Source organism: Lacicoccus kunmingensis DSM 17847, from assembly GCF_059568765.1.
In genome coordinates this window covers 1-44,300 of record NZ_JCANUC010000019.1, presented here as the reverse complement: position 1 = coordinate 44,300, position 44,300 = coordinate 1, and the positions used below count along the sequence as shown (strand labels likewise).

47 protein-coding genes and 2 riboswitches are annotated in these 44,300 nt (G+C 39.7%); of the genes, 17 read left to right on the top strand and 30 right to left on the bottom strand.

From position 1 onward, the window contains the following. Positions 1–384: 384 nt before the first annotated feature. The 3 genes from BO48_RS14135 to BO48_RS14125 form a co-directional block, all read right to left on the bottom strand. Positions 385–1,176: a KinB-signaling pathway activation protein gene (locus BO48_RS14135; RefSeq protein WP_496368369.1), complete on the bottom strand. Its 792-nt coding sequence runs from the start codon at positions 1,174–1,176 to the stop codon at positions 385–387. 14 nt (positions 1,177–1,190) lie between these two features. Further along, the gene (gene salA / locus BO48_RS14130) at positions 1,191–2,255 is read right to left on the bottom strand and encodes an iron-sulfur carrier protein/transcriptional regulator SalA (protein ID WP_496368367.1); all 1,065 of its coding nucleotides are present in this window, start codon (positions 2,253–2,255) and stop codon (positions 1,191–1,193) included. A gap of 120 nt (positions 2,256–2,375) precedes the next feature. Then, positions 2,376–2,825, bottom strand: coding sequence for a hypothetical protein (locus BO48_RS14125; RefSeq protein ID WP_496368365.1), 450 nt, complete (start codon positions 2,823–2,825; stop codon positions 2,376–2,378). A gap of 257 nt (positions 2,826–3,082) precedes the next feature. Here BO48_RS14125 and BO48_RS14120 point away from each other — a divergent pair, with 257 nt between their 5' ends. Further along, entirely contained in the window at positions 3,083–4,462 is a 1,380-nt protein-coding gene (locus BO48_RS14120; protein WP_496368363.1) for an alanine/glycine:cation symporter family protein, read from the top strand. A gap of 29 nt (positions 4,463–4,491) precedes the next feature. Here the strand turns inward: BO48_RS14120 and BO48_RS14115 are convergent, their stop codons facing one another. The 12 genes from BO48_RS14115 to kynU all read right to left on the bottom strand — a co-directional run bounded on the left by BO48_RS14115 (position 4,492) and on the right by kynU (position 16,836). Next, the gene (locus BO48_RS14115) at positions 4,492–5,571 is read right to left on the bottom strand and encodes an NAD/NADP octopine/nopaline dehydrogenase family protein (RefSeq protein WP_496368361.1); all 1,080 of its coding nucleotides are present in this window, start codon (positions 5,569–5,571) and stop codon (positions 4,492–4,494) included. Further along, positions 5,572–7,122: an amidohydrolase gene (locus BO48_RS14110; RefSeq protein ID WP_496368359.1), complete on the bottom strand. Its 1,551-nt coding sequence runs from the start codon at positions 7,120–7,122 to the stop codon at positions 5,572–5,574. It abuts the gene before it with no gap. A gap of 62 nt (positions 7,123–7,184) precedes the next feature. Continuing rightward, on the bottom strand, positions 7,185–7,991 hold the full coding sequence (proC, locus tag BO48_RS14105) for a pyrroline-5-carboxylate reductase (protein WP_496368357.1): 807 nt from the start codon (positions 7,989–7,991) through the stop codon (positions 7,185–7,187). 76 nt (positions 7,992–8,067) lie between these two features. After that, positions 8,068–8,772, bottom strand: a complete 705-nt coding sequence (trhA, locus tag BO48_RS14100; RefSeq protein ID WP_496368355.1) for a PAQR family membrane homeostasis protein TrhA — start codon at positions 8,770–8,772, stop codon at positions 8,068–8,070. Next, on the bottom strand, positions 8,772–9,926 hold the full coding sequence (locus BO48_RS14095) for a UTP--glucose-1-phosphate uridylyltransferase (RefSeq protein ID WP_496368353.1): 1,155 nt from the start codon (positions 9,924–9,926) through the stop codon (positions 8,772–8,774). The genes trhA and BO48_RS14095 overlap by 1 nt, the downstream gene beginning before the upstream one ends. 19 nt (positions 9,927–9,945) lie before the next feature. Beyond that, positions 9,946–11,247: a pyrimidine-nucleoside phosphorylase gene (locus BO48_RS14090; RefSeq protein WP_496368351.1), complete on the bottom strand. Its 1,302-nt coding sequence runs from the start codon at positions 11,245–11,247 to the stop codon at positions 9,946–9,948. Positions 11,248–11,276: 29 nt separating this feature from the next. Then, positions 11,277–12,407 carry a glycosyltransferase family 4 protein gene (locus BO48_RS14085; RefSeq protein WP_496368349.1) on the bottom strand — a complete coding sequence of 377 codons (1,131 nt, stop codon included), beginning with the start codon at positions 12,405–12,407 and terminating at the stop codon, positions 11,277–11,279. A gap of 28 nt (positions 12,408–12,435) precedes the next feature. Further along, on the bottom strand, positions 12,436–13,584 hold the full coding sequence (locus tag BO48_RS14080; protein WP_496368347.1) for an NAD-dependent epimerase/dehydratase family protein: 1,149 nt from the start codon (positions 13,582–13,584) through the stop codon (positions 12,436–12,438). Positions 13,585–13,770: 186 nt separating this feature from the next. Continuing rightward, positions 13,771–14,091 carry a hypothetical protein gene (locus BO48_RS14075; RefSeq protein WP_496368345.1) on the bottom strand — a complete coding sequence of 107 codons (321 nt, stop codon included), beginning with the start codon at positions 14,089–14,091 and terminating at the stop codon, positions 13,771–13,773. Between the two features lie 15 nt (positions 14,092–14,106). Beyond that, positions 14,107–14,949, bottom strand: coding sequence for a tryptophan 2,3-dioxygenase (gene kynA, locus BO48_RS14070; RefSeq protein WP_496368343.1), 843 nt, complete (start codon positions 14,947–14,949; stop codon positions 14,107–14,109). Continuing rightward, complete coding sequence (gene kynB, locus BO48_RS14065) at positions 14,942–15,571, bottom strand: arylformamidase (protein WP_496368341.1); 630 nt, start codon at positions 15,569–15,571, stop codon at positions 14,942–14,944. The genes kynA and kynB overlap by 8 nt, the downstream gene beginning before the upstream one ends. Further along, positions 15,571–16,836 carry a kynureninase gene (gene kynU, locus BO48_RS14060; RefSeq protein WP_496368373.1) on the bottom strand — a complete coding sequence of 422 codons (1,266 nt, stop codon included), beginning with the start codon at positions 16,834–16,836 and terminating at the stop codon, positions 15,571–15,573. Before kynU ends, kynB begins: the two co-directional genes overlap by 1 nt. Before the next feature lie 125 nt (positions 16,837–16,961). Here kynU and BO48_RS14055 point away from each other — a divergent pair, with 125 nt between their 5' ends. The 8 genes from BO48_RS14055 to BO48_RS14020 all read left to right on the top strand — a co-directional run bounded on the left by BO48_RS14055 (position 16,962) and on the right by BO48_RS14020 (position 24,206). Further along, positions 16,962–17,684: a 3-ketoacyl-ACP reductase gene (locus BO48_RS14055; protein ID WP_496368339.1), complete on the top strand. Its 723-nt coding sequence runs from the start codon at positions 16,962–16,964 to the stop codon at positions 17,682–17,684. A 16-nt stretch (positions 17,685–17,700) separates the two neighbouring features. Then, positions 17,701–18,126: a hypothetical protein gene (locus BO48_RS14050; protein WP_496368337.1), complete on the top strand. Its 426-nt coding sequence runs from the start codon at positions 17,701–17,703 to the stop codon at positions 18,124–18,126. Positions 18,127–18,209: 83 nt separating this feature from the next. Next, positions 18,210–19,763, top strand: coding sequence for a BCCT family transporter (locus BO48_RS14045; RefSeq protein WP_496368335.1), 1,554 nt, complete (start codon positions 18,210–18,212; stop codon positions 19,761–19,763). Positions 19,764–19,898: 135 nt separating this feature from the next. Next, a complete protein-coding gene (locus BO48_RS14040; RefSeq protein WP_496368333.1) occupies positions 19,899–20,822 on the top strand; it encodes a metal ABC transporter substrate-binding protein in 924 nt (307 codons plus the stop codon). A gap of 10 nt (positions 20,823–20,832) precedes the next feature. Next, positions 20,833–21,558: a metal ABC transporter ATP-binding protein gene (locus BO48_RS14035; RefSeq protein WP_496368331.1), complete on the top strand. Its 726-nt coding sequence runs from the start codon at positions 20,833–20,835 to the stop codon at positions 21,556–21,558. Further along, entirely contained in the window at positions 21,558–22,430 is an 873-nt protein-coding gene (locus BO48_RS14030; RefSeq protein ID WP_496368329.1) for a metal ABC transporter permease, read from the top strand. The genes BO48_RS14035 and BO48_RS14030 overlap by 1 nt, the downstream gene beginning before the upstream one ends. Continuing rightward, complete coding sequence (locus tag BO48_RS14025) at positions 22,427–23,521, top strand: metal ABC transporter permease (protein ID WP_496368327.1); 1,095 nt, start codon at positions 22,427–22,429, stop codon at positions 23,519–23,521. The genes BO48_RS14030 and BO48_RS14025 overlap by 4 nt, the downstream gene beginning before the upstream one ends. A gap of 25 nt (positions 23,522–23,546) precedes the next feature. Beyond that, positions 23,547–24,206, top strand: a complete 660-nt coding sequence (locus BO48_RS14020; protein WP_496368325.1) for a metal-dependent transcriptional regulator — start codon at positions 23,547–23,549, stop codon at positions 24,204–24,206. Between the two features lie 38 nt (positions 24,207–24,244). On the opposite strand, the gene BO48_RS14015 is transcribed toward BO48_RS14020, so the two are convergent. From BO48_RS14015 to BO48_RS13990, 6 genes are all read right to left on the bottom strand, one after another. Continuing rightward, positions 24,245–24,712, bottom strand: a complete 468-nt coding sequence (locus tag BO48_RS14015) for a Dps family protein (RefSeq protein WP_496368323.1) — start codon at positions 24,710–24,712, stop codon at positions 24,245–24,247. 180 nt (positions 24,713–24,892) lie between these two features. Further along, positions 24,893–25,360 carry a Dps family protein gene (locus BO48_RS14010; RefSeq protein WP_496368371.1) on the bottom strand — a complete coding sequence of 156 codons (468 nt, stop codon included), beginning with the start codon at positions 25,358–25,360 and terminating at the stop codon, positions 24,893–24,895. A 113-nt stretch (positions 25,361–25,473) separates the two neighbouring features. Beyond that, positions 25,474–26,256, bottom strand: a complete 783-nt coding sequence (locus BO48_RS14005) for a Cof-type HAD-IIB family hydrolase (protein WP_496368321.1) — start codon at positions 26,254–26,256, stop codon at positions 25,474–25,476. 25 nt (positions 26,257–26,281) lie between these two features. Then, positions 26,282–26,701, bottom strand: coding sequence for a hypothetical protein (locus BO48_RS14000; RefSeq protein ID WP_496368319.1), 420 nt, complete (start codon positions 26,699–26,701; stop codon positions 26,282–26,284). Positions 26,702–26,718: 17 nt separating this feature from the next. Next, positions 26,719–27,933 (bottom strand): chromate efflux transporter, encoded by a 1,215-nt coding sequence (chrA, locus tag BO48_RS13995; RefSeq protein WP_496368317.1) that lies wholly within the window; start codon positions 27,931–27,933, stop codon positions 26,719–26,721. Positions 27,934–28,101: 168 nt separating this feature from the next. Next, positions 28,102–29,199, bottom strand: a complete 1,098-nt coding sequence (locus BO48_RS13990; protein ID WP_496368315.1) for a 5-methyltetrahydropteroyltriglutamate--homocysteine S-methyltransferase — start codon at positions 29,197–29,199, stop codon at positions 28,102–28,104. Positions 29,200–29,279: 80 nt separating this feature from the next. Further along, a riboswitch (SAM riboswitch) is annotated at positions 29,280–29,380 on the bottom strand. Positions 29,381–29,527: 147 nt separating this feature from the next. Between BO48_RS13990 and BO48_RS13985 the strand changes: the two genes are divergently transcribed. Together BO48_RS13985 and BO48_RS13980 are read left to right on the top strand one after the other, a co-directional pair. Further along, complete coding sequence (locus BO48_RS13985) at positions 29,528–29,824, top strand: HesB/YadR/YfhF family protein (protein ID WP_496368313.1); 297 nt, start codon at positions 29,528–29,530, stop codon at positions 29,822–29,824. Positions 29,825–29,925: 101 nt separating this feature from the next. Then, positions 29,926–30,030, top strand: a riboswitch (SAM riboswitch). A 78-nt stretch (positions 30,031–30,108) separates the two neighbouring features. Further along, on the top strand, positions 30,109–30,297 hold the full coding sequence (locus tag BO48_RS13980) for a hypothetical protein (protein ID WP_496368311.1): 189 nt from the start codon (positions 30,109–30,111) through the stop codon (positions 30,295–30,297). 29 nt (positions 30,298–30,326) lie between these two features. On the opposite strand, the gene BO48_RS13975 is transcribed toward BO48_RS13980, so the two are convergent. The 3 genes from BO48_RS13975 to BO48_RS13965 all read right to left on the bottom strand — a co-directional run bounded on the left by BO48_RS13975 (position 30,327) and on the right by BO48_RS13965 (position 33,438). Beyond that, positions 30,327–30,767, bottom strand: a complete 441-nt coding sequence (locus BO48_RS13975; RefSeq protein ID WP_496368309.1) for a YaiI/YqxD family protein — start codon at positions 30,765–30,767, stop codon at positions 30,327–30,329. A 31-nt stretch (positions 30,768–30,798) separates the two neighbouring features. After that, the gene (locus tag BO48_RS13970; RefSeq protein WP_496368307.1) at positions 30,799–31,281 is read right to left on the bottom strand and encodes a DinB family protein; all 483 of its coding nucleotides are present in this window, start codon (positions 31,279–31,281) and stop codon (positions 30,799–30,801) included. A gap of 366 nt (positions 31,282–31,647) precedes the next feature. After that, positions 31,648–33,438, bottom strand: coding sequence for a DNA topoisomerase 3 (locus tag BO48_RS13965; protein WP_496368305.1), 1,791 nt, complete (start codon positions 33,436–33,438; stop codon positions 31,648–31,650). A gap of 376 nt (positions 33,439–33,814) precedes the next feature. On the opposite strand from BO48_RS13965, the gene BO48_RS13960 reads away from it, so the two are divergent. From BO48_RS13960 to BO48_RS13945, 4 genes are read left to right on the top strand one after another with little or no spacing between them, the layout of a single operon-like run. Continuing rightward, positions 33,815–35,038, top strand: a complete 1,224-nt coding sequence (locus BO48_RS13960) for a site-specific integrase (protein WP_496368303.1) — start codon at positions 33,815–33,817, stop codon at positions 35,036–35,038. A 6-nt stretch (positions 35,039–35,044) separates the two neighbouring features. Continuing rightward, positions 35,045–37,105: a helix-turn-helix domain-containing protein gene (locus BO48_RS13955; protein WP_496368301.1), complete on the top strand. Its 2,061-nt coding sequence runs from the start codon at positions 35,045–35,047 to the stop codon at positions 37,103–37,105. Further along, entirely contained in the window at positions 37,048–37,386 is a 339-nt protein-coding gene (locus tag BO48_RS13950) for a hypothetical protein (protein WP_496368299.1), read from the top strand. The genes BO48_RS13955 and BO48_RS13950 overlap by 58 nt, the downstream gene beginning before the upstream one ends. Beyond that, positions 37,370–38,077 (top strand): hypothetical protein, encoded by a 708-nt coding sequence (locus BO48_RS13945; RefSeq protein ID WP_496368297.1) that lies wholly within the window; start codon positions 37,370–37,372, stop codon positions 38,075–38,077. Before BO48_RS13950 ends, BO48_RS13945 begins: the two co-directional genes overlap by 17 nt. A gap of 29 nt (positions 38,078–38,106) precedes the next feature. Here the strand turns inward: BO48_RS13945 and BO48_RS13940 are convergent, their stop codons facing one another. After that, positions 38,107–38,337, bottom strand: coding sequence for a helix-turn-helix domain-containing protein (locus BO48_RS13940; protein ID WP_496368295.1), 231 nt, complete (start codon positions 38,335–38,337; stop codon positions 38,107–38,109). A gap of 120 nt (positions 38,338–38,457) precedes the next feature. On the opposite strand from BO48_RS13940, the gene BO48_RS13935 reads away from it, so the two are divergent. Together BO48_RS13935 and BO48_RS13930 are read left to right on the top strand one after the other, a co-directional pair. Beyond that, positions 38,458–39,009 (top strand): hypothetical protein, encoded by a 552-nt coding sequence (locus BO48_RS13935; protein WP_496368293.1) that lies wholly within the window; start codon positions 38,458–38,460, stop codon positions 39,007–39,009. Between the two features lie 219 nt (positions 39,010–39,228). Further along, positions 39,229–39,543 carry an ATP-binding protein gene (locus BO48_RS13930; protein WP_496368291.1) on the top strand — a complete coding sequence of 105 codons (315 nt, stop codon included), beginning with the start codon at positions 39,229–39,231 and terminating at the stop codon, positions 39,541–39,543. Here the strand turns inward: BO48_RS13930 and BO48_RS13925 are convergent. The 5 genes from BO48_RS13925 to BO48_RS13905 all read right to left on the bottom strand — a co-directional run. Then, a complete protein-coding gene (locus BO48_RS13925) occupies positions 39,471–40,793 on the bottom strand; it encodes an ISL3 family transposase (RefSeq protein ID WP_285615401.1) in 1,323 nt (440 codons plus the stop codon). The two genes, BO48_RS13930 and BO48_RS13925, sit on opposite strands and share 73 nt — an antisense overlap. 241 nt (positions 40,794–41,034) lie before the next feature. Then, the gene (gene merA, locus BO48_RS13920) at positions 41,035–42,675 is read right to left on the bottom strand and encodes a mercury(II) reductase (RefSeq protein ID WP_496368289.1); all 1,641 of its coding nucleotides are present in this window, start codon (positions 42,673–42,675) and stop codon (positions 41,035–41,037) included. Positions 42,676–42,699: 24 nt separating this feature from the next. Beyond that, positions 42,700–43,092, bottom strand: a complete 393-nt coding sequence (merR, locus tag BO48_RS13915; protein WP_001863748.1) for a mercury resistance transcriptional regulator MerR — start codon at positions 43,090–43,092, stop codon at positions 42,700–42,702. A 171-nt stretch (positions 43,093–43,263) separates the two neighbouring features. Continuing rightward, positions 43,264–43,593, bottom strand: coding sequence for a hypothetical protein (locus BO48_RS13910; RefSeq protein WP_496368285.1), 330 nt, complete (start codon positions 43,591–43,593; stop codon positions 43,264–43,266). A 440-nt stretch (positions 43,594–44,033) separates the two neighbouring features. Next, the coding region (locus BO48_RS13905; protein ID WP_496368283.1) for a cadmium resistance transporter at positions 44,034–44,300 on the bottom strand (267 nt) is incomplete at its 5' end.

Here is a 44,300-nt window from a genome sequence, read left to right as displayed (position 1 = left end):
GTTGTTCGCCTCAACTTTGTGCTCCCATATAATAGAAGCTTTGTTCGGAATTAAACGTTGACATATTGTCATTCAGTTTTCAATGTTCTCGTTTTGGTGTTGCTTTAATATCTTATCACAGCTCTAAAATCTTTGCAATAATAATTTAATATAAATTTAACAAAGTTAATATTTGCTGATTTACACTTGCGTTTTTTCGCTCCTGTTCAAAGCGACTACGTAAGAATATCAAGTTTCCAAACCAACGTCAACACTTTAATAACATCTTTTGTTGTATATTTACCAAAACGGCATTTTTAATGCAATAATATATACAAAAGCTGTTTGAGCCCGCGCTTCTGGTCCCAAACAGCTTTACATTAAATTATTATTCACTGCTGTACTTTAATTGCTTTTATTTTTGACACTGCCTCTTTTACGGTTTTTGGTTTTCTTTTTATTATTACTCTTGATGTCTTTCTTCCTCTGTTTTGCCAATCTTTCCCGTTCAGCTTTTTCGTCGCGTTCTTTCCTAAGTTCTTTACGCTTTTCTTCATTGATATCACTTTTCGTGATTCTGCCCCGCTCCTTCTTTTCTCTTTCAGAAGCTTCTATATAATCCGGCAGTTTAATCAATTGATAGGCATTCATCACTAAAATCGCAAAAACAGATCTGAAAATCCATGAAGTATCATCAACAACTACGAAAGGAATCATAGTAATCGCTGTAATGAATACCATAAAGAATAATGAGGGTATGAAGACATTTGCATCTTTGACCTGCTTATTCTTATGACGTGCAACTACTATACCGACCACTATCATTAATATCGGGATCCACATGAAGCCCCAGACAGAACCTGTTTCCACACCGACTTCATAAAATCGGAAATAGAACAAATCAAAAATAGCATAAATGATAAGAAGCAATTGGATATAAGGCCAGAAACCTTTAAATATCCCCATACCTAACGGATGTATAAAAAGATAGATGAAAAACGCAACTTGACTGATTGTCGCAATCAGCAAACCGAATGTGATAAACCACACCAGGCCGGCTAAAAATTCTCCGATATTGCCGGTGAATAAGTAACTCGTCACATTTTCATATTCTAATATCAAGCTGATAACAGTGGATATCACTGTTCCAATAAGTAAAGTAGTAAAATAAAACTTAACTAAATATTTTGATGTCATACAGCTTTCTCCTACTATTCTTTACTTTGTTCATCTTTACTTTGTGCAATGATTTTGTTAGAAATTTCTGTGTAGATATCACTGATTTTATCATCTTTATAAATAGACGGTGCAAAATCATCATGATCCCACTTCGGTTGACCAAGCGGTACTTGTCCCAGTAACGGTACTTCAAGGTCTGCAGCAAGTTTCTCTCCGCCGCCGGTGCCGAATACATATTCCTTCTGACCGCTGACTTCACTTTCAAAGTAACTCATATTTTCAACTACACCGATAATTTCATGATCCGTATGCAATGCCATTGAGCCGGCACGCGCTGCCACAAATGCCGCAGTTGGATGTGGTGTTGTTACTATAATCTCTTTACTGTGAGGTAACATCTGATGGACGTCCAGTGCTACGTCACCTGTGCCTGGCGGTAAGTCCAGAATCAAGTAATCCAGTTCGCCCCACTGTACTTCATTGAAGAAACTTGTCAGCATTTTACCCAGCATAGGTCCGCGCCAGATTACCGGCGTGTTCTCTTCTACGAAAAATGCCATTGATATCACCTGGACACCATAGCGTTCTACCGGAATGATTTTTTCACCTTCAACAGCAGGCTTATCAACAATTCCCATCATGTCAGGCACGCTGAAACCATAAATGTCAGCATCAATAATACCGACTTTTTTACCGGCCTTCGCCAAGGATACTGCAAGGTTGACTGATACCGTCGATTTACCAACGCCACCTTTACCTGAAGCAACCGAGATAAACTCAGTTTTGCCGTCACTGAATTTGCTTTCTATAGGAGACGCCTCATTGCCTCTATGCTCATTAATCAGGTCATCTTCCAATTCTTCAAAACGGATACCGACTGTGGCAAAGCCATTATCTTTTAATAAATCAACAACCTTCATTTGTAAATCCAGTTGTTCCTGTCCGCCTAAACGTCCTATGGCGAGTTTCACACTGACGTGTTCTTTCTCTTCTTTGACCTTAACTTCCACGATACCCTCAGTTTCTTTAAAAGGTACGTTTAAAACCGGGTCATTAATATCGCCTAGAAGTTCTTCTACTTCTTTATTTGATAACATCGTTTTTCTCCTTTATCTACAAAATTCAATATAACAATCATAACATAATCAATATACTAAAATTAAAAAATATCCAAACACTTTATGATAAATGTTTGGATATTCAGACTTAAGTCTTAGTTATTCATTTTTGTTATCTTCTGAACGGACTTTCTGTTCAAACTTGGATAATTGTTTTTCTGCAAATGAGCGCCCACCGATACCGAATGATATTGCGAAAGCCACAGCAACTGCACCAAGTATTAGAAGGAATGCAGCATTTACGATGCTTTGTGCAAAGTTCAACTGATCTAAAGTCATGAATACTGCAACGATGATTAATAGATATTTAACGATTTCACCAAAGAATCTGTTGCCTGTGCTTTTAACAATGACAGAGGATATGATGTTCCCTCCGACAAAACCAAGCGCCAGAATGATCGATGCTGATAAAACAAGTGGCAGGTAAGCAATGATCGCTCCACCAATCGTGTTTAGAATTTCTAAATTCAATACGCTTAGAGCTTCCACTAGGAAGAACAGACCGATAAGTGTTGTAACAATCCATCCTGTTGCAGAAGGGACCTCCATAAAAAGTAAATATTAACTAAATAAACTTAGATATGTAGGGGGTTCGTATACACCTTACATGTGAAGTGAATAGAACATGGCGTTAATCCCACTTTAATAATTTCATTCCAATGACATTTCCCTGTACTACACACATGTTTCCGAAAATTCCGATAATATCATTGCATTTCCTCTCGATATTTTATAATATTTATTTAAAATATTTGAAAGATGTCATTTGCTTATAATTTCAAAATTGAATATAGGGGATGTTTGAGATGGAAATAATTACAGCAATATCTGACTTTCTTTGGGGTTATCCAATTATAATCGCCCTCCTTGTTACAAGTGTTTTCCTAACGTTTCGTTTGAAGTTTTTCCAATTCAGAAAACCACTTTACATTTTTCAGCAGACAATTGGACAAGTTGGTAAAAAATCAAAAGGCAGGGGCACAATCACACCATTTCAGACATTGACGACTGCCTTGTCCTCGACAATCGGTGCCGCCAACATTGTCGGTGTGCCTGTAGCAATAATGCTGGGCGGGCCCGGTGCTTTATTCTGGATGTGGGTAATTGCTTTTCTCGGAATGGCATTAAAATTCGGAGAGACGACGCTCGGTGTCCACTATCGTGAGAAAAATGCGATTGGTGAGTACGTGGGCGGGCCGATGTACTACATGCAGAATGGTATTAAGTGGCCAAAAATCGGTAAAATTCTCGCTGTCTGGTATGCTTTTTTTCTGATGATCGAGTTAATACCGAGTATAATGGTCCAAAGTAATTCCGTTGCGAGCACAGTCAGTACCACATTTTCCGTTCCGCCATTGATTACCGGCATCCTCGTCGCTGTACTTGCCGGAGTTGTGGTATTCGGCGGTGTCAAACGTATCGGACGTGTAACTTCATACTTAGTTCCAATAATGGCTTTCTTCTATATTATTGCGGGCTCTATCATCATTTTGATCAATATCGATATGGTACCTGAAATATTGGCACTGGTATTTACAGAAGCCTTCAACCCGACCGCAGCGCTCGGAGGCGGCGCCGGTGTTGTATTAGCAGAATCCATCCGCTGGGGGTTTGCCCGCGGTATATACAGTAACGAAGCCGGGCTCGGTACTTCGCCCATTGCCCACGCCGCTGCACAAACAGATCATCCGATTCGCCAGGCATTTTGGGCTGTTATTCAAATTTTGGTCGACACATTGATTATCTGTACAATTACCGGACTTGTCGTTTTAATGACAGGTGTTTGGCAGCATAATGATGCCCATGAAGACAGTGTCAGAGAATCTCTGACAGCACGCGCTTTCGAAGATACTTTCGGAGCATTTGGCGGTGGAATGATTGCCGTCGCGTTAATTTTCTTTGTGTTCTCAACAGTTACAGTCGTTATATTTTATGGTGCAAGACAGGCTGAATTCCTATTTGGATTATGGGCAGGCAAAGTGATTAAAGTGGTATACATCATTTCTATTATTGTCGGTGCCATCGGAGGGGCAACATTCTTCTGGTCGCTGCTCGACTTGACTTTATTCTTTGTCGTACTGCCGAACCTGATTGCAGTAATTCTAATGTCTCCAAAAATTGTGGAACTGTATAATGAATTTTTCCATACAGAAGGCAAGTACTATAAAAAAGATACAGAAAAATAAAAAGAGCTACGAAAGTAGCTCTTTATTTTTTACCCGACCATTATTTTATTTAATTCTTCCGCATCTTTTATGTCGATGCCAAGTTTATCCAAAGTCAATCCTATTTCAAAATAATCTCTTTCAAGCAATACACCTGTCAGCGTTATGACCGAATCCATCACAGGAGTTTCTACACCGACAGCATCCGCGATACTTGCCCACAGTACAAGTCCACTTTCCACATCTTCAGTGATATAACGATTCTCCAGATCAGTCGGGCCCAGTATTTCTTTCAGCATCGGTGATTCATTGAATTGTTCAAGCAGCGGTTTCCCTTTTTCAAAATAACCGCTCCTCTCACTGCGTGAAGATTTATCGACCGCTTCATAACCTAACACTCTGCATATTTTCTGACGTTCCTCATCAATTTTATGGACGACGTTCACTGTATGTTCCGTTATACCTTCTTTGTATAAATAAAAAGAATCACCCGCATAGTCTATACGTCCCGCATTTAAAATTGACGGACCCGGATGACTTTCCGGATTTCCATTATTTAATGTTACTTCAATAATCGTATCCGCTTTGACAAAGTCATACATTTCACTTAAAACTTCCAACATCTCATCGGTATCTTTAGCCGGGTATGCTGCAAACAGATTATGCTGATTGTAGCCGATCAGATTCGCCTCATTTGTTTCTGCATTGTACCTTGATGCGTATGTGAGCGACATAGATTCCCCGACTTTGACTTCCTTTTCTATACCCATCTTCTGAAGTACATTGCGCAGTCTGATACTGCACATGGCGCTCGCACTGTTGATATATATGTGCTGACCGTCTTCCAGGTATGGCGCAAGGTTTTCAGTCACCTTTTCCACAGCAGGGGCGGGAATCGCCAGCATTAATACATCCTGGCCACTGACCGCTTCTTCAACATCTCTCGTAAACGAATGTATTTTAACCGCTTCACCATTTAAAATGATTTCATTGTTCTCTCTGATTTTTTCCAGGTTTCTTTCCGATTCTTTGGACTGATATAAAGTCACTTCATGTCCTGCTTTAGTTAAATCTGCTGCAGCAGTCACGCCGCCATGTCCGGCTCCAAAAATACCAATTTTTAATGTCACCTATATTCCTCCTTTTTGATAAACCACTTCACCATCTATAATTGTATATAATACTTCCGTTTCCAATAATTCATCCGGGTCAACAGCCATGACATCTCTGTCGAAGACAGCAAAATCTGCCAGGTACCCTTTTTTGATCTGTCCGGATTTGTCACTGCGGTGCACGATTTCAGCCGCATTTTTCGTATACATTTGAAACGCTTCGAATACACTGATTGTTTCATTTTTGTTATAAACACCGGTTTTCCCGTGACGCGTGACCAGTGCATGAATCCCCTGTAATGGATTCACATCCTCAATCGGCGCATCCGAACCGCCGCCAAGAATCAGTCCTTTATCCAGCATCGTCCTGAAATTGTACAGACGATCTGCCCTTTCTTTACCGATATAGTCCTCTACCCAGGGCATATCTGAAGTCAGAAAAGTCGGTTGAACATCGCATATGACATCGAGTGCTGCCATCCTGTCCATCATTTCTTCATCAAGCAGGCTGACATGTATCAATCTGTCGTGCTTTCCTTTTTGGACAGGATACTTCTCTATCACATCAAGCACAAGTTCGGTTGCCTGGTCGCCAATCATATGAACAGCAACAGCATCACCGTTCTTTCTCGCCTTTTTAACCAGTTTTTCTAAATTCTCTTCCGTGTGGATTTGGAGTCCTATATCACCAGAACCTTCATAAGGTTCCTTCATCAAAGCAGTCTGTCCGCCAAAAGCGCCGTCGGTAAAGATTTTCATCGCATCTTCTTCTACCCAATCCTTTTTAAATTGAGGATTTTTCTCTATCATTTCTTCATAGACTGCTTCATGCCTCAAAAGATTCACTCTGAATTTAAGCTGATTTTTTCCGATGGTATTCAAGTAAGCATTGAGCGGTACATCATTGGGGCCGTACGCAGCCATATCTTCCGTATGCACACCTGTCACACCCAGCGTATATAAGTATTTCACCGCCTGTGTAATATCATCACTGACTGATTCAACGGTGTCATCCACCTGCGCTTCTCTGAACTTATCAAACACCGTATCGTAAACCCAGCCTGTCAGTTCACCGGACGCATCCTTTTCATAAGATCCACCTTCAGGATTTTCTACATTTTTGTCGATGCCGAGTGCTTCAAGCGCTTTAGTATTCACTATGCCTGCATGCTGGCATACTCTCGCGACGACTGTCGGTTTATCCGTCAGCTCATCGAGCTCTGCACGGTTCAACCGGTAGTTATCTTCAAAGTTATTTTCATCGTATCCGAGAATCATATCCCATTCTCTGTCAGAACGATGATTTTCAATCAATTCTTTTACATGATCAATATTATTTTCATCATATAAAACAAGTGACCGCAATTTTTTACCGAGCATCACCAGATGCATGTGAGTATCATTCAACCCGGGCAGCATCGCCGCCCCTTTTAAATCCACGATTTTATCTGCTTCGTTTTCCAATATATTCAGTCCGGTGATGATGCCGTCCTCCACAACTATGTTGTCATAAGTCTCGCCTGCTGCGTCCATACTGTAAATTTTGCCGTTCTTATATAAGGTTTTCAAAAAAACGCCCTCCTTTAAAAAATACTTCATATTATATTCATATAATATGAAGTATTTCAATATCACTCGTCGTCTTTACTTAATTCTTCACTGCGGCTTGCTGCAGCATTCAACGTCTTAATCAATATTTTCTTTAGTCCGTCTCCATCAAGGGCATCAAGACCAGCTTCGGTCGTACCATGTTTAGACGTAATATTTTTACGCAGATCGCTGAAAGACAGTTCTGAATCCTCAACCATCTTACCTGCCCCAATCACAAGATTACGGGTGAGGAACATCGCTTCTTCTTCATCAAAGCCGAGTTCCATCAGGCTTTCAGCATACATTTCATATATATAGTATAGAAACGCTGAACCAGAACCGGTTGCAGCTGTTATATTATGCATCTCATCCTCTTCCACAGTCACTGTAGTACCGAAACTTTCCATCAGCTCTATCAGTTCATCTCTGTCAGTAAAGTTGCTGGAATATGATATGCCGTTCACTGAATGCTGTACCATTGCGTTTGTGTTCGGCATTATTCTTGCAATCGGGTTTTCGGTTTTAAGTTCCCGGCGAATGGTCTTTATTTGCGTACCCGCCATGACTGATACTATTTTTGTCTCAGGTTCAAGGTATGGCCGTATTCTGCTTGCAACAGAAGGAAAGCTCTGTGGTTTACTTGCAAGTATCACATAATCTGTGTCTTTTAATAGTTCCTGATCATCATATGATACGTTGACACCCAGATTTTCTTTGAAAAACATTATTTTTTCCTGCATGCTTCTACTCGTCAAGTAAATATCTGAAGGTGCTACAACACGATTTTCAATCATGCCGATAAAAATAGCACTTGCCATGTTTCCCGCACCGTAAAAGACAATCTTCATCAAATCAACTCCATTAAAATTTTTGACCCATGCTTTATCTTAACAAACTGATATAAAAAGTGAAGTTTAATCTGCATTAAATAAAAAATACAATTGCGGCATAATGTAACCCGCTTGCAATGATTATGAAAAAATGCCAGATCATATGAAAGTACTTTCTTTCCTTTTGTGAATAAAACCATGCGCCTATTGTATAGCTGATTCCACCGAGTACGATAAGACTTATGAAAACCCAGCCGGTTTCACTGATGATGAGCGGCGTAAAGATAACAGCCATCCAGCCCATCACCATATAAAATACCATGCTGACTTTAGAACTGACTTTTGGACTCAATACTTTATAAAGTATACCCAGCACGGCCGCCACCCACTGGATAACCAGTGTCATCATGCCCCAGAAACCGCCGATGACAGAAATCGCAATCGGCGTATAAGTCCCTGCAATCGCAATATATATGAAACTGTGATCAAGCAGCCTCATAATATACTTGTGCTTTGTATTATGTGCCATCGAGTGATATAAAGTAGAAGTCAGAAACATCAGCAGAATACTGATGACATATATCGAGCCCCCAACTGCATATTCAACGCCGCCTTCTGCATACATGTAAACCGCAGTAAATGGAAGGAGAAAGATGAATATTAAGGCAGCTACACCGTGGCTCACACTGTTGCCGACTTCTTCCCCAAAAGATAACGGGATAACACCGCGCAGTGAACGTTCTAATTTCGTCTCTTTATTTTCTGTTGCCTGATTTACGGCCCCGTCATTTTTAGTCATTAAATCAATCCTTCGGATTTCAGATCCTGATATGCAGTTTCTACACTGTCTTTGCCTTCTTTATTTTTCAGCGGAGAAAATTCGCCTTTTCTGTCCACCTGCAGCGTATTGTGCTTTTCAGCATATTTGAATGCATCAAAATAAAACTTCTCGAACTTCAGCACTTCTTCTTTAACTTCGTTTAAATCATTGTCTAAAGAGTCTAGCTTCTTCAATGCCAAATGATATGGCATTTCAGCTTTGCCTACAGTATCCAGAAATTCTGTCGAAAAGATATGAATACCTATGTTGCCGTTTAAAAATTGTCTGTCTGTGCCTTCCGGCAGTTCCGTATATTCAACAACAGCCTTGACGCCGTCAACCAGACTCAGCCGGCCGACGCTCTCGCCCGGTTTAGGAGCGATGGATTTGGAAGTGACTTCATTGCCATTATCCAAATGAAGCCCTGCAAGAAGAGTATCCAGTACTTTAACCACTGCATTATCCACGTTATTCATGAATACATGCTTAACTCCACGGCTTTTCATATCTTCAAGCATTCCGGAGCTATATAATGAGGCAAAAATACCGCCATTGCCGTTTGGCGTCAGCATAATTTCCTTTTCCGGCGTCAATAATAATGTCTTGTCTTTTTTCACCGGCGGGAAATGTTCCTGCTTGAAAAAGTGGATGTTGTCTTTAGGCAGATCGAAGTATTTATTTTCTTCGAAAAAGTTTAACGTTTCTTCATGGTTGATATCGCTTGTCATGATGTACCAATGTACCGGTGCGCCCTCTTCCGATATATATTTCTTCAACTGTCTCGCCTGCAGTTCGAATAATGACAAGCCGTCAAAAGAAAATGTCCCTTTTGGACCGGGATGTTGCAGGCGTGTACCCTGTCCTCCGGCCATGAGAAGGACCGCAAATTCACCTTTATAGATGGAACCCTCTGCTCTTTCCCTTAATTTCTCTTTCTGGAAATCTTCAATATCATTGACTGAAACGTATTGAATCTCTTCTATTTTTTCCATATCAACTGCTGCGGGATTTACATATGTTTCTTCATATACTTTTTCAATATGCCCAATATCCAACGTTTTGAATGATTCATCCAAATGCTGCTGCTCTGAAGCATTTAATTTGTCATATTGAGGTATCCATTTTTCAATCATAGTTTAGCTCCTCATTATATTATTCAGTGATCACTTTCCGAATGAGTTCGATATCCGCCTCATTGTCACCAATTTTATAATTTTCGAGTATTTTTTGTTTTACCGCTTCGACGTCTTCAGTATTGCTGTAGATTGTAACGAGTGATTCTCCGGTTTCGACTCTGTCGCCCACTTTTTTATTGAGCATCAGACCGACAGCAAGGTCAATCACATCTTCTTTCGTCTGACGGCCGGCGCCAAGCATACTGGAAGCAACACCCATTGCCTCCGATCCGATTTTTTCTACAAATCCGGACTGTTCCGCTTCTACTTCGAATGTATATTTCGCCTGCGGCAGTTTGTCCAGGTCATCCACCATGGATGCATCACCGCCCTGATTTTTAAGGAATACTTTAAATTTCTCCAAAGCACTGCCGTCATCTATAACTCCCTGAAGTTTGGTCCGTGCTTCTTCCAGCGTCTCGGCTTTGCCTCCGAGCACCACCATCTGGCTGCCCAGTTCAAGGCTCAGCTCAGTAAGGTCCTCCGGTCCTTCTCCTTTAAGGGTTTCAATCGCCTCTTTCACTTCAAGCGCGTTCCCAATCGCTCTTCCAAGCGGCTCTTCCATGCTCGAAATGATTGCCATCGTGTGACGTCCGACGTTATTTCCGATTGAAACCATCGCAGAAGCAAGCTCCGTGGCATCTTCCGTCGTTTTCATAAATGCACCGTCTCCGACTTTGACATCGAGAACGATTGCATCTGCACCGGCTGCAATTTTCTTACTCATGATTGAGCTTGCAATCAGCGGGATTGAGTTCACAGTCGCCGTCACATCTCTCAATGCATATAGTTTTTTATCTGCAGGTGTCAAATTGCCGGACTGTCCGATGACCGCGACTTTGTCACGATTGACTATATTAATGAATTCCTGTTCTGTAATTTCAACATGGAAACCATCGACCGCTTCCAATTTATCAATCGTTCCGCCTGTGTGGCCGAGCCCACGTCCGCTCATTTTGGCAACGGGGACATCCAATGCCGCAACAAGTGGTGCTAAAACAAGCGTCGTCGTATCACCGACACCGCCGGTGGAATGTTTATCCACTTTCACTCCGCCGATTTCAGACAGATCTATCTGATCGCCCGAAGCCACCATCGCCATCGTCAAATCGGCTCTTTCCTCATCATTCATATCATTGAAGAAAATAGCCATCATAATACTTGAGACTTGATAATCCGGAATGTCATCATTCGTATAACCTTCGACAAAGAAATCAATCTCCTCTTTTGTCAGCGGTTCATTATCACGTTTTTTCGCAATGATATCTACCATTCTCATAAAATCACTCCTTTACAGTTATTCATTTATTAACTTCTGCCCACCGAATGGTGGTCTCTTGCATCTTTATAATAATCAAGCAATCGTTTTGAAGCGTTGTCCCATGAGAACTTCAGCGCTTCTTTCCGCGCTTCTTCTTTTATATTATTGAATTTCTCTTCTTCATCGATGACTTCGACCGCGTCCAACAGGCTGTCGAGATCTTCGTTTTCATAGAGCATGCCATTAACCTCATGGGAGACCTGCTCCATTGTCGGACCACTTTTCGCTGCAATGATAGGCAGCCCTGAGGCCATGCCTTCCAAAATGACCAGTCCCAGTGTTTCCGAGATGCTCGGGAAGATAAACGCATCACTTGAAGCATAAGCTCTGGAAAGTTCTTCGCCATGAAGAAATCCGGTGAAGACCGTCTTGGTTCCTTCAAAGACCTTTTCAAGTTCATTTCTTGCAGGACCGTCGCCGATGATTGCAAGGCTGATATCACTCCTTTTTTCGAGCATCGGTAAAAGCCTATGTATTTCTTTTTCAATTGCCAGCCTTCCGATGAACACCAGAAGTTTATTATCAGGTTCACCGTTTGTCAGACGCTCTCTCATCGCTGCATCTCTAAATTTCGGATGTCGCTTTTCAACATCGACTCCACGGGGAATTACAGACAGCCGTTCAACGCCTTCTGCATCCAGCTCTCCTTTTATCGTTTCTGAAGTCACCAGGTTCATATCCGCGTTTTTATGTTGTCTTCTGATATACCACCATAGTAATGGTTTGGCAGGTTTATATATTTTGTAGAAATCTAAGTATTTCGGCAAATGAGTATGATAGGAAGACACTAGAGGAATATCCAATTTTTGCGCCGCAATGACAGCGCTTGTGGCCAACAGCAGCGGATTCACTGCATGGACAACATCCGGTTCAAACTTCTTCAGCTCATGATAAACTTTACGTGATGGAAAGCCCCACTTTCTGTACCTGTAAAAAGGGAAAGTGATCGGCTTTACACCAATCACTTTTGCTCCTTTATACTCCGTCACACCAAGATCCGGTGCGATTACCAGTACTTCATGGCCTTCACGTAAAAAATATTCGATTGCCTTTTTCAATCTTGTTACTATACCATCGGTCGATGGTAAAAATGTTTCTGTTACAATCGCAATCTTCATCCGTTAAAGCCTCCACATTTCTAAACTCTTATTTCCAGGTCACTGTCGGAAGAACGTTATCCACTATGATTCTGTCTTTATGCTGAAGTGAATAAGTGAGTATCTCTTCCAGCACTTCATCAGTCAGAAGATGCGGTTCCAGACCCAGGTCGATCAGTGCTGTATTGATTGCATTGTAATAATGCTCTTCTTTTTCAACACGCGGGTTTTCGACGTTTGAAACTTCTACGTCTATGTCCAGACCTTTAGCGACTTTCTTGATTCTCTCTGCAAGTTCCAGAACAGAGTATGATTCCGTAAACTGGTTGAACACTCTGAATTCACCGCGGTCCGCTGGATTCTCAGCCGCAATTTCAACACAGCGCACTGTATCTTTGATGTTCAGATAGCCCCTTGTCTGTCCGCCTGCACCGTATACTGTAATATCATGGCCGATTGCAGCCTGTGTAATGAAACGGTTCAGAGCAGTACCGAAGATTGCATCATAATCCAGACGGTTTACAAGGACAGGGTCTTTTAATGTTTCCTCTGTATTCAGCCCGTAAACAACCCCCTGGTTAAGGTCTGTCGCACGGATGCCCCAGATTTTACATGCGAACATGATATTGTCTGTATCATGCACTTTAGTCAGGTGGTAGAAAGAACCCGGCTGTTTAGGGAACGGAAGTACATCTTTTCTTCCTTTATGTTCTACTTCAATATATCCTTCTTCGATGTCAATATTAGGCTGGCCATATTCACCCATCGTCCCCAGTTTGATCAGGTGGCAGTCCGGTTCAAATTCTTTGATGGCATACAGTACATTCAAATTTCCGATAACGTTGTTCTGATGTGTGTAAACTGCATGTTCTCTATCTATCATTGAGTATGGCGCTGAACGCTGTTCCGCAAAATGAACAAATGCTTCAGGTTTTTCCTGTTTGAATACGAGACTTAAGAAATCGTAATGGTTTAAATCACCTTCGTAAACCTTGATTTCCTTACCAGTCAATTCCTTCCATTTCGCAACACGTTCTTCCAGTGATGCGATGGGTGTAACTGAGTTAGAATTGAGCTCTTTGTCATACTCTCTTCTAACCAGGTTATCTACTATAGTAACTTCATGACCTTTTTCAGATAAATAGAGTGCAGTCGGCCATCCGCAGAAACCGTCTCCTCCAGCTACAATAATTCTCATTTGAACATCCTCCGATTCACTTCGTATAATTTTTAAGTATACTTATGTATACACATCTATTATAAGTATTAATCCTCTTAGTAACAAATTATTCTATCTTTACAGCATGTTATATCTTTGTAAATAACAGGTAAATATTCCGCACGACAGAGATTATCCATACTTTTCAATTTAATTATGATATTTCTACTTCGTCGTCGCCGTCCAGTCTTTGCTGTGACGGTATCTTTTAATATGCGCATATATATTTTCCCCTGCATAATCTTCATTGGTATATACCGTAATATCAAAATACTTTCCAGTTTCAGACAGTTCTTCTTTCAAATAAAAATCTCTTAAATGTTCGAAAAGATTTTTCATCTGGTCCATCTTCAGGCTTGGATATTCCCGCAGCACTCTTTTTTGCAGTCCGCTCGGTTCGTCGATAATTTCCTGAACCACTATTACAAACGTTTCATCTTCTTTAATGACATCATCAAAAATGTTTGTCTGACCAAACTCTGTCACGGCTCTTCCTCCTCATTATAATTCTGTCCGTAAGTCCCATAGTTCCTTAAAGAAATACTTATCAATCACTCTCTTTAAATAATTCACTCCCGAACTGCCTCCGGTCCCTGTTTTGAAGCCGATGATGCGCTGGACCGTCTTCATATGTCTGAACCGCCACTGGCTGTAACGATCTTCTATGTCCACAAGTTTTTCAAGCAGCTCATACAGTTCAAAATGCGCATCCGGGTTAAGGTATATCTGCTTAAATGCTTCTTTTACTGAATCATTCGGTTCATAGTCCTTTGTAATATCCCGGTTCAGAACAGATTCATCAATATCAAAGCCTGCTCTGTGCACCGCTTTGATTGTTTCATCATAAATACTTGGCGTCTCCAGCTGCTTTTTCAAACGTGCGGATATTTCAGGGTCTTTTTCATATATTTTCAGCGCATGCGTCGTTTTGAATCCGAGACAGAATTCCATCATCCGGTTCTGATAAGACTGGAATCCCGATGCGTTCGCCAGTATCTCCCTGAATTTCAAATAATCACTCGGTGTCAATGTGGATAATACATCCCATGAAGAAATGATCTGGTTCTGGGCATTCGCCACTCTCGCAAGCTTTTTAAAAGCGACTCTGAACTCGTCTCTGCTGATATCTTCTATTGCAGAATTCAGTTCATGGATCATCAGTTTCATCCATAATTCAGAAACATGGTGAATGATGATGAATAACTGCTCATCATGCTCATCTGACAAAGGTTTCTGTGCTGTCAATATTTGTTCCAATGACAAATACTCCCCGTATGTCATATCTTTATTGAAGTCTGTCTTAACACTTTCCCCGCTCAATGTCTTATCCTGATATTCAGACATTGTCACTCCCCCTTTTTTTAACGGCCGCTCTGACAAGTGAACCGTCTGCACCTTCTATTTTAAGCGGCAAAGCGATAAAGTCATAATATCCGCCCGGTGCTTCTTCCAATACAACGTTTTCTATAATCATGATGTCGTTCTTATAAAGTGTGTGATGAATTTTTAAATCTTTGGAATCAATATCATCGACAGATGGAACATCGATGCCGAACAGTTTGATGCCGAGGCCGGCAATATACCCGACCGCTTCCTCAGTCAAAGCAGGGACCTTTTCCGGAAAAATGCCGGTTTCATATGTTCGCTGCGTTTTCACAAGCAATATGGTTCCCTGTATATCATGTTCTGAAAGCAGTGCTTCTGTAATTTCTTCCTGGTCGTACACTTCAATTACAGTGGCCGATCCGATGTAACGGTTAATATCCAGTGAATCAACGGTTTCCCCGTTGTCATCAAAGTGAAACGGCGCATCAATATGCGTCCCCATATGGGTACTCGTCGTAATCCTACCAATATTGACGGAGCCGGTAGCCTTCTTTGTTACCGGCACTTCGAAATTAAACGGCGTATCCTCCGGCCAGTGTGCAATGTCATTCGTCAGTGTCTGCGTAATATCGATCCACATTATGCGACCACACCCCGCTTATTATCAAAGTCTTCATATTCTTTCGTTTCCATGATCTCCTTTAAAATTCTCATCGTATGATAAACATCTTCAAAAGTATTATAAAGTGCGACCGGTGCAATACGTACATAACTCGGCGCCCTGAAATCAGGAATAACACCTTTCACTTTTAAAGCGGCGTTGATGCCGGCAGCGTGTTTGTGACCGATCAGTATATGGCCGCCGCGCTCTTCATGGCTGCGGGGCGTCACCACTTCAATATCATACGCCTTGAATTCCGCATCCAGCATTTCCAACATGAAATCAGTGAGATTGAGCGATTTATTACGGATTTCTTCCATTCCCGCTTCGTTGAATAAAGAGAGCGCCCCGAGCAGCGGTGCCATGGACAGTATGTGCGGCGTACCGATCTGATACTGGCTGATATCCGCCGCTGCATCAAACTCGTGATTCATATCGAACTGGCTCTCTTTATTATTTCCGAACCAGCCTTTCAAAGACACACCCAGATAATGGTGTCTCGGATGGACGTAAAGACCCGCAACAGAACCCGGTCCGCCGTTTAAGTGCTTATACGTACACCAGACTGCAAAATCCACACCCCAATCCTCAAGATAATGAGGAATTGCACCGATTGAATGGCATAAGTCAAAACCGATGATGATGCCTTTTTCATGAGCCGTTTCCGTTAATTTTTTCATATCCAGAATCTGCCCGCTTCTGTATAATACTGCCGGCAGCAGAATCAGTGCCACAGATTCATCCATCAAGTCTATGATGTCGTCCGTTTTTAATGTATGGCCGTCACGGCTTTTCGCTTTCACCAGGCTGTCCGGGTATCCGCAATCATCAAGCACAGCCTGGACCGCGTATATATCTGAAGGGAAATTCAGATCATCAACTAAAATCTTATTTCTTGAATCAGTCGGCTGATAAAGCGTTCTGACCGTCTGGTGAATGTTCGTCGTCGTGGAATTTGTCGCAAGTACGGTTTCCTTATTCACATTGATGAGTCCTGCCATTGATTCACCGATATCTTCCGACATATAAAACCACGGTCTCTCCCCGCTCGTCCAGCCCTCGATCGCAAGCGTCTTCCAATCATTCAAAACGTCCAGCGTCGACTCTTCGGCACGCCGGCTCATCAGGCCGAGTGAATTGCCGTCCATATAGTATATATTTTCCCCGATATAAAATTCCTGTCTGTACTTATGAATCGTATCTTTCTTATCATGCTCCTGTGCAACCTCAAGCCATTTCTCCATCTTCATATCTCCCCCACTCCAACTATATCATCTTAATTTTATTTTATATAAATACAAATGCTTTATCAATGATTGATACGCCGGCCTTTGATACAATGACAGTAAATAATGATAGGAGCGTTTATATGCAAAGTTTACAAGGTAAAAATGCAATTGTTACAGGTGGCAACCGGGGCATCGGCTACCATACCGCACTAAGTCTTGCCAACGAAGGCGTGAATGTCGCAATCATCGGACGTAACGAGAGTGCATTGAATACTGCAAAAAAAGACCTCACCGATACCGGTGTGAAAGTACTGTCGGTGCAAGCGGACGTTTCTGATGAAGCCGGTGTTAAAGAGGCCGTCAAAGAAATCACCGCAGAGTTTGACTCGATTGATATATTAATCAATAATGCCGGCATGATGGGCAACGGACCGTTTCTAGAGTCCACAACTGAAAATTTTGAAAAGATGATGCAGGTAAACGTCTTCGGAATGTATCATATGCTGAAAGCCGTTCTCCCTTCCATGGTGGAACAGAAAAGTGGAGATGTCGTCAATATCGCATCGGTTTCAGGTCTCCGTTCGGGCCCGGGCGGCTCACTGTATTCGGCAACTAAATTCGCTGTCATCGGAATGACTGAAGGACTGCTCAAAGAGATGCGGCCGCACAATATCCGCATGTCCTACTTAACGCCTTCGGCAGTCAATACTGCACTGATCGGCAACAGCACCCTTCAAGAGGACACCATGACCCAGCCCGAGGACATTGCTGATATAATAGTTAATAACTTGAAGATTCATCCGCGTACATTCGTTAAAAATACTGAAATGTGGGCCACAAACCCATTACCAAAAGAAGATTAAGAGAGGGGATTTTAAAATGGTAGGACCGGCTTTAAAAAAATTCGACTCCCATAAGGCGATTCATGACGCAGGTCTCGGCGGCGCAAAAGAAAGAATAGAAGGAATGAGAGAACTGCTCGAAGAGAAGAAATATGAGCATCTGACTGAAGAAATCACCTCATTCATAGAATTCGTCGTAGGCAAGATCATCGTCCATGCTGACACTGAAGAGGAGGAAGACGGCCTCTATACACTGGCTGTTCAGAAAAATCCGGACCTTCACGATAAGGTCCAGCATCTGACCCGCGATCATGACCTGATGAAAATCATTGTCGACCTCATGAAAAAAGAACTCGAAAATAAAGAGATTGATTTCCAGAAGCTTGTCGATTTTTCAAGCTCAATTATCATAGTGAACGAAATTCATTCACGAGATGAAGAAGAAGCACTGCTCGAAAAATGACCCACTTTAAAAGCACGCTTAATATAGCGTGCTTTTTTATGTTACACTTGTATGTAAATTTCATATAAAAGGACGTGGAGAAGATGAATGGAAATAATAACAGATGGAATTTGATTGATAAGCGGATTTTAATTCCAGCTGTCATAATAATCATTCTCATCAGTATCCCCTTCGCTTTATACGAATCAGAATCACTCGACTTACTGAACAATGTATTCGATTCGATTGTCACTAATTTTGGCTGGGGATATATATGGTATGCGAATATTTTACTGATCATCGGGCTTTACATGGCATTTTCCAAATACGGAAAAGTTGTGCTGGGAGACCCGGAGGAAAAGCCTGATTTTACATTATTCCAATACTCATGTCTGTTAATTGCCATGGGACTTGGTTCTACAATTATGAGAACAGGTCTGGTGCAGTGGCCGGAGATTGCCAACAACCCGCCGGCGGGAATTGAAGCGGCTGTGCCTGAAGCCATGTTGTGGGGTAATTCCTATTCAATGTTCATATGGAGCTTTCAGACATTCTCCATATTCGTTATGGCAGCGCCTGCCATTGCATACATCATTCATGTAAAGAAAAAACCGAAAATGCGCATTTCAGAAGCCACAAGAGTTTTATTCGGGGATAAATTTACAGACGGTATCGGCGGCACCCTGCTGGACATATTGTTTTTAGTGAGTATTTTATCGGGGGCTGCAGTGACATTGGGTCTCGGGACACCGATTATTACTTCAAACCTCGCTTCGTTACTCAACACTGATGTAACATTCACTATGACGTTGATCGTTACTGTTGTATGGGTCATATTATTTTCTATCAGTGCATATGTAGGCATAGATAAAGGGATAAAAAGACTCAGTGTGATGAACATGTATCTGGCAAGTATTTTCGCACTCTTCATACTGATTGTTGGCCCCGGCATATTTATAATGGACTTCTTTACAGATTCTGTCGGTCATCTCATGTCCAATTATTTAACATTCTCATTCTTTACTGAATCGACCGTAATAGAACAGACGGCTTTCATTAAAAACCATTTGGTTTTCTGGTTTGCCTATAACGCGACATGGGCCATGCTTCACAGTATTTTTGCAGCCAGAATATCAAAGGGCCGTACAGTAAAAGAAATGATACTCACATATTTAGTCGCACCCACGGCATTATCCTGGATCGCAACAGGTATTCTCGGCGGTATTGGTGTACACCGTCAACTGACCGGTCAACTCGATGTGCTGTCATCGGCAGCGGACAACGAACCTGTGAGCATTATTCCGGATATCCTTGAAACACTGCCGTTATCCGGCATCATTATGGTAATGTTCATCATCATCGCTTTGATTTTCCTGACGACAACTCTGGACTCAACGACATTTACCATTGCAGCCTATACAAGTAAAAATGACATGAGTGAGCAGGACCCTTCTAAATTTGTCCGCATCCTCGTTTCATTAATCATTACTGTGCTTGCACTGACGCTGATGCAGATTGGCGGACTCGCACCGCTTGAAGTGATTTCAGGCATGATGGGTATACCGATTATTGCCATCCAGTTCATACTGATCTTTGCAGCCATCAAGATGATGGATAAAGACAAAGCATGGAAATATAACATCAGAAAAGATGATTAACCAAATAAATTGCTGAGTGACCGTTGCGGTGTTAAGCCCGCAGCGGTCATTTTTTAGCGTTGACTAAATATAATATTTAGGGTATCCTAAATATTATATTGACAGACTATTCATTCACTGGAGAGAGGTTTATTGATGAGAAAAATGCTATTATCCATCGTTGTTTCAGCGATATTTCTGGCGGCATGCAGCGGCCAGGATGAAAATGCTGAAACGGATGACAGAACACAGATTGCTGTCACGACAACATTTCTATATGACATGGTGTCCGTGCTGGAAGAGGATGTCGATGACTTCAACTTGGAACTCATCATCCCTGCCGGTGAAGACCCCCATGTCTATCAGCCGAAAGCCAGTGATCTGAGGAAGATAAATGAATCGGACTTTATTTTATACCAGGGACTGAACTTTGAAGGCCGTATGATTGACCTGCTTGAAACAGGGATTCCAGTAGCAGATGATCTGGATACTTCTTCGCTCGAGACGATGGAGGAAGAGGGCAGCTCCGAAGTCGACCCGCACTTCTGGTTCAATATTGATTTATATAAAGAAGCTATGACTAATGTTTCGGAGATACTCATAGAAATGAACCCTGACGGTGAAGCGGCATATCAGGAGAATTTAAACGCTTATTTCGATGAACTGGATGCACTCGATGATTACGTCACTGAGCGCATTGAAGAAGTGCCGCGTGAATCAAGGATCCTCATCACACCCCACGATGCATTCGGCTATCTGGCCACAAGCTATGACATTGACGTTCATGCACCGCAGGGTTTCTCCACCGACTCTGAAGTATCGAACAATCAGATTCAAAATACGGCCGCACTCATTGTCGAACATGATATTAATGCAATATTCCTTGAATCCACAACAAACCCCGACCGTATGACACGCCTGCAGGAAATCGTTGCATCAGAAGGTGTCGAAGTGGAAGTCATCAGCGGGGAAAACCGTACGCTGCTGTCCGACTCGCTTGCACCCCGAGGTGAAACCGGGGATACGTATATCAGTATGTTTAAACACAACATCGATTTAATCGTCGAGAATTTAAAATAGGAGTTCTGGTATGACTGAAGATATTATAAAAATAAAAGATCTAATTGTTGCCTATGATGAAAAGCCTGCAATATGGCATTTGAATATGACGCTCCAGGAAAACAGCATCACCGCAATTGTCGGGCCGAACGGCGCCGGAAAATCGACACTGATCAAATCGATCATGCAGTTGATAAAGCCCATTTCAGGAGAGGTCCTCATTAACGGTTCAAAGAGTAAAAAAGCATTGAGGGATATTGCCTATGTACCTCAAAAAGGAGAGGTCAACTGGGAATTTCCGACCACCGTACTCGATGTCGTACTGATGGGCAGATATGTTCATAAAGGCTGGATTAAACGCCCTAACAAAGAAGACCGTAAAATTGCCATGGAAGCACTCAGGGAAATGAAGATGGAAGCATTCAGAAATCGCCAGATCAGTGAATTGTCCGGCGGTCAGCGCCAGCGTGTCTTTCTGGCCCGCGCAATCTGTCAGGACGCTGACATCTATATTATGGACGAACCCCTTCAGGGCATCGATATCACGACCGAAAAGCTGATCATCAAAACAATCAAATCTCTTAAAGCACAGGGCAAGACGTTTCTGATCGTCCACCATAACCTGGACACGGTCAAAGAATATTTTGACCATGTGATCATTATGAATAAAACAATTTTCGCAGGCGGAAAAATCAGCGAAGTATGGACAGAGGAAAATATTGATAAAGCATACAGCGAAGTCAGTGCGGTGAAATAATGGAGTTGCTGACGAGTTACACATTTTTAATTGTCGCTATCGGTACGACGCTGCTGTCATTTGCGAGTGGAATTGTCGGGACGATCAGTGTCATCAAAGGGCAGAGCCTGATTGGTGACGCAATCGGCCACGCAACTTTTCCCGGAATCATTCTGGCTTTTATGGTTGTCGGTGTCACAGATACACTGTCACTGACCATCGGCGCCGTCATTTTCGGTGTCATTGCCTTTTTCTTCATCCAGATGGTTACCAATCACTCCAAGATCACTTTGGATGGTGCTCTGGGACTGATTTTGTCATCTTTTTTCGGACTCGGTATGGCACTTAAAAGTTTTGTCCAGGGCAACCCTGCTTTCAAAAATACACAGGGCATCGATGATTATATATTCGGTCAGGCCGCTTACATGCTGCGTCTGGATGTATACCTGATACTGATTGCTTCAGTCATCAGTCTTTTATTATTCATCATCTTTTATCATCAAATACGAATTTATACATTTGACCCGATATATAGCTCGACTGTCGGTATCAACCCGTCACTCATCAATTTCCTGGTTTTATCAATGACGATATTGCTGATTGCTGTCGGCCTGAAAGCGGTCGGTGCGATATTAATCGTGAACTTGTTGATTGCTCCGGGCGTAATCGGTCTGCTGTGGTCGAACCGGTTTAAGACAGTCATAATTATCGCAGGCATTTCAGGGGCGGTCGCTGCATTCATCGGTACTTATATCAGCACGGCATTTGCCGGCTTCCCGACAGGACCGTCAATCATCATAGTGCTCAGCGTATTTGTTTTTGCCTCCATCCTTTTTGGAAGAAAGGGTCTGATTACCCGTCAAATAATGAAAGTGCGAGGTGAGTCATCATGATAGAAGTTCTTTTCGTACTTATTATTGCCTCACTCGCAACGAGTGTGCTGGGTGTATTTCTTATTTTGAAAAAACAGGCGATGACTACAGATGCCATCAGCCATACAATACTGCTCGGTATCGTTCTTGCATTTTTCATCACACAGGATATCCGGTCACCATGGCTGATTATCGGCGCTGCACTGATCGGGGTATTGACCGTATATCTCATACAGCTGATCAATCAGACAAACCTGATTAAAAATGATGCATCGATCGGCATTGTCTTTACCGCCCTTTTTGCGATTGCAATCATTCTAATTTCCAGATATGCCGATAATGTGCATCTGGATATAGATGTCGTCATTGCAGGCGAGGTTTTATTTGCACCGCTCAACAGAATTGAAATATTCGGTTTCAGCATCCCGAGAGCCCTTTGGCAGCTCGGCCTGTTACTCATCATCAATACAGGTTTTGTCGCATTGTTCTACAAAGAACTCAAAGTCTCAACATTCGACCCTAAATTCGCCTACGTTATCGGATTCAGTACAACGCTGATCTACTATATGCTGATGACACTCGTATCCGTAACTGCGGTCGTCGCATTTGACGCAGTCGGTGCAATACTTGTCATCAACTTCTTTGTCGCACCGGCACTGACTGCTTATCTGCTTGTAAAAAGGCTGAGTCACATGATATCTTTAACCGCTCTTTTTGCCGTTTTAAACAGTACTTTCGGATATCTGATCGGTTATAATCTCGACCTGTCGATGTCCGGTGCCACTGCGACTGTCGCATTTTTAATTTTTACGATGGTGTTTTTATTCAAACCGGACGGTTATATCATTCTTAAAATAAAGAAACGCCGTCAGAAAAAAGAATTCATGCATGCTATGATTCTGATGCTGATGAGCGAGGATGAACATGAAACGATTTCCATGAATGGAATCTCCAAACATTTCAACCTCACCCAGTCGGAAACTAAACATCAGCTGGAGACCCTTGAAGTGGAAGGGTATATCGTAAAAACGGATGGGCGCTACATGCTGACACTCCGCGGGGAAGAGTTCACCCATTACTCACGTATAAAATATGAGCTGAGACCTTATTGATGACGAATATTAAATTGAAGAAGAGGTGTATGATTTGAGCCCGACTAAAGAGGATTATATTAAAGTGTTGTTCGAACTTGGCGGACGGTTCAACCGTGTGTCCAACAAAGAAGTGTCCAACCGGCTGGACATTTCGCCGCCGACAGTGACGGAAATGATGAACAGCCTGGTAAAAGTTGAATGGGTGGAATACACGCCTTATAAAGGCAGCATTCTGACAGATAAAGGTACAGCATACGCCAAAGAAATCATCAGAAAACACCGGCTCTGGGAAGTCTTCTTAGTAGAGAAACTGGGGTTCGATATAGAGGATGTACACCCAGAGGCGGAACTGCTTGAGCATACCACAAGTGATGATGTTGCAGACAAGCTGGAAACATACCTGGATTATCCTGAGTACTGCCCTCATGGCGGCGCGATAAAGATTAACCTGATGGATGTACAGGAAGATCATACCGTTACAATTTCCGAAACGGAGGTCGGAGATGAAGTCGTGATTTCTAGGATTGTCGATGAAGAAAAACTGCTTAAATACTTTAAAAATCAACACTTGAATATAGGTGACCGCATTACAGTCACTGACATAGATTCATCTATTGATCTGATTACACTCACAGCTGAAGAAGATAAGGAAATACAAATCAGTATTTCACTTGGCAATTACCTGTTTGTTGAACCCATATAAAAAAGGAGGCGCACCCGCGCCTCCTTTTTTAATGTCTATTATTTTGAAACATCATTTCCCAAGTATGCCTGCAGCATCCAGTTGTTCTTTTCGATTTCATGAATGTAAGCAATGTACATATCAGCTGTGGAGTCGTCTCCTGCAGCTTCTGCTTCTTTCACACCGCTTCTCAGTTCTGCAATGATAATCTCATAGTCTTCTATCAACTGTCCGACCATCGCTTTATCGTCCAGCCCGTATTCAGCTTCGTCAATGCTTGATTCCTCAAGTGCCTCTTTCAGTTTTCCAATCGGCTGACCGCCAACCGCTAAAATTCTTTCAGCAATATCATCCACTATGCCTGAAGTTGAGTCATAGAGCGCTTCAAATTTCGTGTGGAGAGAAAAGAAATGTGCACCTTTAACATACCAATGGAAGTTATGAAGTTTTCCCCATAAGACTATATGGTTCGCCAACTGCTTGTTCAATGATTCAATGACTTTGTTCTTTTCAGTTATTTGTACCATGAAAACACTCCCTTATTTAGAATTATTATAAATAACTTCTGTATATAATATACCACATTAAAAATGCTATCGCAACTCTATTTAGAATTATTATAAATAAGGTTTTATTTTCTTAAAAATAAACTTCTGAATCATAAAAAATCCCTACGGGGATGCTGCCCGCAGGAATCGTCTCAATCATTATTTGGAAACATCTTCACCAAGGTAAGCCTGCAGCATCCAGACATCCTTTTCTATGCCCTGGATATAAGCGATAAACATATCTGCAGTCGAATCATCGCCGGCATCTTCTGCTTCTTTCACACCGCTTCTCAGCTCTGCTGTAATCACTTCATAATCATCCACAAGCTGTTTGACCATGGAATCAGCACTTAAGCCGTATTCACCTTCGTCAATGCTTGATTCTTCGAGCGCTTCTTTCAGCTTGCCGATCGGCTGACCGCCGATTGCTAAAATTCTTTCTGCAATATCGTCTACTATTACGCCGGTTGCATCATAAAGTTCTTCGAACTTCGTATGCAGTGAGAAGAAATGCGCACCCTTCACATACCAATGGTAGTTGTGAAGTTTGCCCCATAATACCGTATGGTTCGCGAGCTGCTTGTTCAATGATTCAATGACTCTGTTCTTTTCTGTAATCTGTACCATGAAATCACCTTTCTCAAATAATTGGTTTTTATTATAAGCATTATAGTCAACTTGATGTGTAACACTATACATCTTCCCCGTAATGCTGATGATAAACATGACAGACTTACATTTTATATCAGATTCGCTGACTGCAAGCCGTGCATAATTCCGTTATCTTCAACGCTTTTAGTCACATGTTTTGCCTGCAGCTTAATCTCGTCCTGTGCATTGCCCATGGCAAAACTGTTCGGCACATACTGCAGCATTTCGATATCATTCGGACCGTCGCCAAAAGCATATACATCATTGATATTAAAGCCCATCTTATCAACGACCTTTTTTATGCCTTCAGCCTTCGAGCCGTCTCTCGGTGAAATATCCATCGAGTACGCATGCCATCTGATGAACTGAAAAGAGTCATCGAACTGTTTTTTATAAATATGCTCCTCACCTTTCGGACAGAACAACAGTGACTGGTAAATATCACGGTCGATATGATATGCCGGATCATGACCCGGCATGAAGCCGAGCTTCAATGTTGAGATGCCTTCAGTTATATATTCATGTTCCGGCATATTCGACAACATATTTTTATCATCCAGATATACGAGTGGATGGTCGTTTTCCATGGCAACTTCTGTAATATCCTCAAGTCTTTTCGCATTCAGAGGATTTGTGTAGATCAGTTCATCCTCATACACTACGTAGTTGCCGTTCATGCTGACAAACGTATTGACACCCAATGATTTACGAAGGTCTTCATACATGAACGGTGAACGGCCAGTCGCAATTGCCACAATGTGACCGGCATCCTTAACCACCTTCACAGCCTCTTTCGTCGATTCCGGCACTACTTTTTCATTATTATAAAGCGTTCCGTCTATATCGAAAAATATTATTTTCTGATTACTCATATCATGCACTGCTCCTAATCATAAATTATGCGTAAATATCAAATCTTGATAACCCAAAATACAATACCACAATCAAAATTAACCATATGACCACCATGAATAAATGCCCTTTATCATGAAATGCAGAATACAATTTCAAATCGATGAACATGCTGAGTACAAACTGCCATGCCAATACCGTCGCAAGTATCCATATGGCGGCCGGGTGGTCGGTAAAGATGAACACGGACAATGCGGCGAGGTATGTAGCTAGCATCAAATACAAAAATATACGTTCAAGCTTACCGATATTCAGTGCGTGTATCTTCAGGAAATCGTCCTCTTCACGATATCTCCGGTCATCAAAAGCAAAATATCGCTTTGTCTTTGAAAAGTAATGTGTATAAAATGATTTAATAATTAAACCTGCAAATAAAACAAACAATAAAATATACAAAAGCTTCATTCCTATCCTTTAAAATACTAAACACCTGGCAACAATTGTAATAGATATCCGACAGCAACTCCAAGGATAACTATCATCCAGGCGGGTACCTTCATTTTATATAATAGGAAGAACAATAACAATGCCAGGAAGAAATCACTGCCCGAATTGATCCCGCTTATAAATACAGGATCATAGAATGCAGCAAGCAGAATACCGACTACAGTCGCATTGACCCCCATCAGAACGCTTTGGAAATTTTTATTTCCTCTCAGAAGATTTAAAAACGGCAACGCACTCATGACCAGCAGAAATGACGGCAGGAACATTGCGATCGTTGCAATAATACCGCCCATAGTGCCCAGCATGACCGTTCCCAGGTAACTTGCGAATGTGAATAAAGGCCCCGGCACCGCCTGTGCCATACCGTAACCTGCAAGAAACTCATCCGCTGAAATCAGACCGGTCGGCACCACTTCCCTTTCAATCATCGGCAGGACCACATGTCCGCCGCCGAACACAATGGAACCGACACGGAAGAAGATATCAAATATATTCAAATACTGATTATCAAACAGTGAATTGAGCAGCGGAAGCAAAATCAGCAGTCCTATCAATGTACTGAATGAAATGATGCCTATTTTACGTGTCAGATTGAATCTGAAATTGGTCAATTTATTTTCCGCTTTATTTTTAAACAGGAAATATCCGATCAGACCGCCGAGTAGGATTGTCAAAATCTGAATCCATGCATTCGGGTAAATCAGCATCAGACCTGCCGCCGCAACCGCCATCAGCATTCTCGGGATATCCGGCGCGAGATTTTTCCCCATGCCGAGCAGTGCATGCAGCACGACTGCAACAGCAACGACTTTTAAACTGTTGATAAATACAGCGCCTTCTAAATTCAAGGTCTGATACAGCAGTGCAAAAATAATCAGAACTAAAACAGACGGCAGTGTAAAACCGAGAAAAGATAATACGCCGCCCGCTATGCCGCCCCGCAGCATACCGATTGAGATGCCGACCTGTGAACTCGCCGGCCCCGGCAGAAACTGGCAGACCGCAATAATATCCGCATATAATTTATCGTCGAGCCATTTCTTTTTATTTACATACTCTTCTTTGAAGTATGCGAGATGCGCCACAGGACCGCCAAAAGAAGTCAGGCCGAGTCGCAATGAAGTGAGTAATATCTCAATCAGGTTTCCGCCTGATTGGTTATCGTTATCAAGGTTTGAATTATGAGCCATTTTGTCCTCCGTATAATAAAGTTAATCCCTTCAAATTTACCAATGATTTGTATTTAAATCCATCTGATTCATAAAAATATACAAAATCTTAACATTGGTGACGGTGCTGAATCAAAAGCATTAAAAAAAGCATGCAGCACTCAACGTGCCACATGCCCTTCATTTCAATTACAATAGTTCTTCAGACAGTTCAACGATGTATTTGATTTTATTCCACTGGTCTTCTTCAGTCAAAATGTTTCCGTGGTGAGTCGAAGCGAAGCCGCACTGAGGACTCAAGGAAATCTGCTCTTTAGGGATGAACTGAGTCGCTTCTTCAATGCGTTCCTTGATTGTTTCCTTATTCTCAAGTTCACCATGCTTCGATGTGAACAGTCCCAGGACTACCTGCGGACCGTTATTCGGAATTTCATCCAGCGGCTGGAAGTCGCCTGAACGGTCATCGTCATACTCTAAAAAGAAGCCGTCGACTTTTTCTTTGGCGAACAATACCGGTGCAATTTTTGCATAGCTGCCTTCGAATGCCCATTTGGAACGGTAGTTACCGCGGCAAAGATGTGTCGTGACAACCAGATCTTCCGGCTTGTCTTCAAGAACACCGTTGACCACACGGAGTGCAAGTTCAATCAATTTTTCCCTGTCGAGACCGCTGTCGTTGAACGGCAGTTCTTCAGCGTTCAGTCCTGCGATATACACATCATCAAACTGAAGGTAGCGGCAGCCGGCATCGTAAAATGCTTTGACCGCATCCCTGTAAGTCTGAATGACATCATCTGCGTAAGTATCAATATCAGTATAGTACTCAAGGTCTCTGATTCCTGCGTTGAACAACTGATTCGGGCTCGGAATCGTCTGCTTGGCCACAGCACGGTCGCCGACAATATCTTTAAATAATTTGAAGTCCCTCACATGCGGATGATCCTGATTGAAGGAAACCTTTCCTTTATTGCGCACATCCCATGCTTCAGTTTCTTCACCGACAAATGCATAGCCCGTTTCAGGAACGTACCCTTCAACGCCGTTTAAATTCTCCAGGAAATCAGTGTGCCAGAAACGGCGTCTGAATTCACCGTCGGTCACAGCTTTCAATCCAGCTTCAATCTGCTTATCGACCACTTTCGCAATCTCTTCCGTTTCAATATCATATAGTTCACTTGATGAAAGTTCATTATTTTTATATGCTTCACGTGCCTTGTGAATCCGTTCTGGTCTGAGCAGGCTGCCCACATGATCTGCTTTGAAAGGTCCAGTTTTTACATTTGTCATATTATCCGCTCCTAAATATTTTAATTATAAATAAATCCCCTTCTTATCTTTGATAAAAAGAGGATAACGTCCGTCATCTCTTCTCATCTCAAAGCTTTCGCTCCAGGAATTAGCACAGTTCCATAAATGGTCTGCTGCTGAGGCTTCAATGGGCCGGTCCCTCCACCTCTCTTGATAAGAAAGTATTATTTCATTAATCCATATACTATCACTCGGATTATATAAGGTCAACCATTTATTAGAAAGCTCGAAATATTTGCACTCTTCAATGAATCGTTATAGGATAAAATCAATGATAGATTGCCATCAACTTTAAGGAGTGTGTGATATGAGGCTTACAGTAACAGATGAGGCATTGAACTGGTTCAAAGAAGAAGTGGAATTGGAATCCGGAAGTAAGGTGCGCTTTATTGTCCAGATATACGGTGACAGTAAAATCCGTGAAGGTTATTCGCTCGCTTTTACCCTGGATAAAGATGACAGAAAAAAAGCAGTGGAATACGAAAAGGACGGTATTGAGTTTTATATCAATGAATCTGATCTATGGTTTTTTGATGGCCATGATTTATCAGTCGAATATGATGATGAAAATGACGAAGTTTTGTTCGAATATATAGAACAATAAAGAAATGAGATCCGTTTAAAAGCGGTTCTCATTTTTTATGCACTTGATATTTTAATCTTAATCAGTCTAATAATAGTTGGAAGACCACAATAAAATAGCGAAACTTATTTATATCAAGTGGAGGGATTTGACCCTGTGAAACTTCAGCAGCTGACTCATTATGAGCACTGTGCTACTTCCAACAAGTATAACTTGAGAGATAAGGCATATATACATTGGAATGCTCTTCTCTTAAAGTTGAGCTTTTTTTATTGGAAACTATCCGGTAAGGGAGGATGCAGAAGATGCATTCCAAAAGAAAAGAGATTGTTGCAGATTTAATTTGTTGGCAGGATGACAAACCGAGAAGCATGGCAGGCAGTATGCTGAAAGTGAATAACCGCCGTCAGTTTAAAAGCGAACTGAAAAGTACGATACCCGCAGAATGGATTGTCGAGCAGATGAAAAAGGCGAGACATTCGAATTGGAAATGATATGAGAAAACCCTCCGTAGCCCGGAGGGTTAATTTTTTATCGTATTTTGGAACAACTTTAAAAAAGTCTGCTGATCGTCCTTTGAAAAAGGTTTTGGACCTTTTGTCCTGCCGCCGCCCTGTCTGATGGCCGCACTGATATGCCGGGTGTTCAAAAGATGGTCGATATTCATATCATCATACTCAAAACCTTTATGATGAAGCACCTTTGTCCCTTTCGGCAGAAGGAGCGATGCAAGCCCGTAATCCTGAGTGACGACAATATCATCCTTTGAGGCGAGCGCAACGATTTTGAAATCCGCTGCATCCCGGCCGGCATCCACATAAATCGTTTCCACATGTGCAGGTAAATCCTGATTGGAAAAGTGCGAAATGCTGGAAACTAGAGTGACCGGAATATCTTTATCTTTAGTTTCATTGAATATAATATCCTTTACAGGACATGCATCCGCGTCGACAATAATTTTCATAAAAATGCACCTGTCTTTCTGCTGACAATGCTTACATATCAGACTTCCATTTATTATCTATCACTTTTCTTATAAAAACAATCTGCCCAATATGGTAAGCATTATGTGCAGCTGCATTACTGATCAATTCCCACCATTTTGCGTCTACCGGGAAGCCGGCGACACTTGCATCCAATTGCGTTTCATCCAACAGCTCATCCCAATGCATCAGCAGTTCGACCAGTTCATTCCTTTTATTTTCAAAAGAAGTACGATCATGATTAAAAAATGTTTCGTCATTATCCATCGTTTCTACACTTTTGAAATCCTTATATTTATAACGGTGTTGCCACGTCCTGTTCCAATAAATGAGGTGATTTACTAATTCCAGAATTGTCGTTGCTTCCGGATGGACTTTAAAGTCCGCTTCCTGTTCGGTTAAACCTTGTAAAACGACACTAAGCGGCGCATAAAAACTCGGATCATCTGCATTAGCATGAAACTGGTTAATCAACAGCTCCCTGACATGTGTCATTATAAAACCCCTTTAAGTTTTTTAATGTTGGCTTTAGCTATATCGTCCCGTATATCCATTTATAATTGTAATATTACTTCAACTGAATGTCTATAATACGTAAATTCTCTCTTAAAAAATAAGCCTCTGAAACTTGTGTTTCAAAGACTTATTCATATCAATCAACCCACCACTCGGCAGGCAGAAGATAAAACTATGCCCAGCCGAGGCAATTTCTAAGTTCAACATTAAATTTATAAGGATTGATGACCATAATGACCAGTCTGCCCTGTATGCCGCTCTCATTAAAGTGCAAGTTCATTAACATACACATCCTTTGGATTAAGAAAGGTTTTTTCTTAACCTCACTCCGCTTCCAGGAACACATCATTCATCCAGGTTCAGTTTCTTGAGCTGTTCAGCCAGTGCATTGTTGATCGGTTCTTCCTTCTCATCTTTTTTCAAATACTTATTCACTGTGCGTTTATCGACTTTGCCTTTTTGCGCCTTGTCTCTCCGAGCCTTGAAACTTGAAAGTTTCTCACGGTGGCCGCATGTACAAGTGAATATCTGACCGTCGCCTTCTCCGCTCAGTGTCATTTTCTTCTTACAGTTCGGACATCTTGCATTGGTGATTTTAGCAACATTGCGTCTGTGACCGCACTCTCTGTCCTGACAGACAAGCATCTTACCTTTCTTGCCTTTGACTTCAAGGAGGGGCCTGCCGCAGTCCGGACAGTCACGTCCCGAAATGTTATCATGCTTGAAGGTCTTATCACTGCGTTTCACTTCTGCAACAATGCTCTTCGTATGCTGCTTCATATCTTCGATGAATTTCTTCTTATCCAGCCGGCCCTTTTCAATCTGCTCCAGCTGCTTTTCCCAAACTGCCGTCGTCACAGGAGACTTTAAAATTTCCGGTGCGAGGTCTAAAAGCTGCTTGCCTTTGGATGTGATTCTGATTGCCTGGCCGTTTTTCTCCAAATAAAAAGTATTGAATAATTTATCGATGATATCTGCACGCGTCGCTACTGTGCCGAGTCCGCCGGACTCGCTCAATGTCTTCTTATGCTCTTTATCCATGTTGAAGTATTTCGCAGGATTTTCCATCGCCTGCAGCAGAGATGCCTCTGTAAATCTAGGCGGCGGTGTTGTTTCACCGGTCGTCTTATTGACATTTCTCACTGTCAGTTCTTCACCTTTTTTAACATCCACCGTCCTGCCTTCCGCTTCTTCTTGATAAACGACTTTGAAGCCCTGCTGGAGTACACGGTTATATTTTGATTCCAGCGTTTCACCGTTAATCTCTGCCAGGACAGTCGTCTCTTCATATTCATACGGCGGCAGCAAAACGCTCATGAAGCGCTGGATTACGAGGTCATATACACGTTTTTCACGTTCGCTGAAATCACTGTAATGTACAGTACTTTCAGTCGGAATGATTGCATGGTGGTCACTCACTTTATTATCGTTGACGAACGAACCGTTCCCTTTGACCGGCGACCTTAAAATCTGCGTCGCGACTTTACGGAAACTGCCGATGCCGCTTGCCTGAATGCATTCTTTTAAAGTCGGCACGATATCGTTGGAAATAAACTTCGAATCCGTCCTTGGATACGTCAATACTTTATGACGTTCGTACAGGTTCTGCATCGTCTGCAGCGTTTCTTTCGCTGACAGGCCATAAATCTTATTCGCATCTCTCTGGAGCTCTGTCAAATCATAAAGACCCGGTGCGAACTGTTTCTTTTTCTTCTTCGTGACGTCTTTGACCGTCAGGCTGTCCGTTTTCAGTTTCTTATGGATGTCTTCGATTTTATTTTCATTAAAAGTGGAATGGTTATTGCCGTCTTTCCATTTGAACTTCAATTTATCCGTGCCGACTTCCAGACCGTAAAAGGTTTTCGGCTGGAAATTTTTAATTTCCTCATCACGCGCTGCAATCATGCCGAGTGTCGGCGTCTGTACACGGCCGCAGTTCAACTGCGCATTGAATTTTGTTGTCAGTGCACGTGTTGCATTTAAGCCGACATACCAGTCCGCTTCACTTCTTGCGACAGCTGCCTGATAAAGATTGCGGTATTTATTGCCAGGCTGCAGATTTTGGAACCCCAGTGAAATTGCTTTGTCAGTTACAGATGAAATCCACAGACGCTTGATCGGCTTGTTGACTTTCACATAGTCGATGATCCACCTTGCAACGAGTTCACCTTCACGTCCGGCTTATCTACATATTACTGTACATAATTATAGTGTACACAATGTTAAGAACATAATACCAATGAAACACTTAGAACCGAAGGATTCCAAGCTGAATAACCAATATAAAATAATGTACATAAAGGATGTAAGTATTATTATCCTAAATTCAATATCATTAAATTCATAACTATAAGTAAATGCACATTATTTTATAGTCTCAATGAAATCAACATTATAATTCTTCAATATAAAAATTATTTTTAAACATATTTACTTTAATAGTATTAAAGTTGATACCCTATTAATCAATAAGAGCATAACATAAATATTTAATAAGGAAAGGGGCTACATTATGATTAATAAAATTATTCAATTAGATAGTAACAAAGACATAAAATTCAGTACTATTTCAGCCTGGATAGACTATGTTTATTTTAATAATGGAAAAACAGACAAGAAGCACTTTGCAGTTATAGGACTTAAAGACACCCAATTAAATGTTCATATAATTCATCCTATAAGTCAGTTCATAACAGATAACTGGAAAAATAAAGAGTACAACACCCAGAGAAAACATTCTAATAATACAGTGCAATTTCTAAATTACTTAGTGATGAATCGAAAAAAAATAAATATATCATCTTTAAAAGAGCTAAAGATACATCACGGCACACAATACCTAAATGAGCTGGCCTTATCAGGTGTTAGAAGAGATACGGTCAAAGATGCAGAACGAACTTTAACACATTTTTATGCATGGCTTCTAAAAGTAAATGATTTAGATTCATTTCCCGAATTTAAGTTTAGTCAAAAAGAAACTCAATTCGGAATTTATACTGAATCGCCTTTCAAACCGATATATCCTTCAAGAACAGCTAAGGAAATAGAATATACCTTACCTCACAATTATATTCCATTACTTTTAGAAGTAGCAATTTCAGTCGCAAAACCAATTGCTTTAGGTATTTATTTTCAAATTTTCGGTGGTTTGAGGGTTTCTGAAATTATTAATTTACGGAGAGTACAAGTATCACGTCGAATGAAAGAAGGTGATTTTATATTAAAGCTTCAGAATCAAAATTTTAGAACCGACTTGAAGGAACATTCCTCAGTTAAAAGAGAACGAAGTCAAAGAATCCTTGAAATAAATGATTGGGGGCATAGTTTGTTCAGTGATCATATTAAACTTTATAAAACTAACGATGGTTCAAACGCTTTATTTGTTAACAGGGATGGAAAAGCTATGTCCCAAAGAAGTTACCGTCAATATTTTCAAAAAGTAAAAGATAACTTCATTAACCTTCTAGATAATCACGGTGACTATGAACAAAAATTAATAGCTAAACACTTAAGATATATGAAGTGGTCAACACACATTGGTCGAGGTACGTTCACGAATATGATTGCTGAAAATGCTGAAAATCCATATGAAATTGCACATCTAAGAGGTGATTCTAATATAGATTCTTCATTAACTTACATGGTTTCCACAGAAAGAATACATAAGAAAATAGAAAACAAGTTTTCCAATATGCATGAAACGTATATTCCAGAACTTATATCAAGAAAGGAGTGATCAGAATTGACTTTCGGAAAAGAAATGGTTCCAAAAACATATTTTACTACTAAAAAAGTAGCTAGAAAACTAAACCGCACAAGTCAAAATGTCATTAGATTAATTAAAAATGAAAGTTTTCCTAACGCATTTAAACATAGCAATAGATGGCACATTCCTAAAGAAGATGTCGAAGCTTTTATAGAACAAGAAGAAATAAAAATTGAAAACATGAAAGATTATATGGATGTTAAGAGCGCTGCAAAATTTTTAAACATTTCAATCTATCATGTCAAATATTTAATAGAAAATGACACTTTTTCTGATGCTTTTAAACATAATAAGAGATGGCACATTCTTAAAGAAGAAATCGATGCTTTTAAAAAAGAAGAAAAAATAAGACTTGAGAAAACGAAAGATTGTATGGACGTTAATAGCATTGCAAAGTTTTTAAACATTCCAACCTATCGTGTCAAATATTTAATTAAAAATGGCACTTTTTCTGATGCTTTTACACATAACAAGAAATGGTATATTTCTAAAGAAAACGTCGATATTTTTAAAGAACAAGAAAAAATAAAAGTTGAAAAAAAGAAAGACTGTATGGACGTTAATAGCACTGCAAAATTTTTAAACATTCCAATCTATCGTGTCAGGTTTTTAATTAAAAATAGCACCTTTTCTAATGCTTTTAAATCTCAAGAGAAGTGGTGGATCCCTATAGCTGATATTAAAGCATTACAAGAACAAGAGATCTTAAAATTTTATCCATCAATTAATAGTATGGACGTTAATAACACTGCAAAACATTTAAATCTTTCCTTAAAAACTGTCAGAGACTTAATTGAAAATGGCACTTTTTCTAACATTATTCAGTATAAAGGAAAAAAGTGGATATCACTTAGAGATATCAAAGAGTTCGAAGTTAACGAAAAGAAGCTAAGTATTGAGAAAGTAACTGAAATATTAAATTTAAACTCAGTTAATACGATAATTTATTTAATAAAACAAGGCGTATTCTCTAATGCTAGTAAAAATCTATCTAATGAGTGGTATATACCTCAAAAAGATCTTATAGCTAATAACAACACACTTACAGTCCAACAAGCTGCAGCTTTACTTAATTATGAATCTAATCAAGGTGTTTTGAATCTCATAAATCATGATATATTTCCCAACATTATAAAAGATGGTAGATTATGGCGGATACCTTTTACGGATGTAAAAATAATTATAGATATTAACAAAACTTCTTTCAGTACAGAACAAGTTAGAATTAGGTTTAATTACCAGTGTCGATCATATATCACAGAGTTAATTAGAAAGAATCACTTTCCAAATTCGTTTAAGTTTTTAGGTGAATGGCGATTGACTTTAGAAGATATCGAAGATTTCGAAAGAAATTATTTTCCGGATTCATCTAATAGTAAATCATCTAAGATGAAATGTGCTATTGAAAATATAGAAAAATACGGAGATAAAATCGATACGATAGGAAAAAATAATTATATTAGCGTAAAAAAAACATCAGAAATTTTAAATCTCTCGAAAGGTGCAATTTATAATTATATACATTCTGGAAAACTCCCTCATACCACCATGGCCAGACGTAAGTGGTGGATTCTTGAAAGTGATATACAACAATTTCAACATGATCGGACAAATAATATTGATAATTCTCAAACTGTCGTAGCAGTGCCTATTAATGAGGATCCATACTTACAAGACTACTTAGATATTAATGATCTTATGACGAAATTAAGATGTAGTAGATCTCAAATTTTAAAATTAATCAATAATGAGTTATCTGATGGAGCAATAAAGTATAGAGGTAGACACTGGGTGTCTAGATTTACACTTGAAGAATACCTTGTTAAAAAAGATGCTTCGTATGAAGAAATGCATGACTGTTTAACAACTAAAGAAACCGCTGTAAAATTAGGATACAAGTATCATGAAAGTATTTCACAACTTCTCAAAGGTAAACATTTTCCAAACGCATTCAAACTAGGAGTGAAATGGTATATACCTTGCAAAGATATGGTTACTGTACAGATGATAAAACTAATTTTCCAAATTCATGTGTAGAACATTGTAAGTTTTGTCCTAAATTTTCATTCAACCCGGCAATCAATGAGCGGAATGATGCACTTAGATGGTTATCTAGTTCATCTGAAGATTTAAGTAATAAAATCGAAGAAACTATTAAATTAATGAGAGATTTATCCGTTGGTCTCGCCAAGTCATACAATCAAAGTAATGATGATATATTAAAGTCAAATTCAAAACAACTGGCTAACTATATGGATAAGAAAGCAATTATTGATGCCAATTTAATAGGAGATGAGGTTTTTGAACGAAAAAAATAAAAATTCTAAACGAGGAAGACCTAGCGAATGGACCGATGAAGAATTAAGACAAAAGGCACTAAACACAAAGTATCAGCATCATGGAAAAAGGTTAACCCCATCTTTACTTGAAAAAGAAACTGGTGTGGGAAGAAATACTTGGAGCAGACGTATGAAAAGCTTCATAAACGAGCTAAATAACCCTATACTACCTGAGATATCACATCAAGACTTAAATGATTCGTTATTACCAAGTATCGACCTTATCTTTCAAAAACATAAAGTTGAACATAATGATTTAAAGAATGAACTATTAGATTTAGAAATTCTTCTATATGATATGTATAAAGAATTAAAGGAGTTTAAAAAGAAAGAAGAAAATTTCAATCAATCAATCACTGAAAATAAGTCTCTGAGAGAAGAATTGATACTTCAAAAGAAGCGTGCCAAGCACTATGAGGTACTATACAATAATATTGTTTTATCAAGTATGTATCCTCACTTGCAAGATAAAGAAGGTGCTCCAACAAATAAGTTTAATATTAAAGAAAAGTTGATTGATATGGACTCTGATATATTTAAAAATAATGATATTGAAAAGTTAAATTCTCATTTTCCCGACACATCGTCAGATATAGAAAACGATAGTGATGAACCCACCCCAAATAAGAACATGGAAAAATTATTGAATGATTTTGATATTGAAAAATGACAAGAGAGGCACATATCTGTGTCTCTCTTTTAATGTATAGCCAATAATTTTTCAACCTGATTTATTAATTGATTTGGTTGGACTTCTAATGCTGAGGAAAGATCAAAGAAAGTCGTTAAACTTGGTTGTCTTATTCCCCTTTCAAGCATACTTATAAAAGTTCTATCTAAGCCGCTTAAATATGCTAACTCTTCTTGGGACATTGATTTCTCTAATCTCATATCTTTCAGTACTTTGCCAAAAGCTTCTTCGATTTTCAAAAGTATCATCACATTCCTTTATTTTAATTCTTAAAGGAATGTGACTTATAGTCCACGGACTATAGTCTACATACAGTTGGATTTATGATACTATTACCGTATACAATTGGGGTGAAGATAATGAATAATAATATAGAAAAGCTGATTCATGAAAAGAAAATTCCCGAGCAACTTAAGGAATACTTTGCAAACAGCAATAGAGGTAGAAGATTTATAAACGAAAATATGATAGAAGATATGGAGGAATTATATATACATTATAGTGCCCTATACTACTTTGATGAAACAGAGTTCAGCGCCTTCATCATTTCTTCGTTAGAAAGAGGGTCTGAACACTCTGCCTATTACTACTATTTGAAAAAAATTTTAGATAATAATTTAGATTTATTATCTAAAGATAAAAATAAAACTAATATTGATTTCAATAGAATAGATTTGGACGAAATTTTTGAAGAAGTCCAATCTCAATTCAATACAAATCTTAAGTTTCTTTACAATAAGGACTATGATAATTTAGATATTTTGACTACTTATATCCTTTTAGGAAAGTTAAATCTGATAAGTGATTTATCAGAAGATCATACATACAGGTACATTTATGAAGCCAGTAAAGATGGTTTGGAAGCAAAAATGAAAGAATTAAATATCCATCTTATCATCGAAAAGCAGTAATGATTTATTGGCCACAATAATAGCTTCATGAATGGTATTATTCAGATGGGTGCATCTGGAAATAGGAAAACATAGTTGTCCAATCCCTTCGGTATTCAAGCATGTCGTTTATTCCATAAGGTGAAGTATATTCGCTTGCCCGAATTATTAGATGAACTGGAAACGACTCGCTATCTGGCAGACGGCAGTTATCGTAAACTGGTGATGAAATACAAATGAATGGAACTGCAAATTATTGACGAATGGTTGTTGACCATTTTGACTCAGGAACAAGCTGTGCATATATTTGAAATCATCGAATCCAGGTTAAAGACGCCATCTACAATCTTCTGCACCCAATACTCACTAGAAGGATGGCATGAGAAAATCGACAATATACAGATTACCGATGCCATCCTCGATCGCATCGTACATGATTCGTATAAAATTTGGGGTATTCGGATTTCATGGTGGAAAAGGGCTTATAAATCACCCTTCTCCAAATTCTTAATAAGTGTGGAAAAATCGACACCAAAGTTGTCTGTAATGTCGTGATCATTCACTTCATACCAATTGAAAGTATCGTATAACATAGCTTTATTGAAAGCACTTGAATTAAATCGTGGCTTACGCTTTTTATGGAGCTTCTCATTGAAAAGGATTTTGGCTCGTAAGGCATCAAACGAGTAACCTCTACCCATTCGCTCTACCTGCCTAATAATGCTGTTAATTGACTCCGTATAAGCGTTAGTGAGCCTTTTATCAAAGTAGTTGAATATTTCGACATGCCAGTTGTCTACGGCTCTCACGAGGTCTTTATATGCGTCTTTAGAGTTACTGGACATACAACGGTGTCTCCATTGACTATAACGAAGACGACCTTCATCTGGATCAGGAGTATCCCATATCCAGTAAAACTCTTCTTTGAGTTCATAGGCTTCTTTTAAAGCAGGAAGATTACCTAACCAAGTATCTAAGAGGAATGATTCACGTTCATTTAGATCGTGTTTACGCTTTAGAAGGATAAACCTTTCACGCATAAGGGTACGTCTTTCTTTTTGGCTCATATGGGCTTTCAAAGACTTTCTGACGTTATCTAAGGCTTGATTAGCCATTCTAACTACATGAAACTTATCTACGACAACTTTAGCGTGTGGAAGGATAGTGTTCACTGCGTCTTTGTAAGGCTTCCACATATCCATTGTGACGTACTCAATATAAGTCCTGTCACTGATTTCTGAAAGACGTTGGATGACTGTTTCCTTGTTACGGTTTGGCTTGATGTCATAAATAGTCCTGCGTTCAATATTAGTCAATACAAGCCGAGGTCTACGGATAATATGTATCTCGTCTATCCCAAGCCACTTAGGAGTTTCAAACTGGTATTCACGTTCTTTGAGTGCCACATAGTCCTTAAAAACGTTCCTAATAGTTTTCTCGTCAACACCAACGCTTTCTGCGACTTCTACAAAGGTCTTAGACATGGATTGCTCTTGAATGGACTTTAAAAGCCTTTTGGTCATACTACGCTTTTCATCTACAGATATTAGGCGTTCCCAGAAGGTAGATCCGCATTCACGACACTTGTATCGTCTACGGTTCAATTGTAAGCCCACTCGCTTTAAACGAATGGGCAAATCCATAATTAGTTGATTTCTTGAACTGTGTTTGTACAACTTGTCAAAACCACATTCAGGACAACGTTCAGGTGGTCCGACTGCTTCAACTTTAAACATCATATCGGTTTCATTTTCTTGTGGTGGTTCTATTGTTTTAATGTCTGGTAGGGATAATAAGTCTGACATATTGTTCATCCTTTATTACTCTGCGGTGTTAAGGTATCAATTATAGATTTGATGTCGAAATCATCATTGTTAAATTATTTTTGTGACCACAAATGCACTTAGAAAATCCCTTAAAGCATTTATATAATGGGTGATCGCAAAATAGTGTATGAAATCTTTTGTAGACTTTGCTAAACTACTGCACACCTTTAGTACAGTATTAGCTGGTTCACTTGAATAGGGAGTTGTAAAAAAAGTTCCCTTAGCCTGCACAACAAGATAATTTCGAAACATCTTTATCGAACGTAAGTGCAGCTAATTTTAGCCCTTCAGCCATTGTTAAATATGGTGCTAGGGTTTCTGTTAAATCTTCTATCGTTAAGCCAAATTTAACAGCTAATGATGCTGCATAGATGACATCTCCTGCATTCTCAGATACAATATGAACCCCTAATACTTTTAGTGTTTCTGCATCTGCTACTAGTTTAAATACACCGGTTGTTTCACGGTTTACAATTGCTCTTGGAACAGCATCTAAAGGTAATACAGATGTCTTCACATCATACCCTTTCTCTTTTGCTTGTTCTTCTGTTAAACCAACCGTTGCAACCGTCGGATTCGTAAACGTAACAGCAGGAACTACCGATAAATCTATTTTTTTGTTTAATCCACCGATAGCATTATCAGTAATAATTCCACCTTCATAGGCTGCTACATATACAAATTGCGGTCCTAACGTCACATCTCCTGCTGCATAAATCTTTTCATTACTTGTTTGACCAAAATCATTGATCAGGATTTCATTATTTTTTCCAGTTTCAACACCTGCTGCACTTAAATTTAAAGAATCCGTATTTGGTTTTCTTCCAGTGGCAACAAGTAACTGATCTGATTCAATGACTTCTTTACTGCCATTTACTGTTATGTAAATCTTTTTTATCTCTCCACTTTGTTCAACACGCTCAAAAGTTGCCCCTTTGACAAGGTTTATACCCTGTTCAATTAACGCTTTTTCAACTGACTCTGAAATCTCAGGATCATACTCCTTTAAAAGTCGCTCACTTCTTTGCATAAGCGTTATTTCTGAACCTAAATGATGAAATAGTTGTCCAAGCTCCATTCCAATGTATCCTGAGCCAATTACAGTTAATCGTTTTGGTATTTTCTTTAACTCAAGAAGTGTTGTACTAGTTAAATAGTCCATTTTTTCAAGTCCTGAAATTTGGGGCAACGAAGGCGATGCACCTGTTGCAATTAAAAAGCGTTTTGCAGATAACTTTGCCCCATTGACCTCAACCGTACTAGCATCAACGAATTTTGCTTCACCTTTAATTAAATCAAAATTATATTCATCAATTAAATCCATATATTTTTGATTCCGAAGTTCGCTCACCAATTTATCCTTTTGCGTGATTAAACTAGCTAAATCCACTTCTCCAGCGGATGTTTGTAAACCTTTAAACGGATTGTCTTTTGATAAATGATTGATTTCCCCTGCCCTAAGAAGAGTTTTTGACGGAACACAGCCAATATTCACACAGGTTCCCCCAACCGTTCCACGCTCAATCATTCCAACTTTTGCACCGTATTCTATAGCTTTAATTGCCGAAGAAAAGGCAGCAGCACCAGAACCAATAATAAGAAGGTCATAATCGTCTTCATTAATTAACGCCACGTTTTCTAGTGATGATACTTCTTCAATTTCTCCGGCTTGGTAATTTGCTTCATCAATCGCCTTTATTGCACTTTCAACCTCAATATCATCGGGCAGTTCAAATACTGCTTCACCACGACGAAAATTAGACTCAATATTTTTAGCACCTATCTTTTCAAGTGCTGATTCTACGTGTTTTTCACAACCCGTACAAGTCATTCCTTGAATGTTTACCTTAAATTTATTCATAATAAAGCCCCTTTCGTTAATGTCTCATGTTAATGTTTCTATTATTGGACACGAATGTAATTGCTTTTCATCTGGACATCGTTGTTTTAAGTCGTCTAACATAGTTTCAATTCGTTTTAAATCCTCTATTTGTTTTTGCACTTCCTTTTGTTTTTTAGAAACAAATTCGAACATGTCTTGACAACGAACTTCATCTTTATCTACAACACCAAGTAATTTATAAATCTCGCTTAAAGAAAAACCAAGTTCCTGTATTCGTTTAATAAACCCAACACGCTTAACGTCATCATATGAATATATCCGATAACCAGCTTCCGTTCGGTGAGGTTCTTGTAATAAATTTTTTCTCTCGTAATATCTAATCGTTTCTTTATTAACTCCACATTTATCTGCAAACTCACTAATGCGATAAATCATCTTATTTCACCCCATGAATATTATAAACCGTGTACTATAGTACGCGGTCAAGTAAATTGGACTATTTTATTTTTCCCCAACGTATCACTCGTATGTGATTGATACTTTTATATAATACTATTGATTGTCCTAACATCCCACCAGAAAATCCGATTTAAACACCAGTTGTTTTTAAACTATTAAGAAAGTAATTCCACTATATATTCCGAAGACCCCTAATAATAATAAAAACCAATATTTCAATGCAGTATTAAAAGAAATTAAAAAGTTTATTTGCGGTGACGAAAGGTATGAGGAAGAAAGAAAGTCGGCAACTGAGGCTGGAAAAGGAACAATTATAACATTAGTGGCCAATGCTGTGTCTAATGTTCTGGGATTGCCTGCTGAACTTATAGCTCCAGCAGTTGCTACAACATTTGTAGTAATCTCAAAAGTAGGAACTTCAGCTTGGTGTGAGATAAATACAATAGAATAAATATTTAAAGACTTGTCCAGTGCCATAATAAAATTTTCGGCGGATTAAATTATACCATTAAAATTTATTCAAAGATAAAAGAGAGAAAAGGTATGCTTTAAATGACCTTTTCTCTCATAGTTTTCATATATTTTCTTATAAATTAGGAATATATTACGTTTCTATCGCTCTCCTTATTCTTTGAACTAATTCTATAACACAGATATTATTAGTCATTTAATATTTTGTAAATTTGTCTCACTTCTTCTCTAGCTGCACCATCGTACCTACCATAAATGTGTTTTTTTGATGATAAATCATATTCATAATACTCAGTTGAAATGTCCCCACTAATTTTGTATTCTTCAAACTGATATATACCGTGTGACTTTTGACTTTATTTTGCACTTATTTAAGTGATATTGTGCACTACAATTAAGCCGATATCTCACATTAAAAGAGAGATATCGGCTTATAAAATTTTCTATTAAAATAGGAATGAGAACAGAGCGTTGAATGTGCCATTTTCAAACAGGATATAAATTCCTAATCCTATAAAGACGATTGGAACGATCCAACGTTCATATTTTTCGATTTTATCTGAAATAAAATCCAATGAAGCCAATCGATAGCTGATTAGACATAGAACACCAACCATGATCATGAAAACAATGATGGCAATAACGATTTCCATCATATTTAAAGTTGTAAAGTATGGTATATAGATAGAAAAATCATCCGCACTGGAAGCCAG

Coding starts and splice junctions, on each gene's coding strand:
- BO48_RS14005 (WP_496368321.1), bottom strand. CDS start 26,256: ATGAGTAATCAGAAAATAATATTTTTCGATATAGACGGAACGCTTTAT.
- BO48_RS14050 (WP_496368337.1), top strand. CDS start 17,701: ATGGTAGGACCGGCTTTAAAAAAATTCGACTCCCATAAGGCGATTCAT.
- BO48_RS13975 (WP_496368309.1), bottom strand. CDS start 30,767: ATGAAAATTATTGTCGACGCGGATGCATGTCCTGTAAAGGATATTATA.
- BO48_RS13930 (WP_496368291.1), top strand. CDS start 39,229: ATGGAACTGCAAATTATTGACGAATGGTTGTTGACCATTTTGACTCAG.
- BO48_RS13925 (WP_285615401.1), bottom strand. CDS start 40,793: ATGTCAGACTTATTATCCCTACCAGACATTAAAACAATAGAACCACCA.
- BO48_RS13985 (WP_496368313.1), top strand. CDS start 29,528: ATGAGGCTTACAGTAACAGATGAGGCATTGAACTGGTTCAAAGAAGAA.
- BO48_RS14015 (WP_496368323.1), bottom strand. CDS start 24,712: ATGGTACAAATAACTGAAAAGAACAAAGTCATTGAATCATTGAACAAG.
- BO48_RS14040 (WP_496368333.1), top strand. CDS start 19,899: ATGAGAAAAATGCTATTATCCATCGTTGTTTCAGCGATATTTCTGGCG.
- BO48_RS13910 (WP_496368285.1), bottom strand. CDS start 43,593: ATGGCACTGGACAAGTCTTTAAATATTTATTCTATTGTATTTATCTCA.
- merR (WP_001863748.1), bottom strand. CDS start 43,092: ATGATTTATCGCATTAGTGAGTTTGCAGATAAATGTGGAGTTAATAAA.
- BO48_RS14030 (WP_496368329.1), top strand. CDS start 21,558: ATGGAGTTGCTGACGAGTTACACATTTTTAATTGTCGCTATCGGTACG.
- BO48_RS14085 (WP_496368349.1), bottom strand. CDS start 12,407: ATGAAGATTGCGATTGTAACAGAAACATTTTTACCATCGACCGATGGT.
- chrA (WP_496368317.1), bottom strand. CDS start 27,933: ATGGCTCATAATTCAAACCTTGATAACGATAACCAATCAGGCGGAAAC.
- salA (WP_496368367.1), bottom strand. CDS start 2,255: ATGTTATCAAATAAAGAAGTAGAAGAACTTCTAGGCGATATTAATGAC.
- kynA (WP_496368343.1), bottom strand. CDS start 14,949: ATGTCTGAATATCAGGATAAGACATTGAGCGGGGAAAGTGTTAAGACA.
- BO48_RS13980 (WP_496368311.1), top strand. CDS start 30,109: ATGCATTCCAAAAGAAAAGAGATTGTTGCAGATTTAATTTGTTGGCAG.
- trhA (WP_496368355.1), bottom strand. CDS start 8,772: ATGACTAAAAATGACGGGGCCGTAAATCAGGCAACAGAAAATAAAGAG.
- kynB (WP_496368341.1), bottom strand. CDS start 15,571: ATGTGGATCGATATTACGCAGACACTGACGAATGACATTGCACACTGG.
- BO48_RS14135 (WP_496368369.1), bottom strand. CDS start 1,176: ATGACATCAAAATATTTAGTTAAGTTTTATTTTACTACTTTACTTATT.
- BO48_RS13935 (WP_496368293.1), top strand. CDS start 38,458: ATGAATAATAATATAGAAAAGCTGATTCATGAAAAGAAAATTCCCGAG.
- BO48_RS14120 (WP_496368363.1), top strand. CDS start 3,083: ATGGAAATAATTACAGCAATATCTGACTTTCTTTGGGGTTATCCAATT.
- proC (WP_496368357.1), bottom strand. CDS start 7,991: ATGAAGATTGTCTTTTACGGTGCGGGAAACATGGCAAGTGCTATTTTT.
- merA (WP_496368289.1), bottom strand. CDS start 42,675: ATGAATAAATTTAAGGTAAACATTCAAGGAATGACTTGTACGGGTTGT.
- kynU (WP_496368373.1), bottom strand. CDS start 16,836: ATGGAGAAATGGCTTGAGGTTGCACAGGAGCATGATAAGAAAGATACG.
- BO48_RS13970 (WP_496368307.1), bottom strand. CDS start 31,281: ATGACACATGTCAGGGAGCTGTTGATTAACCAGTTTCATGCTAATGCA.
- BO48_RS14080 (WP_496368347.1), bottom strand. CDS start 13,584: ATGAGAATTATTGTAGCTGGAGGAGACGGTTTCTGCGGATGGCCGACT.
- BO48_RS14090 (WP_496368351.1), bottom strand. CDS start 11,247: ATGAGAATGGTAGATATCATTGCGAAAAAACGTGATAATGAACCGCTG.
- BO48_RS14035 (WP_496368331.1), top strand. CDS start 20,833: ATGACTGAAGATATTATAAAAATAAAAGATCTAATTGTTGCCTATGAT.
- BO48_RS13960 (WP_496368303.1), top strand. CDS start 33,815: ATGATTAATAAAATTATTCAATTAGATAGTAACAAAGACATAAAATTC.
- BO48_RS14125 (WP_496368365.1), bottom strand. CDS start 2,825: ATGGAGGTCCCTTCTGCAACAGGATGGATTGTTACAACACTTATCGGT.
- BO48_RS14010 (WP_496368371.1), bottom strand. CDS start 25,360: ATGGTACAGATTACAGAAAAGAACAGAGTCATTGAATCATTGAACAAG.
- BO48_RS14000 (WP_496368319.1), bottom strand. CDS start 26,701: ATGAAGCTTTTGTATATTTTATTGTTTGTTTTATTTGCAGGTTTAATT.
- BO48_RS14045 (WP_496368335.1), top strand. CDS start 18,210: ATGAATGGAAATAATAACAGATGGAATTTGATTGATAAGCGGATTTTA.
- BO48_RS14095 (WP_496368353.1), bottom strand. CDS start 9,926: ATGATTGAAAAATGGATACCTCAATATGACAAATTAAATGCTTCAGAG.
- BO48_RS14055 (WP_496368339.1), top strand. CDS start 16,962: ATGCAAAGTTTACAAGGTAAAAATGCAATTGTTACAGGTGGCAACCGG.
- BO48_RS13990 (WP_496368315.1), bottom strand. CDS start 29,199: ATGACAAATGTAAAAACTGGACCTTTCAAAGCAGATCATGTGGGCAGC.
- BO48_RS14025 (WP_496368327.1), top strand. CDS start 22,427: ATGATAGAAGTTCTTTTCGTACTTATTATTGCCTCACTCGCAACGAGT.